Origin of the sequence: Paraburkholderia strydomiana (assembly GCF_046030495.1) — a bacterium.
Classification (GTDB): domain Bacteria; phylum Pseudomonadota; class Gammaproteobacteria; order Burkholderiales; family Burkholderiaceae; genus Paraburkholderia; species Paraburkholderia strydomiana_A.
Genome location: NZ_JAQQCJ010000001.1, coordinates 571,747 through 628,250, shown reverse-complemented (window position 1 = coordinate 628,250; position 56,504 = coordinate 571,747). Strand labels below are relative to the sequence as shown.

The window sequence follows — 56,504 nt, the reverse complement described above, 5'->3', positions numbered from 1 at the left end:
GCCAACGGCCACGACGATCCCCACCGTCACGCCGACCGTCAGCGAAATCCAGTGCCGCTTCAGCAATTCACGGTATTCGTAGATGGGTACCGCAAACGCGACCGTCGCGGGCCCGAGCAGCCACATCAGCCAGCGCGTGTCCTGGAAGTAGACGGCATACGGAATGTGCGCGAGCACGACAATCGCCGCGAGCACGGCCGGCACCGCCAGCAGCGGCGTCAGCCACGGTGATCTGAAGCGCGCGTACAGCGCCTTGGACGCAAAATACAGCGCCACCGTCAGCACGAAACAGCCGGCTGCGATCAGACGCGAGGCATCGTCGGCGAACAGGGACGAATAGAGCGTGCTCATCGAGGCGCCTTGGGCAGAAATGGCAGATCAGGAAAACTCAGGCGCGCGCCGCGTGCCGCGCGACCATCACGCGGCGCAGCGCGAGGCGCCGCTCGAGACGGGCGGCCTGCTCGACCGCGAAGGCCACCGCGATCATCACCATCAGCGTGCCGCCGACCACCACCAGCGCGAGACGCCAGCCGTCCTCGCGGAACAGGCCGCCGTACTGCACGGCGGCAACCGCGGCCGGAATGAAGAACAACAGCATGTCGGACAGCAGCCAGTCCGCGCCGGCCTTGATCCAGCGCGGTGCGATACCGCCGCAGAACAGCAGCGCGAGCAACGCGACCAGGCCGACCACACCGCCCGGCACCGGCAGATGGAGCATGCGCACGGCGAAATCGGCGACGACCCACAGACCCGCCAGCGCGGCGCTTTGCACGACGATCCGCGCGACGCGCAGCGCACCGCTGGCGCGGCGAGCGTAGGCACGGGCGATATCAGCGGGAACGGGCGTCGTCATGGCAATCCCTGGGTGACTTCGAATGAAAGCCAGTATAGGTTGCACCGCAGCATAAATATAATGACTTACAATCATTCAAATCATTCCAATTTGGAATTCCGGAGGCCGGGATCGTGGAACTACGTGCGCTGCGGTATTTCGTCGAAGTGGTTCGTCAAAAGAGTTTCACCGTCGCGGCCGAGCAGATGTTCGTCACGCAGCCGACCATCAGCAAGATGGTCAAGTCGCTGGAGGACGAGATCGGCTCGCCGCTATTGCTGCGCGACGGCCGTCAGATGGTGCTGACCGATGCCGGCCGCATCGTCTACCAGCGCGGTCAGGACGTGCTGGCGGCGCACGCGCAATTGCAGGCCGAACTGAACGATCTCGACACGCTCGGCCGCGGCGAACTCACCATCGGCATTCCGCCGATGGGCGGTTCGCTTTTCACGCCTGCCATTGCCGCGTTCCGCCAGCGTTATCCGAAGATCGAGCTGAAGCTTTTCGAGCAGGGTTCGCGCGCCATCGAAGCGGCGCTGATCAACGGCGAGCTGGAGCTGGGCGGTGTGCTGCAACCGGTCGACCCGGAGAACATCGAGGTGCTGCCGATGACGCGCCAACTGCTCTGGCTCGTCGCGCGTACCGGCTCGCCCTGGGATCACTTGCACGAGGTGCCGCTCGCGCAACTCGCCAACGAACCGTTCGTGTTCTACGGCGAGAGCCTCGCGCTCAACGACGTGGTGCTGAACGCGTGCCGCACGGCGGGGTTTGCGCCGACCATCGTCGGGCGAAGCGGGCATTGGGATTTCATGGCGGCGCTAGTGCTGGCCGGCGTCGGCATCGCGTTGCTGCCGGCGCCGTATTGCCGCCGGCTCGACCCGGCGCAGTTCACCTGTCTACCGGTGGTCGACCCGGAGATTCGATGGGAAATGGCGATCGGCTGGCGACGCAACGGTTATCTGTCGCATGCCGCGCGCGCATGGCTCGACGTCGCGCGCGAGGCGTTGCCCGGCCAGGCCGGCGACGATTTCATGCTGGGTCCGGGCATCGGCATGACGGGCATCGCCGCGCCGACGCGGACTCCGCCCGCCGAATGACGGAATGCCCGCGCGTGCCCCGGGAAATTACTGCTGCGCGACGAACTCGATGCGGCGGTTGGTGAAGCGCCCGCCCGCCGTGTCGTTGCTCGTGACCGGATTCGCATCGCCGTAACCTTGCGCGATCAGCGAGTCGGCCGGCACGCCTGCGTTGACGAGATACGCGCGAACCGCCTCGGCGCGCTTCTTCGACAGTTGCAGATTGGCTTGCGCGTCGCCGACGTTGTCCGAATAGCCGGCCACTTCGAGCCGCACCGACTTGCCGTTGTGCGCACAGGCGTTCAGCCCCCGCGCCGACTGGTTCAGGTCTTCCACTGCCGAGGCCGGCACACGGGCGCTCGCGCTCGCGAAGTTGATCACCTGCAGATTCAGCACCTTGACGATGTCCGCCGCCACGCACGTGCTGTCGGGCGTGAACAGACCCTTGACCGCGCTGCGGAAGTTTTCGGTGGCGTCGGCGACGGCGTGCGCGACATCGAATGATCCGATCTGATACGACGCGCCGAACAGCGACTTCAACTTGTCGAGCCAGCCGAGCTTCGCGTCGGTCGCACTGCCGCTCAGTTCGACGCGTGTGCCGTCCACTTTCACTTCCGCGCCCGGCAGAGACATCAGCGGCAACAGGCCGTCGAGATGCGCGAGCCAGTCGGCGGGCTTCACTTGCGGATCGACCGTGATGTTCTGGGCGAAGTTGGCGACGCCGAGACGCTTCGTCAGTTGGTCGATCAACTGCGTCTTTTGCGCTTCGCTGCCGAGCGTGGCGGTGAGCGCCGGCTTGCCTGCGGCATTGACGGTAAAGGCGAGCTGGCTGTCTTTGGCCGGCTCGGCCGCGGCGGCTGGCGCACTGGCGGCGCTCGTCGCGGTGGCGGCGCTGGCTTCAACCGTCGACGCGGCGGCATCGCTGCTCGCTGCCGTGGCGGTGGCTGCCGTCGCCGACGCTACGCCCGCTGCGGAAGCGGGCTGCACAGCGACAGCGGTTTGCGCACCGCTAGTTGCGAAGAGTGCCTCGCCGCCTGACTCGCCGTGGCAGCCGCGCAAAAACAGAAAAGCCAGCACGGCCGCGACGGCCGCCAGCAGCCACCAGAGCCACGCGTGCGACCGGCGCTCTTCGCGCATCACCGCGTCCGCAGGTACCTGGATCGGCGCCAGCATTTCCGGCACCGGCTTGCCGGCCGGTGTCGGCTGGTCGATATGCGCCGATACCGCCTTGAGTTGCGACAGGATGCTGCCGGCGAACGCGCTCAGGCCGCCCGCGCCCAGCGCGCCTAGCAGGTGGTCGTTCAGATACGGCGTGATGACGGGAAGCTGCTGGCTCAGCAGAGCCGGCAACTGACCGACATTGCCCCGGCCGTCGAGAAGATGCCGCTTGAGCACGCCGAACAGCGTTGCGCCCACAATGCCCGTGATCGCATGCGCGGCGTGCGCGGGCGCGCCGGTTTGCCGGGCGACCTCGTCGCTGACCAGATCGGCTGGGCGATTGAGCCCGCGTTCGAGCAGTTGCCGCCCGACGGTTTCCAGCTGGGTCAAACCGCTCGTGCTGGCGAGCAGATGCGGCAACTGTTCGGCGATGTGCCCGTTCACTTCCGATGAAAGGATCGTCGTGAACAGCGAGCGCGCACCTTCGAGCGTCGCACCCTTGTTCATCAGGCCTGCGACGAGCGCCGGGCCGGTGGCAGTCAACGCCTTCTGGGCGGTTTCCGCCGGCAGCCCCAGGCGGGCGCCGAGTTGCCGCACGACATCGTCTGTCAGCACGGACTGAACCAACTGAATCACATTGAGACTCATCGCTTCGCTTCCTTGAGATTCCGGGCGCGCCACATGACGCGCTCTTTTTCGCGGCGCGATTATAGGAGCTGGGGAATCTCAAAATCGAAGCTGGACAATTTATGACAATTGACCGACGTTGTCCGAATTTGTCCTAGGAAAGAAAACAGATTGAGGCATTTTGATGAGCCTCAGGCGACCCGCGCCGCCGCGCCGCCGATGCCCGTTAGCGACGTGCTCAGCCTCGTCGCACCATCGCGGCGGCTGGCCGTGATCAGCTCGGCCGCGCGCTCGCCGATCATCACCGTCGGCGCATTCGTGTTGCCGCCGATCAGCGTCGGCATCACCGAGGCATCGACGATCCGCAAGCCGCTCACGCCGCGCACCCGCAGTTGCGGATCGACCACCGAGCGGGCATCGCCGCCCATCCGGCAGGTCGCCACCGGGTGGTAGATCGTATCCGCGTGCCCGGCGATGGTTTGGCGCAATTGCGCGTCCGACTGCCGCGCATGCGTGTACAACTCGGCGCCGCCGTGCAGCGCGAGCGACGGCGCATCGAGAATGCGCCGCGCCATCTTCACGCCGTCCACCAGCAGATCGAGATCGCGCGCGTCGCTGAAAAAACGTGGATCGATGACCGGCGCGGTACGCGCATCGGCACCCGCGAGCGTCACCGCGCCCCGGCTGTGGGGGCGCAACACGCACACGTGCAGCGAGTAGCCGTGGCCCCAATGCATGTGGCGGTTGTGATCGTCGACGATCGCCGCGCAGAAATGCAGTTGCAGATCGGGCCGGGTGAGCGTCGGCCAGCTCTTCAGAAAACCGCCCGCCTCGGCGACGTTGCTCGACAGCATGCCGCGCCCGTGGCGCATGAAAGTGACGAACTGCGGCAGCATCCGCGCAATCCCGCGCACCGAAAAGCCGGTCGGCTCGATCGACGCAACCCGCTTGTTGATCGTGAAATCGACGTGATCGATCAGGTTCTGGCCGACCTCCGGCGCGTCGTGCAGCACGGCAATGCCGAGCGACTGCAGATGCGCCGCCGGCCCGATGCCCGAGCACATCAGCAGTTGCGGCGAATTGAACGCGCCCGCCGCCAGCACCACCTCGGCGCGCGCTTCCAGCGTGTCGGCGTGGCCGCCGCGCACGATCTCGACGCCGCTCGCGCGTTTGCCGTCGAAGGTCACGCGCAGCACGGTCGCGTCGGCGATCGTATGCAGATTGGGGCGCGCGCGGTCGTAGATATAAGCGCGCGCGACGCTGCAGCGGCGGCCGTCGCGCTGCGTCACCTGATAGAAGCCGATGCCTTCCTGGTCCGCGCCGTTGAAATCGAGATTCGGTTTGTAGCCGGCTTCGAGCGCGGCCTGCACGAAGCGCGTCGAGAACGGATTGCGGTAGCGCAAGTCGGAAACGGTGAGCGGGCCGGCGTCGCCATGCCACGCATCGGCGCCGCGCTCGTTGCCTTCGGCGCGGCGGAAATACGGCAGCACCTCCGCCCACGACCAGCCATCGCAACCGAGCTGCGCCCATTCGTCGTAATCGAGCGGATGGCCGCGCGTGTAGATCATCGCATTGATCGCGCTCGATCCACCGACGCCGCGCCCGCGCGGCTGATAGCCTTGCCGGCCGCCGAGGCCCGGCTGCGGCGTCGTCAGATAGCCGTAGTTGGTTTTGAGTTTGTTGGGCACCACGGCCGCCACGCCGACCGGCATGTTCACGAACAGATTGCGGTCGGTGTGCGGACCGGCTTCGATCAGAGCGATCGTCGCATCGGGACAGCTATCCGCGAGCCGGCTCGCCAGCGCGCATCCCCCCGAGCCCGCGCCGACAACGATGTAGTCGTATTGCATCCGCTCCTCCTGATGGGCCGCGTTGCTCGCGCACCCTGTCTCGTGCACACTTGTCTACGTGTGTTTCACCGGCATTGTAGGGAGCGTGCCGGGGCCGCGGCGGCTTCACGCCAGAGCGATTCCTCTAAACGCAAGCGCGGCCGCGCCCCTATGATGAAAGACGCGCGCACGCCCGCCAACCGGCCGCGCACGTCATTCAAACAGGGCGCGGCAGGCGCCCTCGCCCAGCGTGCGGCACGACACGCGGCGATTAAACGGCACACCGTCGCAGCCCCCGTCGATCAGCACCGGCGAGCCTGCGGTGAACGGAGACAGCACATGGAACGGCATCACTTCGGCCAGACGCACGACGTGACGAATCAGGTCCCGCCGCTCGCGGACTACAACCTCTTTTCCAGCGACGTCGCGTTGTCCGCCGCCCTCGAACGCGATGGCGCCGGCTGGCATCGCGAAGCGCTGCTGCGGCATGGCGCGGCGCTCACCACCCCCGAGACGCTCGCGCTCGCCGAACTGGCCAACCGTCACACGCCCGAGCTGGTCACGCACAGCCCGCGCGGCGAGCGCATCGACGCGCTGGAGTTTCATCCCTCGTGGCATACGCTGCTTTCGCTATTGCGACGCGAAGGACTGCATGCGCTGCCGTTCTCCGATCCGCAACGCGGCGCGATGGCCGCACGCTGCGCCGGCTACTTCCTGCATGCGCAGCTCGAATCCGGCTCGCTCTGTCCGTTGACGATGACCTTCGCCAGCATCCCGGTATTGCAGCGCGAGCCCGGCTTGTTCGATACGTTGCGCGACAAGCTCTACGCCCGCGAGCATGATCCGCGCGACGTGCCGCTCACGCAGAAGACGTCCGCGATGATTGGCATGGGCATGACCGAGAAGCAGGGCGGCTCGGACGTGCGCACCAATCAGACCCACGCGCATGCGCTCGCCGCCGGGGGCCGCGACGGCGCCTACCGGCTCGTCGGGCACAAGTGGTTTTTCTCCGCGCCGCAGTGCGACGCCCATCTCGTGCTCGCGCGCACCGACGATCACACGGGCCTGTCGTGCTTTTACGTGCCGCGTTTCGCGCCGGACGGCCGCAAGAACACCGTGCAGATCCAGCGTCTAAAAGACAAGCTCGGCAATCGCTCGAATGCGAGCAGCGAGGTCGAATTCCTCGACGCGTTCGGCATCATGATCGGCGAAGAAGGGCGCGGTGTGCCGACCATCATCGAAATGGCGAACTACACGCGGCTCGACTGCGTGATCGGCAGCGCGGCGTTGATGCGCGCGGCGCTGGTGCAGGCGATTCACCATGCGCGCCATCGCAGCGCGTTCGGCCGGCAGTTGGCCGACCAGCCGCTGATGCGCAACGTACTGGCCGATCTCGCCCTGGAGTCCGAAGCGGCGACGGTGCTGTTCATGCGCCTCGCGCACGCGTTCGAAGCGTCCGCCGACACTTCGTCCAGCTCACCGGCCGAGCGCGCGTGGCGGCGCATCGTCACGCCAGCGGCAAAGTACTGGGTTTGCAAGCGCACGCTGGAATTCACCGGCGAAGCGATGGAAGTCTGGGGCGGCAACGGCTACGTCGAAACCGGTCCGATGGCGCGCTTCTATCGTGAAGCGCCGGTGAATTCGATCTGGGAAGGCTCCGGCAACGTGATGTGCCTCGACGTGCTGCGCGCGCTGGAGCGTGAGCCGGAGGCGGCGCATGCGCTGTTCGCCGCGTGGCAGGCGCAGGCGGGCGCGCATCCGGCGTTGCGCGCTGCGCTCGGCAAGCTGGCCGCCACGCTCAATGGCCCGGCCGATGAGCGCGAAGCGTCGGCGCGCCGGATCGCCCAGCAGATCGTGCTGATCGCTCAGGCCACGCTGCTCGTCGAACATGCGCCCGCTGCGATCGCCGACGCGTTCATCGCCACGCGTCTCGCCGAGGGCTGCGGCGAAAGCGGCCGCGTGTACGGCACGCTGCCGGCCACGTTCGATCATGCGGCGATCGTCGAACGGGCTTTTGCCGCGTGAGATTCGGGCCTACGTCAATGAACCACGCGAAGCAGACACCGCCAGACCAATAAGCGCGATCCAACGCGCACCGTCATCCAATCAGGGAGTGGACCCGCATGAAGAACGATTTGCCCGAGCTCGCCGCGCTCGAAGCACTGCTGCGCGATCAGCGCGATGCCTACCTGCGCGCGCCGTATCCGTCATGGGACACACGCGCCACGCATCTGAAAGCGTTGCGCCGTGTCATGCTCGAGAATCGCGACGCGCTCGCCGACGCGATGAACGCGGACTTCGGCAATCGCGCGAAAGAAGAGGTGCTGCTCGCCGAGTTCCTGCTGGTGAAGGAAGAGATCGACGCCGCGCTCAGACACGGCAAACGCTGGATGAAGCCGCAGCGCCGCAGCACCAGCAAATGGCTGCTGCCGGCCCGCGCGAAGGTCGTGCCGCAGCCGCTCGGCGTGGTCGGCATTCTCGTGCCGTGGAACTATCCGGTGCTGCTCGCCGCCGGGCCGCTCATCAGCGCGCTGACCGCGGGCAATCGCGCGATCATCAAGATGTCCGAGCTGACGCCGCGAACCGCGGCGCTGTTCGAGCAGCTGATCGGCCAGACCTTCGCGCGCAATCACGTCGCGGTAGTCAATGGCGACGCGGCGCTCGGCGCCGCGTTCAGCGCGCAACCGTTCGATCACCTGCTGTTCACCGGCTCGACCAGGGTCGGCCACGAAGTGATGCGCGCGGCGGCCGAGCATCTGACGCCGGTCACGCTCGAACTCGGCGGCAAGTCGCCGGCGATCATCGGCGCGCAGGCGCGCTTTAACAACGCGGTCGACAACCTCGTCGCCGGCAAGACGCTCAACGCGGGCCAAACCTGCGTCGCGCCGGACTACGTGCTGGTGCCGCGCGGCACGGAGCAGGCGTTTGTCGACCGGGCGCGCGCGCGGATGACGAAGATGTACCCCCGCTTCGCGACCAATCCGGACTACACGTCGATCATTTCGCCGCGCCACTTCGCGCGGCTTGAGCGTCTCGCCGACGAAGCCCGCGCTGCCGGCGCGCAACTGCATGGGCTGACCGACGCCGCGCCCGATCCCGCGAGCCGCCGCTTTCCGCTGACCGTGGTCACGAACGCGCCCGACGACTGCGCGCTGATGCAGGAGGAAATTTTCGGGCCGCTGCTGCCGATCGTCCCCTACGACACGCTCGACGACGCGATCGCGTACGTCAACACGCGCCCTCGTCCGCTGGCGCTGTATCTGTACGCCGACGATGCGCCGACGATCGGGCGCGTGACGCACGAAACGATCGCGGGCGGCATGGCGGTCAACGAAACGCTGATGCACCTCGCGTGCGAAAGCCTGCCGTTCGGCGGGGTGGGCGCGAGCGGAATGGGTGCATATCACGGCTATGAAGGCTTCGTGACCTTCTCGAAGATGAAGCCGGTGCTGACGCAGTCGCGACTGAACGCGCGCGGCTGGATCGCGCCGCCGTATGGCAGGCGGGTCAACGCGTTGCTGAAGCTGATGATGCGCTTCTGACGCAACCGCCCAGACGGCGCAGCGGGCGAGCTCTAGCGCGGCGCGGCGCCGCCTTCGATCTCGGTGGCCACCACGTCGGTCACGTCCTGCGCGGTATCGGCGCCGTGTGCCGGCTCAACCTCGGCGCCGCTTTCCAGCCGATGCAGCCACGCGAGCAATTCCGCCACCGCCTGATAAAGCTGCGGCGGGATGCGCGCGTCGAGGTCCACCTGCATCAGCAGCGAGACCATCTCGGGCGCCTCGTGGACATACAGGCCCGCTTCCTTGGCCCGCTGCACGATCATCTCGGCCAGCAGCCCATAGCCTTTGGCGACCACGCGCGGTGCGGGGTCCCCGCTTTGCGTGTCGTAGACGAGCGCGGCCGCGGTGCGGCGATGTGTGCGGCTCATCAGATATCCCAGTCGAAATCGTTGCTCGGCGCGGCTGACGCGCGAGCGCCGCGCGGGTTGCGGCGGGCCGTCGTCGCGGCGTGGGCCGCCGGGCTCGCGGAGGTTGCGGAAGCCGAAGCCGCCGCCCCCGCCGTCGATGCCGAGCGTGCATAGGCCGATGCCGCCGCCTGCGCTTCCGCCGCGCTCGCCGCCGTGGCCGCGGCGCCAGGTACGCCGCCGCCGATCTCGCGGATCGTCAGGCCGTTCAGTTCGATGCCCGCCGCCGCGAGCCGCTGGCGGAAGCTCTCCCCCTGCATCGCGAGCCGCGTCGCGCCGCCCGGACTCGCCTGCACGCGTGCCACGAGCCGCATGCCGGTCAGCGTCAATTCGGCGTCGACGGTGCCGAGCGTGGGCAGCGACAGCGTCAGACGCGTGCGCCAAGGCTGGTCGTCCTCGCTCGCCATGCCGCCGCCGCTGCGGTCCCATTCGTCGCCGTCCTGTTCGATGGTCCAGTCGAGCCGCGCGCCCGGCCACGCTTCGCCGCTCCAGCGAAACTGGCCGGTCGCGAGCAGATCCAGTTGCTGCCGCACCAGCGGCACGGTCGCCGGATGCACCGCCGCGGCCATCGATTGCGAATTCTGCGCCGCGCCGGTGTCGGCCGTTTGCGGCGCCGCGCTGTGCAGCCCGGCATGCGCGGGCTGCCCGGTCAGCTCGGACAGCGAATCGGCCAGCACTTCACCGGCCACGAAACGCGCAGCCTGCGCGGTCAGGATCGACGGCATCGCGCGGGCCGTGGCGGCGTTCTCGGGTGCGCCGCTTTGCATGCCGCCATTGGAAGCGGCGCCGGCGCCCTGTCGCGTCGAGCCGTTCGGCAGCGGCGCGTCGCCCTCTTCATTGCTCCAGTCGAGCGGTAATTGCGCGGCGGCGACCAGCCTGTTTTGCGCCTCGTCGGCGAGGTCCGCCGGCGAGCGCTGGCCGGCCAGCCATTGCGCGAGATGGGCTTCGTAGAACAGACCGCTATCGCTCACGGTCCGTTCGAGCGCGGCCGTGAGCGCCGCGACCGGCACCTGGGCGGCCGCGACATTGGCGGTGGCAGCAGCAGCAGTGGCCGGATTTCCCTTCAGCGTGGTGGAAGCGGCGGTCGTGTCGAACAGCGGCAAGCCGTCGACTTCGATGTCGAGCGCCGGCGCGGCCGGCCAGATCGGTGTCTGACCGAGCACCGCCAAGGTTGCATCGCCGCCCGCATGCGCGATCGCATTGAGCGTCAGCGCGACGGCGGAGAGCGCGGTTTGCGCGGAAGGCGGCGGTGCGGACGGCACGGCCGGGGGCGTGGTAATCGGCGCGGTATCGACACCCGCCGCACCGGTTTGCGAGGTGGCCGTACTGCCCGGCGCGATGTTGAGCAGACTGTCGACCCGGCTCGTAAGCACCGAAGCGATGGCCGTGTCGATTCCGTTCATGCCGATTCCTTGGTCACATTAGCGGCAGCGCGCTCAATCTCGAATCAGTCCGGTCGGGCTTCGCGATCCGCAACGCGCGGCGCACGCACGCCGGCTCAGCGCGCGCCGTACAGTTCCTTGAGCACGCGCGTCGGCCGTCCGGCGAACAGCGCCGACAGGTTGGCCATGCGCGGATTCGCCAGATCCCGGATGGCGGCATCGTCTGCGAGGATCTGACGGATCAGCGCGTATTTGCGCAGGCGCTCGGCTTCGTCCAGCTTCACATCGGAGTCGGCCTCCTTCAACGCTTCCACCAGATGCCGGTACTCCTCCTGCAAGTGAACCAGGTCGCTCCACAGTGCGCGCCGGGCAGCCGTCAGCATGCGGCAGGAAATCGCTGCGATCGCCTCGTAGCGGGCAAAATATTCTGCGTTCGATGTCATCTCATGCTTTCCGCGGCCGGCTGGGCTGCCATCCGCGTGATCTCCGGGGCAATGCCGATCCATGCCTCTTCGAGCGTCGCCAGCAGGCCGTCGATTTCGACCAGCATCGTCTCGCTCTGTTTGATATTGGCTTCGAGCAGCCGGCGCGCCATGTAGCTGTACAGCGCGTTCAGCCGTTCCGCAATCTCGCCGCCCGCCTCAAGGTTGAGCGACTGCTGCAGCCCGCCTTCGATAATGCGAATCGCCTTGCTGATCGCCCTGCCATGCCCGGCCACGTTGCCTTGCTGCAAGTGCATCCGCGCCTGCGCGATCGCCTGCCTTGCACCCTGATACAGCAACACGATCAGACGATGCGGACTTGCGCCCATCACACCTGTCTCGACGCCGACGCGTGCATACGCATTGGCTCCAGCGTGTCCTTGGGAAAACATCGGCGCTCCTCTTCTCATACAGACTGCGGTTTGGTCGTGGCATGGCCGTCCGGAGCGTCGCAGCGCCCGAGGTTGCCCTGTACCCGTGTTATCGGATACGCAACGACAAAGCTTTAGGCCGATGTAAGGAGGATTAAGGGGCGTATCGCGCACGAGCCGACGCCACGCCGGCAGGGCTCGTCAGTCTCCATGACGAACCACGCCGGGCGCATGCGGGCCGCAACGACTGCGTCACGCCCGCGCAGGCGCGAACGGCTGAGGGTGCGCCGCCGTCGCGGGCGGCGCTGCCGGCAGTCGTGCAGGCTCGAGCAGGCTCGAGCAGGCTCAAGCAGCTTCAGGCGAGCGAGGCCGCGCGCGGCTCGCTCAGACCGCCATCTGCGCGATGTCGTTGTAGGCGGCAACCAGCTTGTTGCGCACCTGCAGGCCGAACTGGAAGCCCACGTTGGCCTTCTGCATGTCGACCATGACGTCGTTCAGCGACACGTTCGACGAGCCCAGTTCGAACGCCTGCGATTCGCCGATCGCGGTTTTCTGGTCGTTGCTGATCTTGTCGAGCGACGCCTTCAGCGCCGACGCGAAGCCGCCGGTGGTCGCCGCGCCGGACTGCTCGGCCGCCGGGCTCGTGCCGCCGGCCGCCTGCGCCGCCATCGCCTGCATCTGTTGCAGCGCCGACGAGAGCGCGTTCACGGGCATGGTCATGTTCTCTCCGTTGAATGAAGGACCGGCGGGTTATAGCCGTACTGCACAGCCGTACCGATCTGAACCGAAGCATAGCAAGCGCCCCCGTCGCAACAGGCCCGAAAGTAGGGGGGAAACCCCGCTCTATTCAAGCAATCGGGTTGAGCCGCGCTGCGGATAATTTCAAGGGTGAAAGTCTCTGTCCGTCCGCCCGCCGACCCCCGGCGCGCTCAGGCGGCAGAACGCAAAGGCATCCCGGAGATACCCGACGCATGGATTCGTCAGCCAACTCTTTGATCAACCCCGACGCCCGCATGGGGCTGGCCGGCGCGCAGCCTGGCACCGGCGCGGCCGGCGCCGGCCAGGCTGGTGCCGACCTCGGCGGGCTCGGCGGCAACCTGGGCGGCATGGGCGGCAACTTCACCCAGCGTCTGTCGGGCCTCGCGCAGATGCGTGGCAACCCGCGCGCCCCGCTGATCTTCGCGGTCGCGCTGCTGGTCGCGATCGTGGCGGGCCTGTTCCTGTGGTCGCGCGCGCCGGACTACAAGGTGCTCTACAGCAATCTGTCCGACCGCGACGGCGGCTCGATCATCGCCGCGCTTCAGCAGGCCAACATTCCCTACAAGTTCTCCGACAACGGTGGCGCGATCCTCGTGCCGGCCGAGCAGGTGCACGAGATGCGTCTGCGGCTCGCCTCGCAAGGCCTGCCCAAGAGCGGCTCGGTCGGCTTCGAGCTGATGGACAACCAGAAGTTTGGCATCAGCCAGTTCGACGAGCAGATCAACTATCAGCGCGCGCTGGAAGGCGAACTGGAACGCACGATCGAATCGATCTCGACGGTGAAGTCCGCGCGCGTGCATCTGGCGATTCCGAAGCCCTCGGTGTTCGTGCGCGACAAGGAAGCGCCGTCGGCGGCCGTACTGGTGAACCTCTATCCGGGCCGCGTGCTCGACGAAGGCCAGGTGGTCGCGATCACGCACATGGTGTCGTCGGCGGTGCCGGAAATGCCGGTGCACGGCGTGACGATCCTCGATCAGGACGGCAACCTGCTGACGCAGCCGACCACCGGCAGCGGACTCGACGCGACGCAACTGAAGTACCGCCAGCAGATCGAGCGCAACACGCAGCAGCGCATCAACGCGATCCTCGCGCCGCTGTTCGGCACGGGCAACGCGCACTCGCAGGTGAGCGCCGACATCGACTTCTCGCACAGCGAACAGACTTCGGAAAACTACAGCCCGAACGGCAACCCGCAACAGGCGGCGATCCGCAGCCAGCAGTCGAGCAGCGCCACCGAAATGTCGCAAGGCGGCGCCTCGGGCGTGCCCGGCGCGCTGTCGAACCAGCCGCCGCAACCGGCCTCCGCGCCGATCACGGCAGGCAATGGCGCGAGCGGCGTCGCGACCACGCCGGTCAGCGATCGCAAGGATTCGACCACCAACTATGAACTCGACAAGACCGTGAGCCACGTCGACCGGCCGATGGGCGGCATCCGGCGTCTGTCGGTGGCGGTGGTGGTGAACTACCTGCGGGTGGCGGACGCGAAGGGCAACGTGACCATGCAGCCGGTCACCGCCGACAAGCTCGCGCAGGTCACGCAACTGGTGAAGGACGCGATGGGCTTCGACGCGGCGCGCGGCGACTCGGTCAACGTGGTCAACAGCGCGTTCACCGCCGACATCGATCCGAACGCGAACCTGCCGTGGTGGCGCACGCCGGACATGCTGGCGCTCTACAAGCAGATCGCGACCTATCTCGGCATCGGCGCGGTGGCCCTGTTCCTGTACTTCGTGATGGTGAAGCCCGCGCTGCGCCGCGCTTTCCCGCCGCCGGAGCCGGCCGCCATGGCCGCGCTGGCGGCGCCGGACGAGCCGGTCCTGCTGGACGGCATTCCGGCTGCGGAGCGCGATGGCGCCGTGGTCGAGATCGAGACCGACAGCGAAACGCTCGCGCTCGAAAACGCGAAACACAAATATGAGCGGAACCTGGAATTCGCACGCAGCATCGCGCGCCAGGATCCGAAGATCGTTGCAACCGTCGTGAAAAATTGGGTGTCCGATGAGCGCTGAAGGCGTAGTGAAGAGCGCGCTGCTGCTGATGTCGATCGGCGAGGAAGAAGCCGCGCAGGTGTTCAAGTTCCTCGGGCCGCGCGAAGTCCAGAAGATCGGCGTCGCGATGGCCGCGCTGAAGAACGTGACCCGCGAGCAGGTCGACGAAGTTCTGCAGGAGTTCGTGAAGGAAGCGGAGCAGCACACCGGCATGTCGCTCGATTCGAACGAGTACATCCGTTCGGTGCTGACCAAGGCGCTCGGCGACGACAAGGCCGGCGTGATCATCGACCGCATCCTGCAGGGCAGCGACACCAGCGGTATCGAAGGCCTGAAGTGGATGGACTCGGCCGCGGTCGCCGAGCTGATCAAGAACGAGCATCCCCAGATCATCGCGACCATCCTCGTGCATCTCGACCGCGATCAGGCGTCGGAAATCGTCGCCTGCTTCACCGAGCGGCTGCGCAACGACGTGCTGCTGCGCATCGCCACGCTCGACGGCATCCAGCCGGCCGCGCTGCGCGAACTCGACGACGTGCTGACGGGCTTGCTGTCCGGCAGCGACAACCTCAAGCGCAGCCCGATGGGCGGCATTCGCACGGCGGCCGAGATTCTCAACTTCATGTCGAGCAATCATGAGGAAGGCGTCATCGAGAACGTTCGCCAGTACGACGCGGAACTCGCGCAGAAGATCATCGATCAGATGTTCGTGTTCGAGAACCTGCTCGATCTGGAAGACCGCGCGATCCAGCTGCTGCTGAAGGAAGTCGAGTCCGAGGCGTTGATCATCTCGCTGAAGGGCGCGCCGCCCGCGCTGCGCCAGAAGTTCCTGTCGAACATGTCGCAACGCGCGGCCGAACTGCTCGCCGAAGACCTCGATGCACGCGGTCCGGTGCGCGTCTCCGAAGTCGAAACGCAACAGCGCCGCATCCTGCAGATCGTGCGCAATCTGGCCGAGAGCGGTCAGATCGTGCTAGGCGGCAAGGCGGAAGATGCATATGTCTGATCAGAGCTCCTCGGCGAAGGAAAGCCTCTCGGCCTACCAGCGCTGGGAGATGGCCTCGTTCGATCCGGTGCCGCCGGCGCCGCCGCCCGAGCCCGAAGTCGACGACGGCGCCGCGTTCGAAGCTGAACTGGAACGCCTGCGCGACGCCGCGCACGCGCAGGGCATCGCGTCCGGCCACGTGGCCGGCCAGGCGCTCGGCTACCAGGCCGGTTACGACCAGGGTCATGCGCAGGGTTTCGAGCAAGGCCAGAGCGAAGCGCGCGAAGAAGCGGCGCGGCTCGCCGCACTGGCGGCGACCTTCAAGACAGCGCTCGACGGCGCCCAGGGCGCGATCTCCGAAACGCTGGTCGCGCTGGCGCTGGACATCGCGCAGCAGGTGGTGCGCCAGCACGTGCAGCACGACCCGACCGCGCTGATCGCCGCCGCGCGTGAGGTGCTGGCCACCGAACCCGCGCTGGTCGGTGCGCCGGCCCTGATCGTGAGTCCCGCCGATCTGCCGGTCGTCGAGGCCTATCTGATGGAAGAGTTGCAAACGCGCGGCTGGACGGTACGCACGGATGCGTCGGTGGAGCGCGGCGGTTGCCGGGCCCAGGCCGGCACCGGCGAAGTGGATGCCGGCATCGACACGCGCTGGGAACGTGTCGCGGCCGCACTCGGCAAGGTGAGCACATGGTGAAGCCGACCCTCGACGAGATTCGCGCCAGCGATCTGACGCCGCTCGAACGCGAACTGGCGCTGGCATCGTTCGGCGCCGAAGCGCTTGCGGACGTGGAGGCGGCGCATGAGGTCACGCCCGCGGCAAAACCGGTGGCGACATCTGCGGTGGCGACATCTGCGGTGGCGACATCCGCGGTGACGCCCGCCGCGGCTGCGGTTGCCGCGATCGAAGCGGCCTTGCGCGATCCGGCTCACGCGCATCCGGCGACGGGCGCCGCCGCGAGCCGCGATTCCGCCGCGGCAGGCGCTGCCGCCCCCGCCGCCGCTCACGCCCCCTACGATCCCACGCTCGACAGCAACCCGCACATGCAAGCCTGGCGCGGCCGCCTCGACGCGTTGCGCGCGCGCAATGCGATCGCGAAGCCACTGCGCGCCTGCGGACGTTTGACGCGCGCCGCCGGCCTCGTGCTCGAAGCGGTCGGCCTGCGCCTGTCGGTCGGCGCCGAAGTGATGATCGAACTGCCGCCCGGCAGTTCGCTGCCGATTGCCGAAGCCGAAGTCGTCGGCTTCTCCGGCGACAAACTGTTTCTGATGCCGACCACCGAAGTGATCGGCCTGCTGCCCGGCGCGCGCGTCTATCCGCTCGAAAGCGCGCCGATCGCCGACCCGATGGCAGGTGCCAAGCGCCTGCCGGTCGGCTGGGAACTGCTCGGCCGCGTGCTCGATGCGTCCGGCCGTCCGCTCGACGGGCTCGGCCCGCTCGGCGCGCACGCCGACGCGCCGCTGTCCGCGCCGGTCATCAATCCGCTGAACCGCGAGCCGATTCACAAGGTGCTCGACGTCGGCGTGCGCGCGATCAACGCGCTGCTGACCGTCGGCCGCGGCCAGCGCATGGGGCTCTTTGCCGGGTCGGGCGTCGGTAAATCGGTGCTGCTCGGCACGATGGCGCGCTACACCAGCGCCGAAGTGATCGTGATCGGCCTGATCGGCGAGCGCGGCCGCGAAGTGAAGGAATTCATCGAACAGATTCTCGGCGAGGAAGGTCTCGCGCGCTCGGTGGTGATCGCGGCGCCCGCCGACGTCTCGCCGCTCTTGCGGATGCAGGCCGCGTCGTATTCGACTTCACTCGCCGAATATTTCCGCGATCAGGGCAAGCACGTGCTGCTGCTGATGGATTCGCTCACCCGCTACGCGATGGCGCAGCGCGAGATCGCGCTGGCCGTGGGCGAACCGCCCGCCACCAAGGGCTATCCGCCTTCGGTGTTCGCCAAGCTGCCGGCGCTCGTCGAGCGGACCGGCAACGGCCCGGCGGGCGGCGGCTCGATCACCGCGTTCTACACCGTGCTGACCGAAGGCGACGACCAGCAAGACCCGATCGCCGACTCCGCGCGGGCGATTCTCGACGGCCACATCGTGCTGTCGCGCTCGCTCGCCGAGGCCGGCCACTATCCGGCGATCGACATCGAAGCGTCGATTAGCCGGGCAATGACCGCGCTGATCGACGATAACCATCTGAACAAGACGCGTATGTTCAAGCAGATGCTGTCGCGCTATCAGCGCAACCGCGATCTGATCAACGTCGGCGCGTATTCGAGCGGGCGCGACGCGGTGCTCGATCGCGCGATCGCGCTGTATCCGCGGATGGAAGCATTTTTGCAGCAAGGTTTTCGCGAATGCGCAAACTTTGAACCCAGCGTCGAGATGCTGGACGCACTGTTTGCCCAAGGAGGCTGACGATGGCGAAACACTTTCCGATCAAGACACTCATCGGCCTCGCGCAGGACGATGTGGACGCCGCCGCGCAGCGTCTGGGCCGCGCGCAGCGCGAGCGCAACGACGTCGAGGGGCAGCTCGATGCGCTCGTGCAATACCGCGACGAATACCACTCGCGCTTCACGACGACCGCCCAGAGCGGCATGCCCGCCGGCAACATGCGTAACTTCCAGGCGTTCATCGACACGCTCGACGCCGCCATCGACCAGCAGCGCAATCTGCTCGCGACGGCCACCGCGCGCGTCGAGGCGGCGAAGCCCGACTGGCAGCGCCAGAAGCAGAAGCTCGGCTCGTACGAAGTGCTGCAGGCGCGCGGCGAAGCAGCCGAAGCAAAAACCGTCGCGCGGCGCGATCAGCGCGACGCCGACGAATTCGCCGCGCGGATTCTGCGCATGCGCGCCGAAGGCATCTGACCCGGGCGAGCGTCGCCTCGTCTCATCGACCACCCGTATGACAGATTGACAGGATTCCTTATGTCGCTTCTTTCACAGATCGGCTCCCAGATCGGTTCGCTGCTCGGCTCCGCCGGCAACTCATCGACCAGTGCGGCGATGGCCGCCGCGGCGAGCGCCAGCCCGTTCTCGCAAACCTTGCAGCAAAGCATCGACCAGCAGAGCAACGCGGCCGCGCAGAACGCGAGCCAGCAGCAGGATTCGTCGTCATCGGCGGCATCGTCGAGCGTGCATGACGCGCCGCCGGCCGATTCCGCCACGCAACAGGCAAACGACGCGAAGAGCAGCAGCGACGATCCGACGAACGCGGCGTCATCCGCGACATCCCCGGATCACGCGCAGCAGGCGTCGAACGGCAAAACCCCGACCACGCCGGCAAAGTCTGGCAACAACACGACGCCGGCCGATGCGGGCGCGGCTGCAGCGGCCGCCGCCGCGCAAGCCCAGGCTCAGGCGCAAGCCCAAGCCGACGCGAACAGCACCGCGACGACCACCGATCCCGCCACGGCCCTGGCCGACGCCTCGGCCGCGCTGACCGGCACGGCCACTACCACGACACCCGGCTTGGCGGCGGGCAAGAAAACCACCGCAACCGATCCGAAGTCGTTGCAGGACGCATTGCAGGCGGCGCTCGCCGCACTGGCGAGCGGCCAGGGCACGGTGCCGGCGCAGGCGCTGGCGAGCGGCGCGGCAGCGAACGCCGCGACGGCGGCGAGCGCGAACGGCGGGCTGAACGGCTCGGCGGACGGCAAGTCGCTCGCGAGCGGCCTATTCGGCGAGGGCAAGGGATCGAACGCATCGAAGGGCGCCACGACGGCGACGGCTGCGCCGACGACGCTGACCGACCCGGCCGCGGCGGCCAGATCGGCGGTCGAGACGCTGACGGCCACGGCTGCTGGCGCTCAGACCGACAACCTCTCGTCCTTCAAGAGCGCGGCCGACGCAGCGACTGCGGCGCTGGCCGCCACCCAAGCCGCAGCAAGCGCCGCAACGACGGCCGCCGCCCAAAGCACGGGCACCGCGAGCGCGGCGGAAGCGGCGAACGCGCTGGCGCCGCAGGTCGGCACGACCGACTGGGAGGATGCGCTGAGCCAGAAGGTGGTGTTCCTGTCGAACGCGCATTCGCAGAGTGCCGAACTGACGCTGAACCCGAAGGACCTGGGCCCGCTGCAAGTCGTGTTGCAGGTAGCCGACAACCACGCGCATGCGCTGTTCGTTTCGCAGCATCAATCGGTACGTGAGGCGGTCGAGGCGGCGTTACCGAAGCTGCGCGAGGCGATGGAATCGAACGGAATCGGGCTGGGCAGCGCGAGCGTCAGCGACGGCTTCGCGCGCCAGAGCAGCGGCCAGCAACAGAACGCCGATTCGGGCCGCTCGGGCGGCAAATCCGGCGGCAGCGGCGGATCATTTGGCGGCGGCACATCGGACGCGATAGACACGGTCGCCAACGTCGCGGTGAAGCGCAAGGTTGGGCTGGTCGATACTTTCGCCTGACACCTGACACCTGACACCTGTCCGCAAGGCGGCCTTCCCATGCGACCTGCGGCGGTTCGCGGGGCAATTGCATGCGCGCGGAGGCTCCCGCTTTTCTTGACTTGAAAGCCTCCTAAGAGATCTCGATTCAAGCGACTCTGAGCACACAGACGGTTCGATGAACTACCGCGTCGGCGCGCGCAGCGTCGCCGGAAGAATGACTGCCTTGTCACTGACGCGGAGTGTGCGGGAACACAGATTCCAGATGCACCACTGCCCCCTCCAAGCCAGGGGACCCGCTTATGAGCTGGCGGTTTGGAGCCGCTTTCTTTGCCTACTTTCTTTGCCTACTTTCTTTGCGGCTGCGCCCCGAAGGAAGTCCCCTTGGGGGACAAAGAAAGTAGGTGCCGCCCCGCACAGGGGCAACGCCAATAGACCACCGCGAACTCAAGGAAAGGCCAACACCGAAGGCAAACAGCCCAAACCCCCAGGCTAAAAACAACCCAAAAACCAGAGATAGCCCGCAATCCCCCTTCTTTTCGACCCATCGATCCAGGCGCAAATCAACAACAATCACCCTCACCAGCACTAAAGGCACGCAAAGCAAACCACATGGCATCCACGACCGCAAACCAGCAAGCCGCGCCCGCCTCCCCGGGCCCCTTGAAGCGCATCATCCTGATCGCCCTCATTGCGATCGTCGCCGCGGGCGCAGCCGGCGCGGGTGTGTGGTTCTTCATGTCCAAGCGCGCGCCAGCCGCGAGCTCAGCGGAAGCCGCGCCGACGCAGCCCGCGGCGCCGCTGTTCTTCCCGCTCGAATCGATGACGGTCAACCTGCAATCGGACGACGGCCAGCAGCACTTCCTGCGCATCGGCCTCACGCTCCGGCTCGCCGACGCCGCCTCCCAGCAGCAGCTCACCGAGCATATGCCGGAAGTGCGCAGCCACATCCTGCTCGCGCTCTCGAACAAGCACCCCGACGAGCTCGCGCCGCTGGAAGGCAAGCGCGCGCTCGCCGAAGAGCTCAAGACGCTGATCGCGCAGCCGACCGAAAAGGGCGCCGCGCCGATCCACGTGCAGGACGTGCTGTTCACCGAATTCGTCGTGCAGTGACGCTCAGTGACGCTATCTAGCACTGCCATCATCAACCGCCACGGGACGCACGAGGAATAAGCAATGGGCCACGAAGAGTTCATGTCCCAGGAGGAGGTCGATGCCCTCCTCAAGGGCGTCACCGGCGAGTCCGACTCGGAAGCCGAGCAAAGCGACCGCACGGGCGTACGCCCGTACAACATCGCGACGCAGGAACGCATCGTTCGCGGCCGGATGCCCGGCCTCGAAATCATCAACGACCGTTTCGCGCGTCTGCTGCGCGTCGGCATTTTCAACTTCATGCGGCGTTCGGCGGAAATCTCCGTCGGTCCGGTGAAGGTGCAGAAGTACAGCGAATTCACCCGCAACCTGCCGATCCCGACCAACCTGAACCTGGTCCACGTGAAGCCGTTGCGCGGCACGTCGCTGTTCGTGTTCGACCCGAACCTCGTGTTCTTCGTGGTCGACAACCTGTTCGGCGGCGATGGACGCTTCCATACGCGCGTCGAAGGGCGCGACTTCACGCAGACCGAGCAGCGCATCATCATGAAGCTGCTCAATCTGACGTTCGAGCACTACGCGGCGTCGTGGAAAAGCGTGCGGCCGTTGCAGTTCGAATACGTGCGCTCGGAAATGCACACGCAGTTCGCCAACGTCGCGACGCCGAATGAAATCGTGATCGTCACGCAGTTCTCGATCGAGTTCGGCACGACGGGCGGCACGCTGCACATCTGCATGCCGTACTCGATGATCGAGCCGATCCGCGACATCCTTTCTTCGCCGATCCAGGGCGAGGCGGTGGACATAGACCGCCGCTGGGTGCGGGTGCTGTCGCAGCAGGTGCAGGCGGCGGAAGTGGAACTGACCGCCGACCTCGCGCAGGTGCCGGTCACGTTCGAACAGATCTTGAACATGCGCAAAGGCGATGTTCTGCCGATCAACATCCCCGAGCGCATCACGGCGAAAGTCGACGGCGTGCCGGTAATGGAATGCGGCTACGGAATTTTCAATGGTCAGTACGCGTTGCGGGTCCAGAAAATGATCAGCGCAGCCGACACGATGAAGGAAGGTGGATATGAGTGACCTGAACGCAAAGCCCGAGGCCGAACTGGCCGCCGGTGAGCCGCAACTGGCCGCCGGCGCGGCGAGCGCCGAGGACGAAGACGCGATGGCCGACTGGGCCAGCGCGCTCGCCGAGCAGAACGACAACGCCGAAGTCAGCGCGACGACGGCCGGCGTGTTCCAGCCGCTGTCGAAAGTCGAGCCGACCTCGACGCGCAACGACATCGACATGATCCTGGACATTCCGGTCCAGATGACCGTCGAGCTCGGCCGCACCAAGATCGCGATCCGCAACCTGCTGCAACTCGCGCAGGGCTCGGTGGTGGAACTGGACGGCCTCGCCGGCGAACCGATGGACGTGCTGGTCAACGGCTGCCTGATCGCCCAGGGCGAAGTGGTGGTCGTGAACGACAAGTTCGGCATCCGTTTGACCGACATCATCACGCCGTCCGAACGCATCCGGAAGTTGAATCGATGAAACGCTTGACCGCTCGCGCCGTGCTGAACGCTTCGCGCGAAGCCCTGCTTCGCGCCGGCGTGGTCGCCACGGCGGCGCTCGCCGTGCCCCTGTCGGCGCACGCCGCCGACATGAACGCGGTCAACAACGCCGCGAGCATCGCCTCGGGTGTCGGCGCCGGCTCGTCTGTTCCGGCGCTCGGCGTCGGCGCGGTATTGCAAACGGTCGTCGGCCTGCTGGTCGTGATCGGCCTGGTGTTCGGCTGCGCGTGGCTCGCGCGCCGCTTCGGCCTGCAGCCGGGTCAGCGCGGCGGGCTCGTGAAGACCGTCGGCGGCGCGTCGCTCGGCGGCAAGGAACGCGTCGCAGTCGTCGAGATCGGCGACACGTGGCTCGTGCTCGGCGCGGCGCCCGGCAACGTGCGTCTCCTGCATACGATGCCCGCGGGCTCCGCCACGCCCGATAGCGTCGCCGTCCCGGCCCCGCAAAGCGGCGCTGCTCGCGCACCGCTGCCGGGTACCTTCGCTCAACGCTTTCGCGACGCTTTGAAGGGTGAAGTAGGCAAACGTTTCAACGCGCACGGCGGCGGGGATCGGTAATGCAGTTCAGTTCCATGCAAGTCAGCGTTTCGTCGCTGCGTGACGCGCGCCCCGCCCCGGCTCACGGCGCCGCGCAAGCCGCGCTCAAAGTATTGCGCCGTGTCGCGCCGCTCGCGCTGCCCCTCGTCGTGCCCGCGCTGATGCTCGCGCTGCCGACGCTGTCGTTCGCGCAAACCGCCGGCCTGCCGGCGTTCAACACGAGCCCCGGCCCGAACGGCGGCACCACCTACTCGCTGAGCGTGCAGACGATGCTGCTGCTCACGATGCTGTCGTTCCTCCCGGCGATGGTGTTGATGATGACGAGCTTCACGCGCATCATCATCGTGTTGTCGCTGCTGCGCCAGGCGCTCGGCACGACCACCACGCCGCCGAATCAGGTGCTGGTCGGTCTCGCGCTGTTTCTCACGCTGTTCGTGATGTCGCCGGTGCTCGACAAGGCCTATAACGAAGGCTACAAGCCGTTTTCCGACGGCACGATCTCGATGGACCAGGCGGTGTCGCGCGGCGTCGCGCCGTTCAAGACGTTCATGCTGCGCCAGACCCGCGAGAGCGATCTCGCGCTGTTCGCGCGCATCTCGCACGCGGCGCCGATGCAGGGTCCGGAAGACGTGCCGCTGTCGCTCCTCGTGCCCTCGTTCGTGACCAGCGAACTGAAGACCGGCTTCACGATCGGCTTCACGATTTTCATCCCGTTCCTCATCATCGACATGGTGGTGGCGAGCGTGCTGATGTCGATGGGGATGATGATGGTGTCGCCCGCCACCATCTCGCTGCCGTTCAAGCTGATGCTGTTCGTACTGGTCGACGGCTGGCAGTTGCTGCTCGGCTCGCTCGCACAGAGTTTCGTTTAACCCGCATTTTTTGGCGCACTCACCATGACACCTGAAGCAGTCATGACGCTGGCCCACCAGGCAATGTATGTCGGCCTGCTGTTAGCCGCCCCGCTCCTGTTGGTCGCGCTGGTCGTCGGCCTCGTGGTGAGTCTGTTCCAGGCGGCCACGCAGATCAACGAGTCGACGCTCTCGTTCATTCCCAAACTGCTCGCGATCGCCGTCACGATGGTGATCGCGGGCCCGTGGATGCTGACGACGATGCTCGACTACCTGCGTCACACGCTCACCAGCATTCCGACGCTCGTCAACTGAGCGGCGCACCGCCACTCCCCTCGCCATGTTCACGGTCACTTACGCTCAACTGAACGGCTGGCTGACCGCGTTCCTGTGGCCGTTCGCGCGGATCGCCGCGCTGATCGCCACCGCGCCGGTGTTCAGCAACGCGTCGATGCCCGCCCGTGTGAAGATCGGCCTCGCCGCCTTCACCACGATCATCGTCGCGCCGACCATCGGTGCGATGCCGCAAGTCACGGTATTCTCCGCTGCCGGCGTGTGGGTGCTCGTCAATCAGTTCCTGATCGGCATCGCGCTCGGCGTGACGATGCAGATCGTCTTCCAGGCGATCGACGCAACCGGCTACTTCATCGGCCTCGGCATGGGCCTCGGCTTCGCGACCTTCTTCGACGCGCAGGCGACCGGTTCGGGCGTGGTGATCTCGCGCTACATGACGACGATCGCAATGCTGGTGTTTCTCTCCGTCGACGGTCATTTGCAGATGCTGGCCGCGCTGGTGACGACGTTTCAGTCGGTGCCGGTGTCGGCGAATCTGCTCGCGCCGCACGGCTGGCAGACGCTCGCCAACTGGGGCGGCTCGATTTTCGCGGCGGGCCTGCTGCTGTCGCTGCCGGTGGTGGTGGCGCTGCTGATCGCCAACCTCGCGCTCGGCATTCTCAATCGCGCCGCGCCTCAGATCGGCGTGTTCCAGATCGGCTTTCCGCTCACGATGCTGGTCGGTTTGCTGCTGGTGCAACTGATGCTGCCGAACATGATCCCATTCTTCGTGCGGCTGTTCGACGGCGGCATCGACGAGATGGGGCGCGTCGCGGCGGGCTTGCGATAACGCCACGGCTCAGCAGCAGACCGTCCGCGCCGGGACTCACGGCATAAAAAAACCGGCTCGCGCCGGTTTTTTCATTTTCTGCTGCGGTTCGTGCATCAGTTGATGTACTGGAACAGCGACATGTTCTGGATCTGCACGAACGCCTGCTGCGAAGCCTGCAACGCCGCCTGCTGCATGGTGTACTTGCTGATCGTCGACACCATGTCGGTCGAGGTCAGGTCGTCCAGGCTGCTCTGCGTTTGCAGCGAGTTGGTCTGCGTCACGGCTTGCAGCGCCTGCACTTCCTGCTCGCGGCCGCCGACCGATGCCTGCACCGTGGTCACGTTGTTCAGCGTGTTGCCCAACTGGCTCAGACCGGTGTTCATCACGTTCTGCAGGTTGGCCGTCGCCGCTGCGTTACCCGTCACCGGCTGTTGCAGCGCGCTGATCATCGCGTTCAGGTTCGCGAACACATCGGTGCCCGCCTGATTGGCCGGCTTGACCGTGAAGGTGTCGTTCGCGGCCGGCGTGCCGGTGATCGCGACCGTCTGCCCGCCGATCGTGATGTCGGCGCCTTCGGTGTACGGTTGCGGCGTGCCCACCGCAACCGGCGGGGTCTTCGACGTGTCGTTGATCGCGTAGGTCAGCGACGAGCCGCTGCCGCTGAACACAATCTGGTACGAGTCCGCATTCGCGGTGTTGGTCGGATCGTTGACCGTCACCGAACCGATCACGCCGGTGCCGGTGTTGGCCGAACTGCCGGCCGCGATCGGCTGCGCATTGCTCGCGCCGACGCTCATGAACACCGCAAGCCCGTTGTCGCCCGTTGCCACCTGGTTGCTGTCGGTGACCTGCACGGTGCGCGTGCCGGTGTCGCCCGCATAAACGACGGCGCCGCTTGCATCGGTCGTGAACGCCTTGGTGGAGTTCTGAAACCCGGAGAACAGCGAATTGCCCGCGCCGTCGGTCGCATTGGCGTAGGTCAGCAACTGGTCGCGCAGGGTCGTCAGCTGAGCCGCGATGGCGCTGCGGTTGGCGTCGTTCAAGCCGCCGTCGCCCGCTCTGAGAGCGAGGGTGTTCACGCTTTGCAGCGTGCTGAGCACGCCGGTGAGCGTCGAATCCTCGGCCTGCAGCGACGACAGCGCGGCGTTCTGATTGGTGGAGTATTGCGACAGCGCTGTCGCCGTCGAACTCAGCTGCACCGCCTGGGCCGCGCCGAGCGGATTGTCGGCGGCGGTGCTCAGACTGGTGCCGCTCGAGATTTCCTGGTAGATCTGGGACAACTGAGCCTGCTGGTTGCTCATTGTCTCGACGTTCATGCTGAAGTATTGCGAGCTGGAGATACGCATGGTTCACGCCTTACGAGAAGATGCCGAGCAACGTCTGGAACAGGGTCTGCGCGGTCTGGATGACCTTGCTGTTGGCCTGATAGAGCTGCTGATACTGAAGCAGGTTGGCTGCTTCCTCATTGATATTGACGCCGGACACGGACTGCTGCGCGGCGGTGATCTGCGTGACGAGCGAGGCCTGCGCGGTGCTCGAAGTCTGCACCTGGCTCGCCTGATTGCCGATCTGGTTCACGTAGCTCGCATACGCGCTCGTCAACGTGGACGTGCCGCCCGACATCACCTGCGCGGTGGTCAGGTTCGACAGCAGTTGCGCGTTGCGCCCGTCGTTGCTCGCGCCGGTATTGGGTCCGATCGAAAACGAGTCGCCGTCCGAGGGTGTGCCGCTGAGCGTGACCGTCACCCCGTTCATGATGCCGGGGCTGGCCGCGTTGGTCAGGTTGGACGGGTTGGTGATCGTCAGCGTCGCACCCGAACTCGGCGAGTACGGCACGGCGGTCGTGGCCGAGCTGATCGTGATCGAAGACGACGGCGGCCCAGCCACCGTCACCACCGAACCCACCGGGAAACCGGTCAGGCCGGTACCGGCGGTATAGGTGATCGTCGACGCCGTGGTCGGTGCGCTATAGCCTGCCGTCACGGTGCCCTGCGTGATCGCCGCGCTGCCGGTATTCGATGCGGAAGCCGAAGCCAGCACCGGCGCCGCGGCCGCGATCGCCGACGCCGACGTGGTCGTCAGCGCGAAGCCGCTCAGCGCGCCGCGCGTCGGTTGAACCGAAAAGGAGTCGCCCGCGTTCATCGTGCCGGCGGCAGCCGAGAATTGCAGGCCGCCGATCGGATTGGTGAGGTTCGCCGCCGACCCCACGATGCTGCCGGTCGAATTGTCGGTCAGCGTGTAGGCGGTGCCGTTGTACGACAGCGTGTAGTCGCCGGTGGTCGGTTGCGTCGCGTCGGCAAACGAGACGCTCAGCGACGCATTGCCGGTGTTCTGCGCATTCGCAATCACGGTGGGCGAGCCAACCGTGAACAGCGCGCCGCCCGCGGTGCCGTTCAGCGTGATGCCCAGCTCGTTCTGCGCGTTCACCTGCGCGGCGAAACTGGTGGCGATGGCGCCGAGTTGTGCTTCGGCCGGGTCGAGCGTCTGCGAACGGAACTGCAGCAGGCCGCCGAGCGTGCCGCCGGACACATTGGTGTCGGACAACGTCTGCGGCGTCGGCGCCGGCTTCGCGCCGGCCTGGCCGAGATACTGGACCGACAGTTCGCTCGGGTCGCTGGCGGACGTCGCCGTGCCGAGGTTGAAGCTGTTGCCGGCGGACACGAGCGGCTGTCCGTTGGACATGAACACGCTATAGCCGCCGTTGTTCTGCACGACCGACACGCCGATCAGTTGCGACAGGTTCGATACGGCCAGATCGCGCTGGTCGAGCAACTGGTTCGGCGGCTGGCCCTGACTGCTCGCCGCGGTGATCTGCGTGTTCAACTGGGCGATCTGCTGCGTATAGCTGTTGATCTGCGTGACCGCGTTGCTCAGCTGCGTGTTGACGCTCGAGCGCAACTGGTCGTACTGCTCGCCGGCGGCGTTGATCTGGTTCGCGAGCGTCTGCGCATCGCTCATCGCGGTCTGGCGCGTCGAGATGCTGGACGCGCCGTTGGCGACGTTCTGCAAGCCCGTGAAGTAACCGGTGATGGCGCTCGCGATCCCCCCGGTCGGACTGCCGACCAGGTTGTTCAGCTGCGTGATCATCGTGTTATAGGCGGACAGCGCGCTGCTCGACGATTGCGCATTGTTCAGCTGGGTCGCGAGGTACTGGCTGTACTGGCGCTGCACGGTGGTCGTCGACACACCCGACGGCAGATAGCCCGAACCGGTGTAGCTGCCGCCGGTCTCCGCATAGACCGGCGTCTCGATCGAATAGCCGGGCGTCGACGCGTTGCTGATGTTCTCGCCGGTCGTCGTCAAACCCCATTGGGCTGCATTGAGTCCGCTGAGGCCGATGGTTAAGAGATTGCTGGACATGCGTCATCCTGAAGGGCGACACCGCAGACATGCCGCCACGTTACTTGAACAGTCTGTTTAACGGCCCACCGTGAGAAAAATTGAGGGCCATTGCGATGTCTGCGCGACTTTGTTGCAACGTTTGCGAGGCGCGCCGGGCGCGGCGGCGGTGCGACTTCTCGCGCGCCTCTTTGCGTGCTTTGCGCTGCGCTCTTTCAGACGAACTGCCCGGCCCTGCTTCTCACGCGGCAAGCGAGCGAGGCCCGGATCAACGCCTGCCCGCCCCGCATTCGCTCAACGCACCAGCGAACGGCGCTTCATTTCAAGCTGCGTGATCAGACGTTGCAGCGTGTTTTCGGCGCTGCCCGGCAGCGTCAGAAAACGGAAACCGAGTTGATACCGCTGCGTGCCGTTCGGCAGCGCCGTGGAGCGGTGCGACACCAGTTGCAGATCGAGCGACAGCCGGCCGAGCGCGCCGAGCGACAGTTCGCAATCTTCCAGGCGCGTGCCCATCGGCAATTCGGCGACGCGTTCGTCCGTGGTGCGCATGCCGACGCCGCCAAGCGACAGGTCGTGCACTTCGAAGCGGAACGTGTCGCCCGCGGGCAGACGGCCGCTGCACATGTACGGATCGAGAATCGGCGCATCGACGCGGAAATACTCGCGGCGTTGCACGTAGTACAGCACTTCGGGGAAGTCGGCCTCGAACGCGGGCAGTCCTTCGAAGCGAGTCTCGCGCGGCGTCGCGGTTGCGAACTCGACGCGCACGCCGTCCGGCGCCGCGTGGAATTTGCAGCGCGGCGCGGCCAGCAGGCCCGCGTTCTGATTGGACAACGCGCCCCAATCGAAGGTGAAGGTGCGTTCGCGCACGTCGACGTCGAGCAGGCGCGTCACGAGCTGGCCGCCCGCATATTCGACGGTGAGGAAATCGCGGCGATTGACGAGATTGCGCAACTGAACGCCGATCTCCAGCGGATTGCGGCGGCCGAAATTCGGCGCGCTATCGTCTTGCGGGGCGTGCGGCTGGCCGTGCGTGTCGGTCTGGCCATTCGACTGGTTCATATCCATGGGCTTGCCGGTATGCATGTTCTTGCGGGCGCGTGCCAGGGCTCCTGCCGGAGCTTTCGCGCGGCCCCAATCGAAGCCGCGACGCACGCATTCAACCGGACGTTATGATGCTTTTCCGGTATCGGGTCTTAACTGATTAGCGGCAGCATCCAGCCAAAATTTAGGGGCTTTAATGAAATATTTGCCGCAAACGTTAAAACGCAAGGACCTCTCGCGGGTGGACCGGCCGGCATGGCGCTGCATGACTGCGTGACTGCATTGACGGCAGATCAGCCCATCTTCTGCATGATCGACATCAGTTTTTTGGCGTAATGCGGGTCGGTCGCGTAACCTGCACGCTGCATGCCGTTGGCAAAGCCGTTCACGTCGCGCGACGAATTGATCACCTGCGCGTAACGCGGATTGCCCTTGAGCAGGTTCGCGTAATCGGTCATCGCTTCCTGATACGAGTCGTACGCGCGGAATTTCTCGACGGTGCGCTGCGGCTTGCCGTTCACATATTCGGTCGTGACAGTCGAGACGGTCTTGCCGGTCCAGTCCTTGCTCGCCTTGATGCCGAACACGTTGTGGCTGGTCGAACCGTCTGTCTTCCTGATCTCGCTCTTGCCCCAGCCCGATTCGAGCGCGGCCTGGCCGATGATGAAGCGCGCCGGAATGCCGGTCGCGGCGCTCGCGGCCTGGGCCGGCGCCGCGAGCTTGTCGACGAACGCGTCGACCTTCGGCGAACTGCCGTCGCCGCGCAACGGCGGCGTCAATGCGCTATTGGCCGAGTAGCCCCTGCCCATCGCCAGCTGACCGTTGGCCTGCGCGTTGCCGTAGGCCTTCGCGAGCGCGTTGAGCGCGGCGGTCTGACCTTCATCGCCGCCGCTGCTGCCGCCCAACGCGTTGGCCATGCCGGCGAAGCCGCCCGCGCCACCTGCGCCACCTGCGCCACCCGCGCCACCGCCCGTCTGCATGCCCTGGTTGCGCATCAGCTGCTTGAGCATCGCGTCGGCCACGCCAATGCCCTTTTTCGACAACTGCTGCGACATCTGCTGATCCATCATCGACGTGAAGGTCGCGCTGTCGTGCGAATCGAACGGGCCGTCTTGCGGCGTCGCATCGCGCATGCTCTTGAGCATCATCTGCGTGAACACGGCGTCGAACTGCTGCGCGGCCATCTTCATGCCGGCTTGCGGCGAGGCCTTGGCTTGCGCGCTCAGACTCGCGAAGCCCTGCACGTCGAGTGCGAACCGGCTGGTCAGGTCGTTTGCGGTATTGGTCGTATCCGAATTCATCTGGCGTCTTCCTTAGATGATTTCCAGGTCGGCGCGCAACGCGCCCGCCGCCTTCATGGCCTGCAGGATCGACATCAGATCCGCGGGCGTCGCACCGAGTGCGTTGAGCGCCTTCACCACATCGGCGAGATTCGCGCCGGCGCTCACCAGCTTCAGCGCACCGTTGTCCTGCTTCATCTGGATCTGCGACTGCTGCGCGACCACGGTGCGGCCGTTCGAGAACGCGCCCGGCTGGCTCACCACCGGCTGCGTGTTGATCACCACCGACAGGTTGCCGTGCGCGACCGCGCAGTTCTGCAGCGTGACCATCTGGTTCATCACGATCGAGCCGGTGCGCGCGTTCAGGATCACCTTCGCGGCGGCTTGCGCGGGCCTCACGTCGAGGTTCTGCAATTGCGCCATGAAGGCGACCTGCTGCTCCGGATCGCTCGGCGCGCGCAACTGGATCGTGCGGCCGTCGAGCGCGGTGGCGGTGCGGCCGCCGAACGCGTTGTTGACCGCCGCGACGACGCGTTGCGTGGTGTCGTAGTCCATCTCGTTCAGGTCGAGCTGCATGGTGCCCGCTTGCGACACCGAAGTCGGCACCGCACGTTCGACGATCGCGCCGCCAGCGATGCGACCTGCTGCCAGCGTATTGACCTGCACCCTGCTGCCGTTGGCGCTGGCGCCGGCGCCGCCGACCGCGAGATTGCCCTGACCGAGCGCGTACACCTGGCCGTCGGCGCCCTTGAGCGGCGTGAGCAGCAGCGTGCCGCCACGCAGGCTTTTCGCATTGCCGAGCGACGACACGGTGACGTCGATCTGTTCGCCCGGCCGCGCGAACGGCGGCAGCACCGCCGTCACCATCACGGCGGCGACGTTCTTCAACTGGATGTTCGACAGCGACGACTGCGAGTTGCTCGAGCCCGCCGCCTGGTTGTTGATCGAGATGCCGAGGTTCGCCAGCATGTTGGCGAGCGTCTGCGTGGTGAACGGCGTCTGCGTGGTCTGGTCGCCGGTACCGTCGAGGCCGACCACGAGGCCGTAGCCGATCAGCGGGTTGTCGCGCACGCCCTGGATCTGCACGAGGTCTTTCAGGCGTTCGGCATGCGCGGGCGTGGCGGCCGGCAGCGCCGCGCAGGCGAGCGCGACGAGCGCGAGCGCACGGCCGGCGCGCAGGGCGGTGACGCCCACGGCGGCCCGGGCGGCGGCAAGAACGGCGCGGGCTGCGCGGCGAAGGGAGACGGTACGCATGATCACCACGGCGACACGTTGAGGAAGAAGCGCTGCAGCCAGCCCATGTTCTGCGCTTCGTCGATATAGCCCTTCGCGGAGTACTCGATTTTCGCGTCGGCCACCTGGGTGGAGTACACGGCGTTCAGGCTGGAAATCGTGTTCGGATTCACCACGCCGGAAAAGCGCACGAATTCGTTGCCCTGGTTGATCAGCATCTGCTTTTCACCGCTGACGATCAGGTTGCCGTTCGCCTGCACGCCCGTCACCGTGACGGTGATCGTGCCGTTGAACGTATTCGACGCGTTCGCGCCGCCGGTGCCCGAAAACACGTTGCCGCCGTTCGCGCTCAGATTGGCCTTGGCGAACAGGCCGCTCAGAAAGCCCGCGGTCGGCACCGCGAGATTCGTGCTGCCGGCGCGGTTCGCATTGGCGCCCGACGACTTGGTCGCGTTGATGTTTTCGGCAATCACGATCGTGATGATGTCGCCGACATTGCGCGGACGCTGGTCTTCGAACAGCGGCCGGCCCGCGTAGCCCGGGTTGTAGATCGAGCCCGACACCGGCGGCGGCGGCGGAGCCGGTGGCAGGGCCGTCATCGGCTGTTGCGTGATCGGCTGCTTGGGCACGAGGCCGCAGCCACCCAGGGCCGCGAGCAGCGTGAGCTGCACGAGCGCCTGAGCGGTGCGCGAATGAACCGGAATGCGAGTGAAGTACGACATCTGGATTACCGCCTTTAATTCCCAGTCCCTCAAACCTGCATCTGGCTGAGGGTCTGCAGCATCTGGTCGGAGGTGGTCACGGCCTTGCTATTGATTTCGTAAGCGCGCTGAGTCTGGATCATGTTCACCAGTTCCTGAACCACGTTGACGTTCGATGCTTCCACGTAGCCCTGATTCAGCGTGCCGGCGCCGTTCAGGCCCGGTTGCGCGATGTTCGGCGCACCCGACGAAGCCGTCTCCGAGAACAGGTTCTCGCCTTTCGCGTCGAGGCCGGCCGGGTTGATGAAGGTGGCGACCTGCATTGAGCCGAGCTGCTGGCTGTTGGTCGAACCGGCGACGGTGATCGACACCACGCCGTCGCTGCCGATCGTGAGCGACGTCGCGTTGGTCGGGATCGTGATGGCCGGAATCACCTGATAGCCGCTCGACGTCACGAGCTGTCCCTGCGCGTTGGTCTGGAACGAGCCGTCGCGGGTGTAGGCCGTGGTGCCGTCGGGCATCTGCACCTGGAAAAAGCCTGCGCCGTTGATCGCAATGTCCTTCGAGTTGCCGGTCTGCTGCAGGTTGCCCTGGGTGTACAGACGCTCGGTGGCGACCTGTTGCACGCCGGTGCCGAGCTGGATGCCGGACGGCAGTTCGGTTTGCTGCGTCGAGTTCGCACCCGGCTGGCGGATGGTCTGGTACAGCAGGTCCTCGAACACCGCGCGCGAGCCTTTGAAGCCGTTGGTGCTGACGTTCGCGAGGTTGTTCGAGATCACGTCCATCTGCGCCTGTTGCGCATTCATGCCGGTAGCGGCGATGTAGAGCGAGCGATTCACTTATGTTCTCCTGTGTCGACCGGAGCTAGCGCTTTAGCGCTTACTCCGGTCCCATGCAACATGGTTGCTATGCCGGGGCAATCCGTTAGCTGAAGCTGAGCAACTGGTTGGCGGACTGATCGTTCTTGTCGGCGTTCTCGAGCAGCTTGGTCTGCATCTGGAACTGCCGCGCGTTGGTGATCATCGCAACCATCGCGCTGACCGGATTCACATTGCTGCCTTCGAGCGACGCCGGCGCCAGCGTGACGGCCGGATCGGCGTCGGCGGGGTTGCCGTCGGCGGTCCGAAACAGACCGTCGTCGCCGCGCGTCATGGTTTGCGGGTCCGGATTCACCAGCTTCAGCTGATCGACCGTGACCACCGCGGTCGGCGGATCGCCCGGCGTCAACGCGGACACCGTGCCGTCCTTGCCGATCGTGATCTCCGCGCCCGGCGGCACCGACACCGGCCCGCCGTTGCCGAGCACCACCTGGTTGGTGGCGTTCACCAGTTGCCCGTTCTCGTCGACGTGCAGATTGCCGGCGCGCGTATAAGCCTCGTTGCCGTCGGCGGTCTGCACCGACAGCCAGCCCGGTCCCTGGATCGCCACGTCGAGCGGATTGCCCGTCTGCTGGATCGGCCCTGGTGTGTAGTCGGCGCCCGGCGTCGACGACAGCACGAAGGTGCGGGTGGTGTTGTCGTTGATCGAGCTGCCGTCGCCGAACGACATCGGCACGGCACGGAAAGTCTCCAACTGCGCGCGAAAGCCGGTGGTCGATGCGTTCGCGAGGTTGTTCGCGACGATCGCCTGCTGTTCGAGCGCCTGGGCGCTGCCCGACATCGCGGTGTAGATCAGCCGATCCATGATGGGGTCCCGGTCGCTTACAGGTTGATCAGGGTCTGGTCGACGGTCTGCTGGGTCTTGATCGTCTGCGCGTTCGCCTGATAGTTGCGTTGCGCGGTGATCAGATTCACCAGTTCGCTCGTCAGATCGACGTTCGAGTTTTCCACCGCGCCGCCTTGCAGCACGCCATGGTTGGTCGAGCCCGGCGTGGAGATCTGGGCGACGCCCGATGCCGAGGTCGCGCCGTACTCGTTGTTGCCGAGATCGATCAGGCCGTTCTGGTTCGCGAAGTTCGCGAGCACGATCTGCCCGAGCGCGGAGGTCTGGCCGTTCGAATAGTTGCCGGTCAGCGTGCCGTCTGCGGCCACCGTGAAGCCGGTCAACTGGCCCGCCGCATAGCCGTCGGGCTGCAGGCTGTTCACGCCGTCCTTGCCGCCGTACTGCGTGGTGCCCGCGATGTTCAGCGTGATGTTCTGCGGCGTCGACGAACCGTCGGTGGTCGGGATCGAGAGGTTGAACGTGTACGGCGTCGAGGTCGCGGTGAACGTGGGAGGCGTCGTGAGCGGCAGGACAGCCTGACTCGTGCCAAGCAGCGTGCCCGATGAGTTGAAGTTCGCCTGGCCGACCAGCGTCGCCGTACCGGTCGAGGTGCCCGCGTAGACGTTCCACGTGCCGGCCGCCGACTTCGCGAAGTACATGTTGACCTGCTGCGAGCCGCCGAGCGTGTCGTAGACCGTCGTGCTGGTCGAGTAGTTGTACGTCGACGAACTGTTCTGGTTGAACGCGACCGGCGTCGGCGCGATCGTGTAGCTGTCGTTGGCCGCCGGCGTGCCGGAGCCGAACGTTATGGTCTGGCCGTTGCCGAGCGGGATCGCGGTGCCCGCGGTGTAGGTGCCGGTCGTCGTGGTGTTGAGCGTCGTATCCTTGACCGTGTACCCACCCGCGCCGTCGAAGGTGATCGTGTAGCCGTCGGCGTTCGTGCCTGAGGCCGCGTTGGTGATCGCCACGGTGGGCGTGCTCTGCGTACCGCCGATCGTGCCGGGCGTCACCGCCGGCGTGCCCAGCATCAGGTCGTCCTGCGCGTTCAGGTTCAGACCGGCGGCAATCGTGGTGGTCGCCGTCGGCGCGATGTTCGCGGTCGGCACCTGCAGCGGCACGGTCTGCGCGGTGTTGATCACACCGCCGTTGCTCGCGGCGTAGCCCATCAGTTGCAGGCCTTGCGCGTTGGTGATAAAGCCGTTCTTGTCGAGCTGGAACACGCCGTTACGCGAATAGGTCAGCGTGCCGTTGTTGTTCATCTGGTAGAAGCCGTTGCCGTTGATCGCAACGTTCAGCGCCTGATTGGTCGAGGTGATCGTGCCTTGCGAGAACTGCTGCTGCACTTCCGCGAGCTTCGTGCCGATCCCGATCTGCTGGTTCACCGCGGTCGCAATCGAATTGGCGTACATGTCGGCGAATTCGGCGGTGCCGCTCTTGAAGCCGACCGTGTTGGCGTTGGCGATGTTGTTGCCGATCACGTCGAGATCGCTCGACGACGCCGACAAACCGCTCAAACCTTGCTGGTAACCCATGACGTTCTCCGTATCTGGAAAGTCGTAACCGAATTGTTCTGAATCAGAGGATCGCGGCGACGCTGGTCAAGCCGACCGTCGTCCCGTTCGACAGGACGAGGCCCGCCGTGCCGGAGCTCTGCGTGACGACGCTTTCCACCGTCGCGCCGGTCAGCGTGGTGGCGGTCGCCTGCTGTCCGTTGATCGCGCCCATCGCGGTGATCGTGTAGGTGCCGTCGGGCAGCGCGTTGCCCGCTGTGTCCGTCGGCGTCCAGCCGACCGGAATCGTGCCGGCGGACTGCTTGCCGAGATCGATCGTGTTGACGATCGTGCCGGCCGAGTTCTTCACGACGACCTGCAGATCGCTCACGTCGTTCGCGAGCGTGACGCCGAACGCGCCGGCTTTGCCGCTCGCGACGGAAATCGAGTTGCCCGGCGCGAGCACGGTCGAGCCGATCAGCAGCGCGGCCTGCGATTGCTGGCCCGCCGAGAGCTGCGTCGACAGCGAACTCAGCGACGTGTTCAGCTGACTGATGCCCTGCACCGTGCTGATCTGTGCGAGCTGCGAGGTCATCTGCGAGCTGTCCATCGGATTGGTCGGGTCCTGGTTCTTCAACTGCGCGACGAGCAGTTGCAGGAAGGTGTTCTGCAAATCGGTGGCCGACGTGCCGGACGTGCTGCTGGTCGAACTCGTGCTGCTGTTCGTGCCGTTCATGGTGTCGAGCAGCGTTTGCGAAACGGTCGTGCCGTTGCTGCCGATCGTGGTGCTAGTGGTCAAGGCGGTCTCCTCAGGTTCCGATCGTGAGCGTTTTCAGCATCAGGGTTTTGGCCGTGTTCAGCGTTTCGACGTTGGCCTGATAGGAGCGCGAAGCCGAGATCATGTTGACCATTTCCTGCACCGGGTCGACGTTGGGCAGCGTGACGTACCCGTCCGCATTGGCAGCCGGATTGCCGGGCTCGTACGCGGTCTTCATCGGCGACGGGTCATCGACCACGCCGGTGACCTGCACGCCACCCACCTGCTGGCCGGAGCCCGAGCGCGCGCCGCCGAGCGGGTTCACCGCGAACACGACCTGCTTGGCCTTGTACGGCTGGCCGTCCGGGCCGGTGGTACTGTCCGCGTTGGCGAGATTCGACGCCGTCACGTTGAGCCGCTGCGACTGCGCGGACATCGCGGAGCCGGCAACACCAAAAATATTCATCAGGGATGGCATGGTTTCCTGACCTCTCCTGCCGGTTCGAGCCGGCCTCAAGTTAAGTCCCGTAGCGATTTGTTCGTGCTTGCTGCTGTGTCTGTTGCTGCGTGTGCTGTTATGAACCCGACGTGATCGCCGCCAGCATCGTTTTGATCTGACTCGACAACACCGTCATGCCCGATTCGAAGTGCAGCGTGTTGTCGGCGAACTGGACCCGCTCGGTGTCGATATCCACGGTGTTGCCGTCGAGCGCGGGCTGCGTCGGAATCCGGTATTGCAGGTTGCCGTAGTCGTCGGGCGCGCCGCCGGTCGCGGTGAGCGTCGCCTTGCCGGCCATGTGGCCCGGCTCAGTCGACACCATCGACATACCGCTCGTCACACCGGCCGGCTGCGTCATCGCGAGCGTCGAGCTGTTCGACGCGCCCTGGCCGGCGGCCGTGCCGCCCGTCTTCTTCAGCGCGCCGGCCAGCGACGACGCGAAATCGACGTCGCGCGCCCGGTAGCCCGGCGTATCGGCATTGGCGATATTCGACGACAGCAGCTCCTGCCGGTAAGCGCGCACATCCAGCGCCTGGCGGCCGAAAGCGAATTCGGCATCGAGTTTGTCCAGCATAGAAATCTCCCGAGAGGGTTCCCGAGGCTTCCCGTCGCCGCGCCGCTCGCGGGCCGCATCGACCGGGAAGGCCTTTTTGCATGAGGTGCATCTTATGGGCCGAACGCAAGCGGCAATCGGACGAATAACCGGGAAAGGGGGCTTCTATTCAACGTTTGCGCGACGGGGGCGCTCACTAGAATGCAAGGCGTACCGATGCATTCGATGGAGAACCACGATGGAGCAGCCCACTTCCGATCTGACGCAGCGTGCGAGCCGCGCGGCGGCGCATCGCCCGGGTGCGTCCTCGCGTGCATCCGCAGAGGCGGCCGCAGTCGCTTCTTCGCTGCGTGCCGGCCGGCCGGCGCGCGTCATACGGCTGGCTCCGCGCCTTGCCATGCGCGCCGCATCGCGTGTTTTGACGCGGGTGGTAGTGAGCGTGGCGCTGTGGGTCGCGGGCGGCATCGTGCTGCTGCCGGGCACGAGTCAGGCACAGGAAGCGGGCGGCCCGATCGTGATTCCGGGACCCGCCGAACAGAATCCCGGCGCGCTCGCCGATATCGCGCAGCAGATGCGCACGCCGTCGCAGCGTGCGGCTTCGGCCACCTCGCTCGCCGCCGCCACGGCGCAATCGATCGGACGCGGGCCCGCGCCGCGTGACGCCGATCCGTTCACGCGCGCCGCCGGCACGAGCGGCGCGATCGTCATTCCGGGCGCGAACGAACCCACCGCGGCGCCGGCGATGATCCGCACCAACTTCAAACCGAACGCCAACGGCGTCGTGACGATTCCCGCGCCGGGCAATGCCGGCGCGTCGGCGAACGTGGCGCGCGTGAATGTCGCGCCGCCTTCGCGCGCGGTCATGCCGGTCATCGTGACGCCTGCGTCCGCGACGGCCTCGGCCGCCGTCCAGCCGGTCGACGCTGGCGCGCCGCAAGGCAGCGGTTTCGACAGCCTCGCATCGCGCGGCGAGCCGCCGCAATTCGGCGCGAACGGCAAGCCGCTCGCGCCGGCGGCCGCCGCGATGCCGAGCCGCCCCGTGATCGCCAGAACGCCGGCTGTGCGCCAGCCGGCGCCCGCCGTCGCGCAGAAATATATGCAGGCCGCCGCGCTTGCGCAGCCGGCGACGCTGCCCGGCCAGCAGGACGCCGAAGCGATTCACGCCGCCGCGCTGGCCTTTTTGCAGCAGCAGTCGGCGGGCTTGCCCGGCAAGATCGACATCACCGTCGCGGCGGCCTTTCCCCGCGGCCTGAGCGCCTGCGCCGCGCTCGAGCCGTTCATGCCGACGGGCGCCCGCCTGTGGGGCCGCATGACCGTCGGCGTGCGCTGCGCGGGCGAGCGTCCGTGGACCATCTACCTGCAGGCGCGCGTCTCGCTGCATGCCACCTACTACCTCGCCGCCCGCGCCATGGCGCCGGGCGAAGTGCTCACCGCCGCCGACCTCGTCGCGCGCGACGGCGACCTGACCGGCCTGCCGCAAGCGATCGTCACCGATCCCTCGCAGGCGGTCGGCTCGGTCTCGCTCGTGCGGATCGCGGGCGGCATGCCGCTGCGCCGCGACATGCTCAAGAGCGCGTCCGCGGTCGCGATCGGCCAGACGGTGCGGGTCGTGGCTGCCGGCGACGGCTTCTCGATCTCGGCCGAAGGCAGCGCGATGAACAACGCGTCGCCGGGCCAGCAGGTGCGGGTGAAAACCGCGAACGGGCAGGTCATCTCGGGCATCGTCAAGGATGGCGCGACCGTGGAGATTCAACTGTGAACGGGCGGACCGCCCTGCGCCACACGCCGGGACCGGCCTTGGCGGCGGCGGTATCGAAGGGGACGGATCGCGTGGAAAAGCAACGTCCGACGTGGAGCGATTGCGCTAAAGTTTTGATCAGCGGTTGCCGTTATCAGGATCAAATCGTTCAGGAAGCCAATCGTGAAAGTCGATTCCACAACCAATTCGAATCTGCCGACGTTGAAAGACGCCCTGTCCCGCTCGCAACAGAGCGATGCAGCCTCTGCGGCCGGCACCGCGCAGACCGCGACCACGACCACGGCCGCGACGGCCAGCGGTTCGGGCGACGCGAGCGTCAGCCTGTCGGGTCTGTCGCAGCATCTGCGCAGCCTCGCGGCGTCCGGCTCGGCCGACATCGACACGGCACACGTCGAGTCGATCAAGCAGGCTATCAAGGACGGCACGCTGCAGATCGATTCCGGCAAGATCGCCGACGGCGTGCTGCAGACGGCGCGCGACCTGTTGCAGAACAAGACCTCGTCGACCGGCCATTGAGCGGCACAGCGAAGTGCGGTGAAATGCCGGGCGGCGTTCGACCAACCCGGCTCGTGAATCATGCGCGAGCCGCCGTGCCCAGCGAGTTGCTGAGATGAAAGACGCCCTGCTTGCCACCCTCATCGACGAATATTCGACCGTCGAGGCGTTCGCCTCGATCCTGACCATCGAGTCCAAGGTTCTGGCCTCTTCATCGGCGCTGGAAGAACTGCCCCCGATCGTTGAAAAGAAGACTGAACTGATTGGCGTGCTCGCACGCCTGGAAGCCGCGCGCGACGCGCAACTGGCCGAGCTGGGCTTGCCGGCCGGCTGGCCCGGTATGGAACTGGCGGCCGACTCGGATGCGCGGCTCGCCGCGCAGTGGTCGCTGCTGCAAAAAGCCGTCGAGCGCGCCCGGCGCGCCAATACCAACAATGGCGAGTTGATCCGCGTGCGGATGGATTACAACCAGCGCGCGCTGGCTGCGCTGCAGGTGAACGTACCGCGCAAGGCCAACAACTTCTACGGGCCCGATGGGCGGATTCCGGCGCACGCCGGAGTTTGACAAGCATCGGCGGCCAGGTGACCGCCGCACCGATCCTGGTCCTGTGCGCCGCACCTTTGCTGAATGAAAAGGCTCGTCATCGACGAGCCTTTTTCTATTGCGGCGCCCTCACCTCATTGCCCTGCGTCTCACTCCAACGTTAGCCATCTGGCTAGCTGGCGCGCAACGCCGCGTCGCGTTGAAATGTCATCCCCAATCGAGTTTCCGCCGCCGCCGCGGCTCTGGAGTTGCGCCGTATCCACAGGCAAAACTCCGCTCACTAGCGAGGTTGTGTAATCGTGTGTATAGTTTTGGGAGTACCCTATGAACAGCGCCGAGGTCGTCAAACTGATCCACGCCGATGGCTGGCAACTCGTCCGGATAACGGGCAGCCACCATCATTTTCGGCACGCGGTAAAGCCCGGTCTCGTGACCATCCCGCATCCGGAAAAGGATCTGCCGCCCGGCACCCTGAACAGCATTTTGAAACAGGCGGGTCTGAAATGAAAAACCTGATCTTTCCGATCGCCATCGAGCCCGGTGACGAGAAGCATGCGTTCGGCGTGGTGGTGCCCGACATCCCGGGCTGCCACTCGGCGGGCGATACGCTGGAAGAAGCCTACGCGAACGCGAAAGAGGCCATCGAAACGCATCTCGAGACCTTGATCGACGAAGGTATGCCGCTGCCCGAGCGCCGGACGCTCGACGAGCATCGGCTCAATCCTGGCTTCGCAGGATTCACGTGGGGCATCGTGACAACGCGCAATATTCCGGCGCTGAAGAAAGCGATCCGCATCAACATCTCACTGCCCGAGGCGCTGGTGCATGAGATCGACACTTACGCGCAGGCGCACGGCATGTCGCGCTCGGCCTTTCTCGCGCTCGCCGCCGAACATGAAATGGCTAACGCCTGAAGAACGAGGTGTGCGCATAGCGCGCCACCCGTCCCACCTCGAACAGTCTCGCTTCAGTTCGCCTCGGCGTTCGCCCAAGCCATTTCCCGCAGCCGCGTGCGCAGGCGCGCCACGGCCTGGCTGTGCAACTGACACACGCGCGACTCGCTGACTTCCATCACCGCTCCGATTTCGCGCAGGTTCATGCCGCGCTCGTAGTACAGCGACATGAGCAGCTTCTCGCGATCCGGCAGGCGGTCGATCGCCTCCACCAGCGCCGAGCGCAGGCTGTCGTCGAGCAGCGCCGACAACGGGTCGGAATGATCCACGCAGTAGCGGTCGAGAAACGGCTCGTCGTCGGCGGAGCGGTCGAAGTCTTCGTAGTAGATCAACTGGCTGCCGTGCAGGTCCTGCAGCATCGACTGATATTCGTCGAGCGGCATTTGCAGGTGCTCGGCCACCTCGGTTTCGCTCGCCGAGCGGCCCAGGTTCTGCTCAACCTTATGCACCGCCGTTTCGACCTCGCGCGAGGTGCGCCGCAAGCTACGCGGCAACCAGTCGTTGCTGCGCAACTCGTCGAGCATCGCACCGCGAATCCGCTGGCTGGCGTAGGTCTCGAACTGCGCGCCCTGATCTTCCTTGTAGCGGCCAGCGGCATCCAGCAATCCGATCATGCCGGCCTGGATAAGATCGTCGAGATCGACGCTCGCCGGCATCTTGGCGACGAGCTGCAAGCCGAGGCGACGCACGAGCGGTGCGTACTTCGTCAGAACTTCGGCTTGGGAAATCTTTCCCTGGGCGTTATACATCGTGCTCCCCTTGTCCTTGTGCCGCCTCTCAGGCGTGCTGCGCGGACGGTTGGTCGGCGTGTTGCGCCGCTGTAACTGTCGCAGGCGCCATCCAGGGCGTTTGCGACGACATCGCTGGCCGCATCGGCCAGTACTGCAATTCGGCGGCGAGGTGGCGGAAGTCGCGCGCAGCCGGTGTCGATGGAAACGCATCGACGACACAACGCGACAACTCCTCGGCTCGCGCCATCCGCGCATCGGCGGCAATACAGCCGGCGTCTTCCAGCGCCACCGCCAGGTAGCGCCCGGCCACGCCGGCCAGGTTGGCAAACGTCGTATGCGCGTCGTTCACGCTTTGGACGTGGTTCGTCAGCACGCGGAACTGCGCGATCGCGTGCGCGTAGTGCAGACGTTTCATGCAGGCGTACGTGTCGGTGATCGCCTGCGCCGACACGCGCGTGACGATCATCACGTCGTGCGCCTGGCGCGCGAATGGCGACAGGTAGCCTTGCTCGTCGAGTTGCGCGTCGATCAGCACGATGTCGGCGGAACCGCCGAGCAGCACGTTGAACTGCGCGGCCGAGTGGCCTTCGCGGTTGGTGCGCGAGGCGGCCAGCACCGAAAAACCCAGCGCGTGCCGCGCGGCGGCGTCATCGAGCGTCATCTCGCCGCGCATCACCGCCGAAAAATTGCCGGCGCCGCGCAAGCCGCCGAGCATCGCGCTCACCGAGCGCTCACCCACGCATTCGTCGACCACCAGCACGTCCTTGCCCTGCTGCGCGAGCGCCGCGGCGAGGTTGACCACCACCGTGGTGCAGCCCATGCCGGCCGGGCCGCCCGTCATCGCAATCACGCGTGCGCCGCTGCGGGCAAGCAGCCGCCGCAGTCCTTCCGCCTGATCGGAAATGAGCTTATCCAAAGCGAACCTCGTGCAACTCGGCCGTCGAACGTGCTGACAGCGCGGACAGCAGCGCCGGAATATCGTCGTCATGCGGCACGAACGGCGAGTTGTCGCGCGGTATGCAGAAGGTGCTCTTGATCAGGAATTTCTTCGTGGCGACGTACAGGTTTTCCGGCACCTTCTGACCGGTCGACACGTAGTGCACCGGCAGCTTGTAGCGGATCACCGCATCGAGCACGCCGCCGAGATTGGTGGCTTCGTCGAGCTTGGTCAGGATGCAGCCTGCGAGCGGCTGCTGATCCGGCGCGCGCTGATACGCCTGGACGACTTCGTTGAGCGTGTCGCCATGACTCGTCGCGTTGAGCAGCAGCAGGCGCTGCACCGGCTGGCCGGCGCGGCACAGCATCGCGATCTGGTCGGACACAAGGCGGTCGCGCTGGCTCATGCCGATCGTGTCGATCAGCACGATGTGCTTGTTGCGTAGTTCGGAAAGCGCGAGTTGCAGGTCGGCGCCGTCTTTCACCGCATGCACCGACACGCCGAGAATCTTGCCGAAGATGCGCAGCTGCTCGTGGCCGCCGATCCGGTAGCTGTCGGTGGTGAGCAATGCGACCTTGCTCGCGCCGAAGCGCATCACGCAGCGCGCGGCGAGCTTCGCGGTGGTCGTCGTCTTGCCGACGCCCGTCGGGCCCATCAGCGCGAACACGCCGCCACGCTCCATCAGCGCGTCTTCGTCTTCCATCACCGGCAGGTTCGATTCGAGCACCGAGCGCACCCAGTCCATGCCGCCGTCCATCGTCTCGATCTCGTCGGGCAGGTTGTCGACCATCATCTGCACGAGCTGCGCGGAAAAGCCCGCGGCGAACAGGTGCTTGGTGAGCGCGGCGCGCGCCGGGTTGCGGCGCTGACGATCGCCCCACAGCAGGCCGGCGAAGTGTTCTTCCATCATGCCGCGCATCGACGACAGTTCGTTCATCACGGTGTCGTTGACGACCTGCTCCATGCGCGCCTTGATCGCTTCGGCGACGGCCGCCGGCGTGCGCGCTTCGTCGTTGCCCGATTGCACCGGCGCGAGTTTTTGCGCGCTGCGGCGCGCGGCCACTTGCGCGGCTTCGCGGGCCCAGTCGGGCGTGTCGGTCGCGGGCGTGGCGGCAACCGGCTGGGCTGCGGGCATGTCGATTTCGACGGCCGCGCCGAGTCCCTTCGCGGTGGCGGCGGACGGCGTCATGGCCGAGGGGCGCGCGCTGTATTCGCCCTGTTGCTGCTGTTCGGCGGCAATGCGGCGCGCATGGTCGATCAGCCACGGATTCGATTCGGCCATCGTGCGCGGCGCGGTGGCCTCTACCTTCGGCACGGCGGGCATGACAGGTACACCGGCGGCCTTGAGCAGGTCGGCACGCATGTCTTCCGTGAGGCGCGAGGCGGCTGCGCGGGCGCTCGGTCCGGTGGGGATCGGCTGCGCAACAGGTTGGCCGATGGCTGACGCCGGCTTCGCTGCGGCGCCCGGCAACGCGGTCGTCGGAGCCGTTGCTGCGGCAGTCGCCTGAGGCTGAGGTATCGCTTTCGGCGTCGCCGCTTTCGGAACGGCCGGTGTCACTTCAATCGCGGACGTGCTGAGCGGCGCGCTGGCGTGCATCGTTTCAACGCCCGCTTCGGGGCTCGCGCCGAACACCGACGAAAACACATCGGGCATGCCGCTCGCATACGGGTTCGCCTGCATCGCAGGCAACGCGCGCGGTGCGCCGGGCAGTGCCAGTCCAGCACCTGAACTTGTCGGCGCGGCCTGGGCCGCACTGGCGCCTTGGCGAGCCTTCGGCGTGATGGCTGCCAGGTCGCTGTCGGCCAGCGCGACGATCTCGACGCTGCCGTCGTCCATCGTGCGATTGGACAACACGACTGCATCCGGGCCCAAGGCTTCACGCACGAGACGCAGTGCATCGCGACTGTTGGCACCGACAAATTTACGAATGTTCAAGCTGGACCCCCGATGAGGTAAACGGACTGACGGACCGGCAAAACACCGCTTCCCATTGAGATCAATTATTGCGAAAGCTGTCGAGCGACGATCGATGGATAAAGACCGTTAAAGGTAGGCAATTCGCGCGATGGAAACGCGGCCGGCGCGGCGCGCACGCGGGTTTCAAGCGGGCCTTCGAGCGGCGCGGCACGGTGCTTTCGCGATAAGCGCAGGTCTGCCTCGGAGCGAGCGCGGGGCGCATCGGGTAAGCGGCTGAAATGAAAACCGGCGCCCGAGGGCGCCGGCGAAATGCTGCGAACGTATGCGTATGCTTGTGCGATTGCGAACACCGGGCGGCGCTTCGATCTCAACCGTGCGCGCCGATCAGATTCACCACCTTCACGTTGCGCGTATCCGGCACTTCCGCATACGAGAGCACCTTCAACTGCGGCAGACTGCGGCGCAGGAAACGCGCGAGCATCGGCCGCAATGCATGCTGCACCAGCAGCACCGGCGCGAAGCCGAGGTTCTGCTGACGCGTCATCGCCTTCTGCGTTTCCGTCAGCAGCGTGTTTGCGAGCCCCGGCTCGAGACCCGGATTCGCACCGGTCGAGAGCGCCTGCGACAACACGCGCTCCAGATTCGAATCGAGGCCCATCACCTGCATGTCGCCGGTGCCGGGGAACCACTGCTGGGTGATCGCGCGGCCCAGCGCGAGCCGTACGGCAGCGGTGAGATCGTGCGCGTCGCTGATCTTCGACGCATGTTCGGAGAGCGCTTCGAGAATCGTGCGCAAATCACGGATCGGCACGCCTTCCTCCAGCAGGTTTTGCAGCACCTTCTGCAGCGTCGTGAGCGGCAGCGTCTTCGGCACCAGATCGTCGACCAGCGACGGCGTGTCCTTCTGCATCCGTTCGAGCAGGGCCTGCACTTCGCGGCGGCCGAGCAGTTCCGACGCGTGCGTCACGACCAGGTGATTCAGGTGCGTGGCCACCACCGTGCTCGAATCGACCACCGTGTAGCCGTACACCTGCGCCTGTTCGCGAAGATTCGTATCGATCCAGATGGCGGGCAGGCCGAACGCCGGGTCTTGTGTCGGCGTACCGGGCAGCGCGGCGGAGACCTGGCCTGGATTGATCGCCAGCCACTGCCCCGGAAACGCTTCGCCGACGCCCACTTCGACGCCCTTGAGCGCGATGCGATACCCGTTCGGCCGCAATTCGAGGTTGTCGCGAATATGAATGACCGGCGGCAAAAAGCCGATTTCCTGCGCGAACTTCTTGCGGATGCTCTTGATCCGCTTGAGCAGTTCGCCGTCCGAGTTTTTGTCGACGAGCGGGATCAGCCGATAGCCGACTTCGAGGCCGAGCGTGTCGATCATCGTCACGTCGTCCCAGCTCGCCTCGGTGTTTTCGACCGGGGCCAGCGCGGCCGGCGCGACGTCGACGAGCGCCGTGCTGGTCTTGCGTTCCTCGGCGCGTTTTTTCATCGTGCGGCCGAGCTGGATCAGACCGCCGCCGAGCACCAGAAACGCGAAGTGCGGCATGCCCGGAATCAGGCCCATCAGGACGAGAATGCAGCCGGTGATCATCAGCACGCGCGGATTCGTGAACAGCTGACCGGTGAGCTGCGTGCCGATGTCCTCGTTGGTCGCGACGCGCGAGACGATCACGCCGGCCGCGGTCGAAATCACCAGCGACGGAATCTGCGCGACGAGCCCGTCGCCGATCGTCAGCAGCGTGTAGTTCTTGCCCGCCGCCGCGAAGTCCATGTTGTGCTGGACCATCCCGACGATCAGCCCGCCGACGATGTTGATCACCATGATCAGCAGACCGGCGATCGCATCGCCGCGCACGAACTTGCTCGCGCCGTCCATCGAGCCGTAGAACTCGGCTTCCTGCGAGACTTCCGAGCGGCGCTTTCTGGCCTGCTCTTCGTTGATGAGGCCCGCGTTCAGATCGGCGTCGATCGCCATCTGCTTGCCGGGCATCGCGTCGAGCGTGAAGCGCGCGGAGACTTCCGCGATCCGCCCCGCGCCTTTGGTGATCACCATGAAGTTGATCACCATCAGGATGATGAAGACGACGATACCGACCGCGAAGTTGCCGCCCACGAGGAAGTGGCCGAACGACTCGATCACCTGGCCGGCCGCGTCCGGGCCGGTGTGGCCTTCGAGCAGCACGACCCGTGTCGAGGCGACGTTCAGCGACAGCCGCAGCAAGGTCGAGAACAGCAGCACGCTCGGGAACGCGGCGAAGTCGAGCGGCTTCATCGTGTACATGCTGACGAGCAGCACCATCACGGAGAGCGCGATGTTGAAGGTGAACAGCAGATCCAGCAGGAACGGCGGCAACGGCAGAATCATCATGCCGAGGATCATGCAGATCAGCACCGGCCCGGCGAGGGCGCGCAGATTGGTGCTGCTCAAGGCTTCCGGCCGTCGGGCGAGGAAACCGGCGCGAGCGTTCATGCAGAGGCTCCTGATGCGTCGTCGTTAGCGGGGGTGAGTACGTCGGCGGCTTCCTGCTCGGCGTCATCATCCGATACGCCGCCCTTGTCGAGTTCCGGCGGCACGTCGAAGTCGGTCGGTGCGACCGGCGCGACGCCGCCTTCGGTTTTGAAGCGCCGCAACTGATACACCCACGCGAGCACCTCGGCCACCGCGCCATACAGCGGGCCGGGAATCTCGCGGTTCAGATCGACGTTGTGATACAGCGCCCGCGCGAGCGGCGGCGCTTCGAGCAGCGGCACGTTGTTCTCGGCCGCAATTTCGCGGATCCGCACGGCCACCAGGTTCACGCCCTTGGCGACCACCTTCGGCGCGCGCATCTCGCCGTCGGCGTATTGCAGCGCGACCGCGAAGTGCGTCGGGTTGGTGACCACGACGTCGGCTTTCGGTACCTGCGTCATCATCCGGCGACGCGCAATGGCGCGCTGCTGCTGGCGAATCTTGCCCTTGATGTGCGGGTCGCCTTCGCTTTCGCGATGCTCGCGCTTCACCTCTTCCTTCGACATGCGCAGCTTCTTGTGGAACTGCCAGAGCTGATACGGCACGTCGAGCGCGGCGACCGCGAACATGCCGGCCACGGTCATGCCGCAGCACACGGCGATCAGATGCACGGAGTTGGCAAGCGCGATGTGCAACGGCTGGATGGCGAGCGCGAGAATCTCTTCGCGGCGATTCCAGATCGCCGTGCCGCCGATGATGCCCACCACCAGCGTCTTCACGAGCGACATGCCGAGCTGGATCGGCCCGTTGATCGAAAACATCCGGCCGAAGCCTTCAATCGGGTTGAGCCGGCTGAACTTCGGCTCGAGACCTTTCGCCGACAGCTGCCAGCCGCCCAGCGCCATCGGCGCGAGCAAGGCGGCGAGGCCGGTGAAGGCGAGAATCGGCAGCAGCGCGTAGAAGCCTTCGCGGCTCGCGGCGCCCGCGCCGATCAGCATGCGGCCGGTTTCGAAACTGCTGGCGTGGTCGAACGTGAGCGACGCGCGCAGCATGTTCTGCAAATGCTCTCCGATGCTGCCGGACATTCCCCACACGCCGTAGAACCCCGCCGCCAGCAGGGCGAACGTCGACAGTTCCCGCGAACGCGCGATCTGCCCTTCCTCGCGCGCCTTCTGCAGGCGCCGGGGCGTGGCTGATTCGGTTTTTTCGAGGTCGCTGTCCTCTGCCACAAAAGCTCTCCAGTCGGCCGAGGCACGACGCCTCTTTCCAGTGAGAGCGATTATTCCCGCTCGACGCAAGCGGCGATCGGCGGATAAGGGCGGAGAAAGGGGGGTATTTCGACGGATGAAGCGGACCTCCGCGCGTGGCTCGCGCGGAGGTCCGGTCTTACGCTGCGGCGCTACGCATCAGAAGGCCACATAGGGCGCCTGGCCGCCGCTCAGGGTGCGGTCGATGCCGTAGTACACATGACGGCCGTAGAAGAACGGCAGCCCGAGGTCGAAGCTGGTGCTGCCGCCGATCTGCCCGGCGAGATTGTTGAACGCGTAGTTGTTGTTGCCGTTGCCGAACAGCGTCGCCGCACTGACGATGCCGATACTGACACTCGCGGTCGTCTTGTTCAGTCCGACCAGCGTGATCGAGCGGGTCTGTGCGGAGTTCGGGCAGTAGAAGCCCGAGAAATTGCTGCCGCACAGCGCGAGCGAGCTATCGGTGAAGAAGTAGCCATTCGAGCCCGAATCGAGAAACGCCTGCACCGTCGTGCCGTTGAAGGTGCTGTCGTTCATATCGCCAAAGGCGTCGGTCGTGAAGACCTGCGTCGCGGCCAACGCATTGTTCGCCTGGGTGCCAACGCCGAACACCAGCGTGCCGTTGGCCGACGGCGCGCCCGCATCCGGCACGGGCGGCATCTGCACGATCACGCCGTTGTTGTTGACCGCGAAGTTGGCCACCGGATTGGCGACCTGCTGCGTGAGCGGCACCGCCGTGCGGGTGCATGACGTGCCGCCCGGGCAAGCGAAGTAGTTGCTGTAGGTCGCGGCGGTCGTTGGGTCCGCGCAGGTCGCGCCGCAATCGAAGGGCGCCGTGCCGATGCCCAGTATGCCGTTGGCGCCCAGATCGCCGACCGTGTTTTCCGCCGAACCGTTGCCGCAGCCGCGCGAGGGCACCGTGCTCGCGTCCTTGTCGCCGATGATCTGCAGCGGGATCGCCGCCGTCGTGGTTTCGCCGCCGATCGCGATGGTCGCGGTGCGCACCGTGCCCCACGTGTAGCCGTCGGCGAAGGTCGCGCACTCGGCGAGCTGCGCGCCGTTCACGCTGCTGACCGGCAGCGCACCGAGCACCGACGCGTTCAGCTGCGAGCCGACCACGCGCAGCCCGAACGAACCGGTGTCGAGCTGGATGTTGTTGATGGTCTGGCAATTGGACGTCGAGCCGGGCGCGCAAATCTTCACGCTGACCGTCGGAATATTGATAACGCCGTTCGTGCCCTGGCCGACCGTGATCGGCGTGGTGTTCGCGGCGGTCGCGCCGATCGGCTGCTGGCTCGGGCTGGGCGGCAGCGAACCGCCGTTCAGTAGGCTCGATGAATTGCCGCTGCCGGAACTGCCGCTGTCTCCGTCGCCGCCGCCGCCGCATGCGGCGAGCGTCGCCAGAAGCGCCACGGCCAGGGCCGCCTGCAGCCAGCCTTTGAGGTTCATACCGGGATGCTGGGTTCGCATGGTCGTCCTCGCCGTCACTGGATGTCGGAACCGCTGACGCCGGCGGGCAGCGCGGGCGGCAGCCACGCCTGACCGCTGAACGCGCCCATGTGGCCGCCGGAGCGCACCACGAGCCCGCTCCCATCGACGCTGACAGGACCGCGGGCACCGCCGCGCGCCGCGCGCACGGCCTTCACGCCGGCCACGTATTGGGGGAAATAGCTGCCGAGCAGATCGGTCAGATCCGGCATTTGCGGGCCGCGCCAGGCGATGCCGAAGACCGCGCCGTCGGCGGCGAGATATTCGCGGACCACGGTGCCGTTGCCGAGCGTGGTCTCACGCACGGTGTAGGACGAGGAAGCTGAAGTGGAAGAAGCGGCGCTCGATGCCGAACGCATCACGCTCTGGGCCGCCGACGCGGCAATGCCGCCGCCGGGCTGGACGACGCGGGAAGAAACCGATGCGTCCGTGGGTGGCGTCATCGGAGCCCCGCCCAGTCCCGCGTGAGCGGACTGCAGGGCCAATAGCGAACAGGGCAAGGCAAACGCCGTAACGATCCCGGCGCGACGTATAAAACTCCACATGACGATGCTCCTCCCGAGCTGCGGCTCGGCTCGCATCGCGCGCGAACCGGCTGCATATAGGCAGATCATACGGCACCGCCGCGGTAGGAATCGTGAAGGGTCTCCCCTACCGAGCCACCGGCCGACGACTACATCCGCCGGAGCGCCGTGCCGCTGCTTGAGCCCGTAGTATGCCTGTGGTTCGCGTGCAGAGACAGCAAGCGCGCGGGGAGGCGCGGCTTGCTATGCGTGATGGCCGAGCGGGGCGAACGAATGGCCGGCCTGGGCTGCCCGGCGAAGCCGCGTGGCCGACAGGCGCCCGCCAGCGCTGCCAGCGTCAGAAGCCCAGGCTGGCGAGCAGGTCGTCGACTTGCGATTGATCCTGCATCACATCCGTCTTGCCTTCCGGATTGATCTGCGGGCCATTGAGCAGATGTTCGGGGCTGCCGGTCGGCGACACCTCGGCGGCGAGCGCCGCCGCGTTGGCCGCGAACTGCTCGCGCCGTTCGAGCGCGATGTTCTCGACCAGCACGCCGAGCAGCTGCTGCTCGATCAGGTACACGACATCCGTGATCTTCTTGATGACCTGGCCGGTCAGATCCTGGAAGTCCTGCGCGAGCATGATCTCCATCAGCTGCGCGTTGGTCGCGCTGGTCGCTTCGGGCACGCCGCGCAGGAAGGTGCGCGTGTCGTTCATCAGCGCGCGCACTTCCTCGCGCTCGATCGGCGCCGCGTACCACTGCTCCCAGCGCGCGTCGAGTTCGCCCGCGCCCTTCTGCAGTTGCTCCTGAACCGGCTTGGCGATATCGATCGCCGACAGCACACGCTCGGCAGCCTGCTCGGTCATGTCCGCGATGTACTTCAGACGATCGCGGGCATCGGGCACGGCTTCCGCCGCACGCTCGACGTGCTTGTCGAGCCCGAGCTCGCGCATCGAATCGCGCAGCGTGCGCGTCAGTTGTCCAATGCGGGCGAGAATGCGGTCGGACGCGTGGTCGCCACTCTCGCCGACCGCTTCGGCGTGAGGCGCATGGGTCGGCAAATTCACGTCAGCTCCCGGTTTTCGCCATCTTCTCGAGAATCTTGTTGAGCTTCTCGTCGAGCGTCGCGGCCGTGAACGGCTTGACGACATAACCGCTCGCGCCGGCTTGCGCCGCCGCGATGATGTTTTCCTTCTTCGACTCGGCCGTCACCATCAGCACCGGCAGATGCGCGAGGGCGGCGTCGGCGCGAATGGCCTTGAGCATCGCGAGGCCGTCGAGGTTCGGCATGTTCCAGTCGGAGATCACGAACTCGTAGGTGCCGCCGCGCAAACGGGCGAGACCCGCCTGACCGTCTTCCGCCTCGTCGACGTTCGAGTAGCCCAGTTCCTTGAGGAGGTTGCGGACGATCCGGCGCATCGTCGGAAAGTCGTCAACTACCAGAATCTTCATTCCCTTATCCATTTCATTCCCTTTGCTTGTTCCCTGTTGCGGCGCTTGACCGCCTCGATCCATCCGCTGCGCATCATACCCGCTGAATGCGGTCGCCCATCGACGACAAACGCGCCATCACGCGCCGGCTCATTTCCGGCAGCGCTGCGATCTCGTCGGCCGCGCCGAGCGCAATCGCTTCGCGCGGCATGCCGAACACGATGCAGCTCGCTTCGTCCTGCGCGAGGGTGTACGCCCCCGCCTTTTTCATCTCCAGCAGCCCGGCGGCGCCGTCGCGACCCATCCCGGTCAGAATCACGCCGACCGCGTTCTTGCCCGCATGCTGCGCGGCCGAACGGAACAGCACGTCGACCGACGGACGATGCCGGTTGACCGGCGGCTCGTCCGACAGATGCGCGATGTAGTTCGCGCCGCTGCGCGCCAGCAACAGATGCGCGTGGCCCGGAGCGATATACGCATGGCCCGGCAGCACGCGCTCGCCGTGCTCAGCTTCTTTAACGGTAATCCGGCACAAACCATTGAGGCGTTGCGCGAAAGATTTCGTAAACCCCGGCGGCATGTGCTGAGCGATCAGCACGGCGGGCGCGTCCGGCGGCAGCGGCACCAGCACCTCGCGGATCGCTTCGGTGCCGCCCGTCGATGCGCCGACGATGATCAGCTTCTCGGTACTGAGCAACGGATTGTTGAAGAGCGGCGCGGCGCCGTCCGGCGCATGCGCGGCGTGTGCGGCATGCGCGGCCGCATGCTGCGCCGGCGCGGCCTGGCGCACGCGCGCACGGGCTGCCGCGCGAATCTTGTCGGCGAGCTTTTCCGAGTAGTCGAGCATGCCGTCGCGAATCCCGACCTTCGGCTTGGTGACGAAATCGACCGCGCCCAGTTCCAGCGCGCGCAGCGTGATTTCGTTGCCGCGCTCGGTCAGCGACGATACCATCACGACCGGCATCGGCCGCAAACGCATCAGCTTCTCGAGGAAGTCGAGCCCGTCCATGCGTGGCATTTCGACGTCGAGCGTCAGCACGTCCGGGTTGTGCTGCTTGATGAGTTCGCGCGCGACCAACGGGTCGGGTGCGGTCGCGACGACGGTCATGTCCGGCTGGCTGTTGATGATTTCGGTCATCAGGCTGCGGATCAGCGCCGAATCGTCGACGCACAGTACTTTGATCTTTTGCACAGCGCTCACGCCTCCTCTGTGGTTCTGGCGTTGTTTGAATTAATCGGTCGCGGGCTCGCGCCGAACAGCTCGATGCGCGGGCGCGCCGCGGCCGGCGCCGCGAACAGTTCGACCCGCTTGCGCGCCGCCACGAGCCGTTCGGCGCGCGCTTCGGGGCTCTGCCGCACGAGCGCGCGTTCGCGTTCGGCGACGCCCGCTTCCTGCTGCACGCGCAGTTTCTTCACCATCACCTGGCCGGTGCGCGGCATGAAGGCAACCTTGCGCGGATGCGAGCCTTGCAAATCCTCGGCGACGATGCGGATTTTTTCGGTCGCCAGATAGCGGCGCACGAATTCCGAATTACGGTCGCCGATGTTCATCGTCGTCATGCCCGCGAGCACCGCGCCGCCGCCGAACACCTTCGCTTCGAAGCGCTCGCGCCGCCCGCCCGCCTTGATCAGTTCGTTGATCAGCACTTCCATCGCGTACGCGCCGTAGCGCATCGAATCCGATGCGGCTTGCGCAACGTCCGCGCCGTCGTCGGGCAGCATGAAGTGATTCATCCCGCCGATGCCCGCCGTGCGATCCTGGATGCAGGCCGCGACGCACGAACCAAGCACGGTGACGAGCACCATGTCTTCTCCGGTGGTGTAGAACTCGTTCGGCAATAGCTTCACGCCGGGGCGCTGGAAGTGGTTGTCGTAATACAGATTCGATGCGATCGGCAGGGCGCTGCTCATGCTGCCACCCCGCTCGCCGAGTGGTGCGCGGTGTTACCCGTTGCGCTCGTCGTGCGTGACGCAGGGCGGGCGCCGCCCGCGTCGCGTGTCAATTCGTAGACGGTCTGGCCGCGCAGCCTGAATGCCTGCGTCACGTACGTGAAGTTTTCCGAGTGCCCGGCGAACAGCAGGCCGCCCGCTTTCATCAGCGGCTCGAAGCGCGCGAGGACTTGCGCCTGGGTCGGTTTGTCGAAATAGATCATCACGTTGCGGCAGAAGATCGCGTCGAACTGCGAGCGCAACTGGTAATCGCGGTCGGTCAGGTTCAGTTGTTCGAAACGCACCAGCGCGCGCACTTCCGGGCGCACCTTCACCATTCCCGCATGCGCGCCGGTGCCTTTGAGGAAGAAGCGCTTGAGCCGCTCGGGCGACAGATGCTTCACCTGGTCGAACTGGTACACGCCGGCTTCGGCTTTCGCGAGCACCTGGGTATCGATGTCGGTGGCGAGCACCGACGCCTGGCGCGCGCCGCTTTCGCCGAGCGCTTCGATCAGCGTCATCGCGATCGAATACGGCTCTTCACCGGTCGACGCCGCCGAGCACCACACGGAAACCGGCTGTGCGCGACCCGGCACGAAGTCGGCGAGAATCGGAAAGTGATGCGCTTCGCGGAAGAACGCCGTGAGATTGGTGGTCAGCGCATTGGTGAACGCTTCCCACTCGGCAGGATCGTTTTCCGCTTCGAGCAGATCGAGATATTGCTTGAAGGTGTCGAGGCCGCGCGCGCGCAAGCGGCGCGCGAGGCGGCTGTACGCCATGTCGCGTTTGTGATCCGACAGCGAAATGCCCGCGCTGCGGTGAATCAGTTCGCGGATGCGAGCGAAATCCGCCGACGTGAATTCGAAGTCTCGTGCCTGTTCGCTCGACCTGCCCGACTCCGCCCGATCGGGCGTGACCCGTTCGGGACTCGCCCGTCCTGGTCGTTGTTGTGCGCGCGTTGCCATCATGTCAATTCCTGCCTGCGATACGAGCCATTCCGCTTGCCACCCGATGAAAACGTCAGGGCAGAAACAGTTGTGTTCGCGGGGTCGCGCCCGCCCGCGAGTTTTGCCAACACGCAGTCGGCCCGCGACACGCTGAACCAGCGTGCTTCGATGATTCGCCCATCAACGGACGAGATGCCGAATGACCGCATGTCTTTGTGCCACGTCCTAAAACGTTTCCCAATCCGCGTCCGCGCCTGCCGCGGCAGGGCTTGCCGGAGCCGGACGTGCAGCGGCGCGGGCCGTCGTCTTCGGCTTGAGCGCCGGTTCGGCGCGTGCGCCTGCGTCGTGGTTCGCTGAAGCCTGCGCGGGGTTCGCTGCCGATGCCGCAGTGCCTGCGCTTGCCGAGCTTGCCGCGTTTGCAACGCTTGATGCCGCCGGATGCGCCGCGCCATTCGCCGACGACGCTTGCGCCACGGCTTTACCCGACTGCGAGCCGACGCCGCCGTTCACACGCGCTGCCGCTTGCGGACGCACCGCCGCAGCGCCGCCGCGCGTCTGGCCGCCGGCCACCTTCCAGCCGTTCACCACCGCCTGCAGCTGACGCGTCTGGTCTTCGAGCGACGCGGCGGCCGCCGCCGCCTGCTCAACGAGCGCCGCGTTCTGCTGCGTGACTGCGTCCATCTGCACGACCGCGCGGTTGACCTGCTCGATGCCGCCCGACTGCTCTTCGGACGCCGCGCTGATTTCGCCCATGATGTCGGTCACGCGGCGCACCGCCTGCACGATCTCGTCCATCGTCGTGCCCGCGCGGCCGACCAGCGTCGAGCCGCTTTGCACCTTGTCGACCGAGTCGCCGATCAGTTCCTTGATTTCCTTCGCGGCGCTCGCGCTGCGCTGCGCGAGGCTGCGCACTTCGCCGGCCACCACCGCGAAGCCGCGGCCCTGTTCGCCGGCGCGCGCGGCTTCGACCGCCGCGTTCAGCGCGAGAATATTGGTCTGAAACGCAATGCCTTCGATCACGCCGATGATGTCGACGACCTTGTTCGAGCTGGTCGCGATGCCCTGCATCGTCGTGACGACCTGGCTCACCACGTCGCCGCCGCGCGTGGCGATGTCGGACGCGTTGACGGCGAGCTGGCTCGCCTGACGCGCGTTCTCGGCGTTCTGCCGGACGGTGCCGGTCAACTGCTCCATGCTCGATGCGGTTTCCTGCAGCGACGCGGCCTGCTGTTCGGTGCGCTGCGACAGATCGGTGTTGCCCATCGCGATTTCGCGCGCGCCGGTGTCGATCGATTCGGCGCTGCCGTGCACCGCCTTCACCATCGTCGACAGGCTCTGCTGCATCCGCTTGATGCCATCGAACAGACGGCCGATCTCATTGCGGCTGTACACCTCGATCGTCTCGGACAGATCGCCCGAGGCGATCCGCTCGAAGCAGTCCGTCGCGTCTTTCAGCGGCTGCACGATCAGCCCGCGCAGCGCGAAGCGGATGCCCACCACCAGCAGCAACGCGAACGCCGTCACCGCGACGATCAGCGTCATCATCAGCGACGCGTTGGTCTGCGCTCTCTCCTGCTGCTGCGTCACGCCTTGCTGCAAT

55 protein-coding genes (2 of these 55 only partly in view) are annotated in these 56,504 nt (G+C 66.2%); 21 read left to right on the top strand and 34 right to left on the bottom strand.

The window, feature by feature from the left end:
- Together PQQ53_RS02860 and PQQ53_RS02855 are read right to left on the bottom strand one after the other, a co-directional pair.
- A protein-coding gene (locus PQQ53_RS02860; protein WP_408140262.1) for an LrgB family protein crosses the window boundary here: on the bottom strand, window positions 1–351 show its 5' portion. It extends 372 nt beyond the left edge of the window; only the first 351 of its 723 coding nucleotides appear in the window; it begins with the start codon at window positions 349–351; its stop codon lies off the left edge, out of view.
- Window positions 352–388: 37 nt separating this feature from the next.
- Window positions 389–853 (bottom strand): CidA/LrgA family protein, encoded by a 465-nt coding sequence (locus PQQ53_RS02855; protein ID WP_408152796.1) that lies wholly within the window; start codon window positions 851–853, stop codon window positions 389–391.
- Window positions 854–966: 113 nt separating this feature from the next.
- On the opposite strand from PQQ53_RS02855, the gene PQQ53_RS02850 reads away from it, so the two are divergent.
- Complete coding sequence (locus tag PQQ53_RS02850; protein WP_408152795.1) at window positions 967–1,929, top strand: LysR family transcriptional regulator; 963 nt, start codon at window positions 967–969, stop codon at window positions 1,927–1,929.
- A gap of 27 nt (window positions 1,930–1,956) precedes the next feature.
- On the opposite strand, the gene PQQ53_RS02845 is transcribed toward PQQ53_RS02850, so the two are convergent.
- Together PQQ53_RS02845 and PQQ53_RS02840 are read right to left on the bottom strand one after the other, a co-directional pair.
- Window positions 1,957–3,714: an OmpA family protein gene (locus PQQ53_RS02845; RefSeq protein ID WP_408323244.1), complete on the bottom strand. Its 1,758-nt coding sequence runs from the start codon at window positions 3,712–3,714 to the stop codon at window positions 1,957–1,959.
- A 170-nt stretch (window positions 3,715–3,884) separates the two neighbouring features.
- Entirely contained in the window at window positions 3,885–5,543 is a 1,659-nt protein-coding gene (locus PQQ53_RS02840; RefSeq protein WP_408323243.1) for a GMC family oxidoreductase, read from the bottom strand.
- A 318-nt stretch (window positions 5,544–5,861) separates the two neighbouring features.
- Here PQQ53_RS02840 and PQQ53_RS02835 point away from each other — a divergent pair, with 318 nt between their 5' ends.
- Entirely contained in the window at window positions 5,862–7,547 is a 1,686-nt protein-coding gene (locus tag PQQ53_RS02835) for an isovaleryl-CoA dehydrogenase (RefSeq protein WP_408323242.1), read from the top strand.
- Between the two features lie 98 nt (window positions 7,548–7,645).
- Window positions 7,646–9,064 carry a coniferyl aldehyde dehydrogenase gene (locus PQQ53_RS02830; RefSeq protein ID WP_408323241.1) on the top strand — a complete coding sequence of 473 codons (1,419 nt, stop codon included), beginning with the start codon at window positions 7,646–7,648 and terminating at the stop codon, window positions 9,062–9,064.
- A 32-nt stretch (window positions 9,065–9,096) separates the two neighbouring features.
- Here PQQ53_RS02830 and PQQ53_RS02825 read toward each other — a convergent pair whose 3' ends face one another.
- From PQQ53_RS02825 to fliE, 5 genes are all read right to left on the bottom strand, one after another.
- Complete coding sequence (locus PQQ53_RS02825) at window positions 9,097–9,453, bottom strand: EscU/YscU/HrcU family type III secretion system export apparatus switch protein (protein WP_408152789.1); 357 nt, start codon at window positions 9,451–9,453, stop codon at window positions 9,097–9,099.
- Complete coding sequence (gene fliK / locus PQQ53_RS02820; RefSeq protein WP_408323240.1) at window positions 9,453–10,892, bottom strand: flagellar hook-length control protein FliK; 1,440 nt, start codon at window positions 10,890–10,892, stop codon at window positions 9,453–9,455. Before fliK ends, PQQ53_RS02825 begins: the two co-directional genes overlap by 1 nt.
- A 95-nt stretch (window positions 10,893–10,987) precedes the next feature.
- Complete coding sequence (locus PQQ53_RS02815; protein ID WP_168663332.1) at window positions 10,988–11,314, bottom strand: flagellar protein FliT; 327 nt, start codon at window positions 11,312–11,314, stop codon at window positions 10,988–10,990.
- Entirely contained in the window at window positions 11,311–11,745 is a 435-nt protein-coding gene (fliS, locus tag PQQ53_RS02810; protein ID WP_408140242.1) for a flagellar export chaperone FliS, read from the bottom strand. Before fliS ends, PQQ53_RS02815 begins: the two co-directional genes overlap by 4 nt.
- 363 nt (window positions 11,746–12,108) lie before the next feature.
- Complete coding sequence (fliE, locus tag PQQ53_RS02805; RefSeq protein WP_408140239.1) at window positions 12,109–12,444, bottom strand: flagellar hook-basal body complex protein FliE; 336 nt, start codon at window positions 12,442–12,444, stop codon at window positions 12,109–12,111.
- A gap of 251 nt (window positions 12,445–12,695) precedes the next feature.
- Between fliE and fliF the strand changes: the two genes are divergently transcribed.
- From fliF to fliR, 13 genes are all read left to right on the top strand, one after another.
- On the top strand, window positions 12,696–14,492 hold the full coding sequence (gene fliF / locus PQQ53_RS02800) for a flagellar basal-body MS-ring/collar protein FliF (protein WP_408323239.1): 1,797 nt from the start codon (window positions 12,696–12,698) through the stop codon (window positions 14,490–14,492).
- Window positions 14,482–15,477, top strand: coding sequence for a flagellar motor switch protein FliG (gene fliG, locus PQQ53_RS02795; protein ID WP_408140234.1), 996 nt, complete (start codon window positions 14,482–14,484; stop codon window positions 15,475–15,477). Before fliF ends, fliG begins: the two co-directional genes overlap by 11 nt.
- Window positions 15,464–16,153, top strand: coding sequence for a flagellar assembly protein FliH (gene fliH / locus PQQ53_RS02790; protein WP_408152786.1), 690 nt, complete (start codon window positions 15,464–15,466; stop codon window positions 16,151–16,153). The genes fliG and fliH overlap by 14 nt, the downstream gene beginning before the upstream one ends.
- Window positions 16,147–17,868 carry a flagellar protein export ATPase FliI gene (fliI, locus tag PQQ53_RS02785; RefSeq protein ID WP_408323238.1) on the top strand — a complete coding sequence of 574 codons (1,722 nt, stop codon included), beginning with the start codon at window positions 16,147–16,149 and terminating at the stop codon, window positions 17,866–17,868. Before fliH ends, fliI begins: the two co-directional genes overlap by 7 nt.
- A gap of 2 nt (window positions 17,869–17,870) precedes the next feature.
- Window positions 17,871–18,320 (top strand): flagellar export protein FliJ, encoded by a 450-nt coding sequence (gene fliJ, locus PQQ53_RS02780; protein ID WP_408323237.1) that lies wholly within the window; start codon window positions 17,871–17,873, stop codon window positions 18,318–18,320.
- A 60-nt stretch (window positions 18,321–18,380) separates the two neighbouring features.
- Window positions 18,381–19,853, top strand: coding sequence for a flagellar hook-length control protein FliK (locus PQQ53_RS02775; RefSeq protein ID WP_408323236.1), 1,473 nt, complete (start codon window positions 18,381–18,383; stop codon window positions 19,851–19,853).
- A gap of 591 nt (window positions 19,854–20,444) precedes the next feature.
- Window positions 20,445–20,945, top strand: coding sequence for a flagellar basal body-associated protein FliL (gene fliL / locus PQQ53_RS02770; protein WP_408140221.1), 501 nt, complete (start codon window positions 20,445–20,447; stop codon window positions 20,943–20,945).
- A gap of 63 nt (window positions 20,946–21,008) precedes the next feature.
- Entirely contained in the window at window positions 21,009–22,007 is a 999-nt protein-coding gene (gene fliM, locus PQQ53_RS02765; protein WP_408140219.1) for a flagellar motor switch protein FliM, read from the top strand.
- The gene (fliN, locus tag PQQ53_RS02760; RefSeq protein WP_408140217.1) at window positions 22,000–22,464 is read left to right on the top strand and encodes a flagellar motor switch protein FliN; all 465 of its coding nucleotides are present in this window, start codon (window positions 22,000–22,002) and stop codon (window positions 22,462–22,464) included. The genes fliM and fliN overlap by 8 nt, the downstream gene beginning before the upstream one ends.
- Window positions 22,461–23,039, top strand: a complete 579-nt coding sequence (gene fliO / locus PQQ53_RS02755; RefSeq protein ID WP_408323235.1) for a flagellar biosynthetic protein FliO — start codon at window positions 22,461–22,463, stop codon at window positions 23,037–23,039. Before fliN ends, fliO begins: the two co-directional genes overlap by 4 nt.
- Before the next feature lie 14 nt (window positions 23,040–23,053).
- Window positions 23,054–23,890 (top strand): flagellar type III secretion system pore protein FliP, encoded by an 837-nt coding sequence (gene fliP, locus PQQ53_RS02750; RefSeq protein WP_408152780.1) that lies wholly within the window; start codon window positions 23,054–23,056, stop codon window positions 23,888–23,890.
- 24 nt (window positions 23,891–23,914) lie between these two features.
- Window positions 23,915–24,184, top strand: a complete 270-nt coding sequence (gene fliQ, locus PQQ53_RS02745; RefSeq protein WP_121315992.1) for a flagellar biosynthesis protein FliQ — start codon at window positions 23,915–23,917, stop codon at window positions 24,182–24,184.
- Between the two features lie 25 nt (window positions 24,185–24,209).
- Window positions 24,210–24,992 carry a flagellar biosynthetic protein FliR gene (gene fliR / locus PQQ53_RS02740; RefSeq protein WP_408140206.1) on the top strand — a complete coding sequence of 261 codons (783 nt, stop codon included), beginning with the start codon at window positions 24,210–24,212 and terminating at the stop codon, window positions 24,990–24,992.
- Between the two features lie 95 nt (window positions 24,993–25,087).
- On the opposite strand, the gene flgL is transcribed toward fliR, so the two are convergent.
- The 12 genes from flgL to flgB form a co-directional block, all read right to left on the bottom strand.
- Window positions 25,088–26,320: a flagellar hook-associated protein FlgL gene (flgL, locus tag PQQ53_RS02735; protein ID WP_408140204.1), complete on the bottom strand. Its 1,233-nt coding sequence runs from the start codon at window positions 26,318–26,320 to the stop codon at window positions 25,088–25,090.
- 10 nt (window positions 26,321–26,330) lie between these two features.
- A complete protein-coding gene (gene flgK, locus PQQ53_RS02730) occupies window positions 26,331–28,334 on the bottom strand; it encodes a flagellar hook-associated protein FlgK (RefSeq protein WP_408323234.1) in 2,004 nt (667 codons plus the stop codon).
- Window positions 28,335–28,607: 273 nt separating this feature from the next.
- A complete protein-coding gene (locus PQQ53_RS02725) occupies window positions 28,608–29,375 on the bottom strand; it encodes a flagellar brake protein (protein ID WP_494477697.1) in 768 nt (255 codons plus the stop codon).
- A 275-nt stretch (window positions 29,376–29,650) separates the two neighbouring features.
- Window positions 29,651–30,658 carry a flagellar assembly peptidoglycan hydrolase FlgJ gene (gene flgJ / locus PQQ53_RS02720; protein WP_408323233.1) on the bottom strand — a complete coding sequence of 336 codons (1,008 nt, stop codon included), beginning with the start codon at window positions 30,656–30,658 and terminating at the stop codon, window positions 29,651–29,653.
- Between the two features lie 12 nt (window positions 30,659–30,670).
- The gene (locus PQQ53_RS02715; protein WP_408323232.1) at window positions 30,671–31,891 is read right to left on the bottom strand and encodes a flagellar basal body P-ring protein FlgI; all 1,221 of its coding nucleotides are present in this window, start codon (window positions 31,889–31,891) and stop codon (window positions 30,671–30,673) included.
- 2 nt (window positions 31,892–31,893) lie between these two features.
- Window positions 31,894–32,592, bottom strand: coding sequence for a flagellar basal body L-ring protein FlgH (flgH, locus tag PQQ53_RS02710; protein ID WP_168662493.1), 699 nt, complete (start codon window positions 32,590–32,592; stop codon window positions 31,894–31,896).
- Window positions 32,593–32,621: 29 nt separating this feature from the next.
- Window positions 32,622–33,410 (bottom strand): flagellar basal-body rod protein FlgG, encoded by a 789-nt coding sequence (gene flgG, locus PQQ53_RS02705; protein ID WP_121316000.1) that lies wholly within the window; start codon window positions 33,408–33,410, stop codon window positions 32,622–32,624.
- An 85-nt stretch (window positions 33,411–33,495) separates the two neighbouring features.
- Window positions 33,496–34,254, bottom strand: a complete 759-nt coding sequence (gene flgF, locus PQQ53_RS02700) for a flagellar basal-body rod protein FlgF (protein ID WP_408140193.1) — start codon at window positions 34,252–34,254, stop codon at window positions 33,496–33,498.
- 17 nt (window positions 34,255–34,271) lie between these two features.
- Window positions 34,272–35,804, bottom strand: coding sequence for a flagellar hook protein FlgE (locus tag PQQ53_RS02695; protein ID WP_408323231.1), 1,533 nt, complete (start codon window positions 35,802–35,804; stop codon window positions 34,272–34,274).
- 43 nt (window positions 35,805–35,847) lie between these two features.
- Complete coding sequence (locus PQQ53_RS02690; protein WP_408323230.1) at window positions 35,848–36,561, bottom strand: flagellar hook assembly protein FlgD; 714 nt, start codon at window positions 36,559–36,561, stop codon at window positions 35,848–35,850.
- Between the two features lie 10 nt (window positions 36,562–36,571).
- Window positions 36,572–36,997 carry a flagellar basal body rod protein FlgC gene (flgC, locus tag PQQ53_RS02685; protein WP_042327114.1) on the bottom strand — a complete coding sequence of 142 codons (426 nt, stop codon included), beginning with the start codon at window positions 36,995–36,997 and terminating at the stop codon, window positions 36,572–36,574.
- 97 nt (window positions 36,998–37,094) lie between these two features.
- Window positions 37,095–37,592 (bottom strand): flagellar basal body rod protein FlgB, encoded by a 498-nt coding sequence (flgB, locus tag PQQ53_RS02680; RefSeq protein WP_121316004.1) that lies wholly within the window; start codon window positions 37,590–37,592, stop codon window positions 37,095–37,097.
- A gap of 217 nt (window positions 37,593–37,809) precedes the next feature.
- Between flgB and flgA the strand changes: the two genes are divergently transcribed.
- The 5 genes from flgA to PQQ53_RS02655 all read left to right on the top strand — a co-directional run bounded on the left by flgA (window position 37,810) and on the right by PQQ53_RS02655 (window position 41,283).
- Window positions 37,810–39,330, top strand: a complete 1,521-nt coding sequence (gene flgA, locus PQQ53_RS02675; RefSeq protein ID WP_408323229.1) for a flagellar basal body P-ring formation chaperone FlgA — start codon at window positions 37,810–37,812, stop codon at window positions 39,328–39,330.
- Window positions 39,331–39,492: 162 nt separating this feature from the next.
- The gene (gene flgM / locus PQQ53_RS02670; protein WP_408323228.1) at window positions 39,493–39,846 is read left to right on the top strand and encodes a flagellar biosynthesis anti-sigma factor FlgM; all 354 of its coding nucleotides are present in this window, start codon (window positions 39,493–39,495) and stop codon (window positions 39,844–39,846) included.
- Between the two features lie 94 nt (window positions 39,847–39,940).
- The gene (locus tag PQQ53_RS02665) at window positions 39,941–40,390 is read left to right on the top strand and encodes a flagellar protein FlgN (RefSeq protein ID WP_408152776.1); all 450 of its coding nucleotides are present in this window, start codon (window positions 39,941–39,943) and stop codon (window positions 40,388–40,390) included.
- Between the two features lie 303 nt (window positions 40,391–40,693).
- Window positions 40,694–40,876, top strand: a complete 183-nt coding sequence (locus PQQ53_RS02660) for a type II toxin-antitoxin system HicA family toxin (protein ID WP_408140181.1) — start codon at window positions 40,694–40,696, stop codon at window positions 40,874–40,876.
- Window positions 40,873–41,283, top strand: coding sequence for a type II toxin-antitoxin system HicB family antitoxin (locus PQQ53_RS02655; RefSeq protein ID WP_408140178.1), 411 nt, complete (start codon window positions 40,873–40,875; stop codon window positions 41,281–41,283). Before PQQ53_RS02660 ends, PQQ53_RS02655 begins: the two co-directional genes overlap by 4 nt.
- Window positions 41,284–41,336: 53 nt before the next feature.
- Here the strand turns inward: PQQ53_RS02655 and PQQ53_RS02650 are convergent, their stop codons facing one another.
- The 13 genes from PQQ53_RS02650 to PQQ53_RS02590 all read right to left on the bottom strand — a co-directional run.
- A complete protein-coding gene (locus PQQ53_RS02650) occupies window positions 41,337–42,071 on the bottom strand; it encodes an RNA polymerase sigma factor FliA (RefSeq protein ID WP_121316010.1) in 735 nt (244 codons plus the stop codon).
- Window positions 42,072–42,099: 28 nt separating this feature from the next.
- Window positions 42,100–42,969 carry a nucleotide-binding protein gene (locus PQQ53_RS02645; protein ID WP_408152775.1) on the bottom strand — a complete coding sequence of 290 codons (870 nt, stop codon included), beginning with the start codon at window positions 42,967–42,969 and terminating at the stop codon, window positions 42,100–42,102.
- Complete coding sequence (gene flhF, locus PQQ53_RS02640) at window positions 42,962–44,926, bottom strand: flagellar biosynthesis GTPase FlhF (RefSeq protein WP_408323227.1); 1,965 nt, start codon at window positions 44,924–44,926, stop codon at window positions 42,962–42,964. Before flhF ends, PQQ53_RS02645 begins: the two co-directional genes overlap by 8 nt.
- 349 nt (window positions 44,927–45,275) lie before the next feature.
- Window positions 45,276–47,378, bottom strand: a complete 2,103-nt coding sequence (gene flhA, locus PQQ53_RS02635; RefSeq protein WP_408140172.1) for a flagellar biosynthesis protein FlhA — start codon at window positions 47,376–47,378, stop codon at window positions 45,276–45,278.
- A complete protein-coding gene (gene flhB / locus PQQ53_RS02630; protein ID WP_408140170.1) occupies window positions 47,375–48,586 on the bottom strand; it encodes a flagellar biosynthesis protein FlhB in 1,212 nt (403 codons plus the stop codon). Before flhB ends, flhA begins: the two co-directional genes overlap by 4 nt.
- 177 nt (window positions 48,587–48,763) lie before the next feature.
- The gene (locus tag PQQ53_RS02625; RefSeq protein ID WP_408323226.1) at window positions 48,764–50,074 is read right to left on the bottom strand and encodes a DUF3443 domain-containing protein; all 1,311 of its coding nucleotides are present in this window, start codon (window positions 50,072–50,074) and stop codon (window positions 48,764–48,766) included.
- A 14-nt stretch (window positions 50,075–50,088) separates the two neighbouring features.
- Entirely contained in the window at window positions 50,089–50,637 is a 549-nt protein-coding gene (locus PQQ53_RS02620; protein ID WP_408140166.1) for a DUF2844 domain-containing protein, read from the bottom strand.
- Window positions 50,638–50,953: 316 nt separating this feature from the next.
- On the bottom strand, window positions 50,954–51,664 hold the full coding sequence (cheZ, locus tag PQQ53_RS02615; protein WP_408140165.1) for a protein phosphatase CheZ: 711 nt from the start codon (window positions 51,662–51,664) through the stop codon (window positions 50,954–50,956).
- 1 nt (window position 51,665) lies between these two features.
- Window positions 51,666–52,061, bottom strand: a complete 396-nt coding sequence (cheY, locus tag PQQ53_RS02610; protein ID WP_168662462.1) for a chemotaxis response regulator CheY — start codon at window positions 52,059–52,061, stop codon at window positions 51,666–51,668.
- Between the two features lie 61 nt (window positions 52,062–52,122).
- Window positions 52,123–53,220: a protein-glutamate methylesterase/protein-glutamine glutaminase gene (locus PQQ53_RS02605; RefSeq protein ID WP_408140163.1), complete on the bottom strand. Its 1,098-nt coding sequence runs from the start codon at window positions 53,218–53,220 to the stop codon at window positions 52,123–52,125.
- 5 nt (window positions 53,221–53,225) lie between these two features.
- On the bottom strand, window positions 53,226–53,939 hold the full coding sequence (gene cheD, locus PQQ53_RS02600) for a chemoreceptor glutamine deamidase CheD (protein ID WP_408140162.1): 714 nt from the start codon (window positions 53,937–53,939) through the stop codon (window positions 53,226–53,228).
- Window positions 53,936–54,925, bottom strand: a complete 990-nt coding sequence (locus tag PQQ53_RS02595) for a CheR family methyltransferase (protein ID WP_408323225.1) — start codon at window positions 54,923–54,925, stop codon at window positions 53,936–53,938. The genes cheD and PQQ53_RS02595 overlap by 4 nt, the downstream gene beginning before the upstream one ends.
- A 204-nt stretch (window positions 54,926–55,129) precedes the next feature.
- Window positions 55,130–56,504 carry the 3' portion of a methyl-accepting chemotaxis protein gene (locus tag PQQ53_RS02590; RefSeq protein ID WP_408323224.1) on the bottom strand. It continues 515 nt past the right edge of the window, so the window shows 1,375 of its 1,890 coding nt (coding positions 516–1,890); its start codon lies beyond the right edge, outside the window — the gene reads right to left on this strand; it ends in the stop codon at window positions 55,130–55,132.

Excerpts from the sequence above, each read along its gene's own strand:
- flgA (WP_408323229.1), top strand. The coding sequence starts at position 37,810 with ATGGAGCAGCCCACTTCCGATCTGACGCAGCGTGCGAGCCGCGCGGCG.
- PQQ53_RS02625 (WP_408323226.1), bottom strand. The coding sequence starts at position 50,074 with ATGCGAACCCAGCATCCCGGTATGAACCTCAAAGGCTGGCTGCAGGCG.
- fliK (WP_408323240.1), bottom strand. The coding sequence starts at position 10,892 with ATGAACGGAATCGACACGGCCATCGCTTCGGTGCTTACGAGCCGGGTC.
- PQQ53_RS02650 (WP_121316010.1), bottom strand. The coding sequence starts at position 42,071 with ATGTATAACGCCCAGGGAAAGATTTCCCAAGCCGAAGTTCTGACGAAG.
- cheD (WP_408140162.1), bottom strand. The coding sequence starts at position 53,939 with ATGAGCAGCGCCCTGCCGATCGCATCGAATCTGTATTACGACAACCAC.
- PQQ53_RS02660 (WP_408140181.1), top strand. The coding sequence starts at position 40,694 with ATGAACAGCGCCGAGGTCGTCAAACTGATCCACGCCGATGGCTGGCAA.
- fliR (WP_408140206.1), top strand. The coding sequence starts at position 24,210 with ATGTTCACGGTCACTTACGCTCAACTGAACGGCTGGCTGACCGCGTTC.
- fliM (WP_408140219.1), top strand. The coding sequence starts at position 21,009 with ATGGGCCACGAAGAGTTCATGTCCCAGGAGGAGGTCGATGCCCTCCTC.
- PQQ53_RS02815 (WP_168663332.1), bottom strand. The coding sequence starts at position 11,314 with ATGACATCGAACGCAGAATATTTTGCCCGCTACGAGGCGATCGCAGCG.
- PQQ53_RS02655 (WP_408140178.1), top strand. The coding sequence starts at position 40,873 with ATGAAAAACCTGATCTTTCCGATCGCCATCGAGCCCGGTGACGAGAAG.
- PQQ53_RS02595 (WP_408323225.1), bottom strand. The coding sequence starts at position 54,925 with ATGATGGCAACGCGCGCACAACAACGACCAGGACGGGCGAGTCCCGAA.
- PQQ53_RS02620 (WP_408140166.1), bottom strand. The coding sequence starts at position 50,637 with ATGTGGAGTTTTATACGTCGCGCCGGGATCGTTACGGCGTTTGCCTTG.
- flgL (WP_408140204.1), bottom strand. The coding sequence starts at position 26,320 with ATGCGTATCTCCAGCTCGCAATACTTCAGCATGAACGTCGAGACAATG.
- PQQ53_RS02775 (WP_408323236.1), top strand. The coding sequence starts at position 18,381 with ATGTCGCTTCTTTCACAGATCGGCTCCCAGATCGGTTCGCTGCTCGGC.
- PQQ53_RS02825 (WP_408152789.1), bottom strand. The coding sequence starts at position 9,453 with ATGAGCCGCACACATCGCCGCACCGCGGCCGCGCTCGTCTACGACACG.
- fliS (WP_408140242.1), bottom strand. The coding sequence starts at position 11,745 with ATGTTTTCCCAAGGACACGCTGGAGCCAATGCGTATGCACGCGTCGGC.
- fliE (WP_408140239.1), bottom strand. The coding sequence starts at position 12,444 with ATGACCATGCCCGTGAACGCGCTCTCGTCGGCGCTGCAACAGATGCAG.
- PQQ53_RS02855 (WP_408152796.1), bottom strand. The coding sequence starts at position 853 with ATGACGACGCCCGTTCCCGCTGATATCGCCCGTGCCTACGCTCGCCGC.
- PQQ53_RS02725 (WP_494477697.1), bottom strand. The coding sequence starts at position 29,375 with ATGAACCAGTCGAATGGCCAGACCGACACGCACGGCCAGCCGCACGCC.
- flhA (WP_408140172.1), bottom strand. The coding sequence starts at position 47,378 with ATGAACGCTCGCGCCGGTTTCCTCGCCCGACGGCCGGAAGCCTTGAGC.
- PQQ53_RS02835 (WP_408323242.1), top strand. The coding sequence starts at position 5,862 with ATGGAACGGCATCACTTCGGCCAGACGCACGACGTGACGAATCAGGTC.
- PQQ53_RS02695 (WP_408323231.1), bottom strand. The coding sequence starts at position 35,804 with ATGGGTTACCAGCAAGGTTTGAGCGGTTTGTCGGCGTCGTCGAGCGAT.
- PQQ53_RS02665 (WP_408152776.1), top strand. The coding sequence starts at position 39,941 with ATGAAAGACGCCCTGCTTGCCACCCTCATCGACGAATATTCGACCGTC.
- fliF (WP_408323239.1), top strand. The coding sequence starts at position 12,696 with ATGGATTCGTCAGCCAACTCTTTGATCAACCCCGACGCCCGCATGGGG.
- fliJ (WP_408323237.1), top strand. The coding sequence starts at position 17,871 with ATGGCGAAACACTTTCCGATCAAGACACTCATCGGCCTCGCGCAGGAC.
- flgB (WP_121316004.1), bottom strand. The coding sequence starts at position 37,592 with ATGCTGGACAAACTCGATGCCGAATTCGCTTTCGGCCGCCAGGCGCTG.
- fliI (WP_408323238.1), top strand. The coding sequence starts at position 16,147 with ATGGTGAAGCCGACCCTCGACGAGATTCGCGCCAGCGATCTGACGCCG.
- flgC (WP_042327114.1), bottom strand. The coding sequence starts at position 36,997 with ATGCCATCCCTGATGAATATTTTTGGTGTTGCCGGCTCCGCGATGTCC.
- cheY (WP_168662462.1), bottom strand. The coding sequence starts at position 52,061 with ATGGATAAGGGAATGAAGATTCTGGTAGTTGACGACTTTCCGACGATG.
- PQQ53_RS02845 (WP_408323244.1), bottom strand. The coding sequence starts at position 3,714 with ATGAGTCTCAATGTGATTCAGTTGGTTCAGTCCGTGCTGACAGACGAT.
- fliG (WP_408140234.1), top strand. The coding sequence starts at position 14,482 with ATGAGCGCTGAAGGCGTAGTGAAGAGCGCGCTGCTGCTGATGTCGATC.
- flgJ (WP_408323233.1), bottom strand. The coding sequence starts at position 30,658 with ATGAATTCGGATACGACCAATACCGCAAACGACCTGACCAGCCGGTTC.
- flgF (WP_408140193.1), bottom strand. The coding sequence starts at position 34,254 with ATGGATCGGCTGATCTACACCGCGATGTCGGGCAGCGCCCAGGCGCTC.
- PQQ53_RS02830 (WP_408323241.1), top strand. The coding sequence starts at position 7,646 with ATGAAGAACGATTTGCCCGAGCTCGCCGCGCTCGAAGCACTGCTGCGC.
- fliO (WP_408323235.1), top strand. The coding sequence starts at position 22,461 with ATGAAACGCTTGACCGCTCGCGCCGTGCTGAACGCTTCGCGCGAAGCC.
- flgK (WP_408323234.1), bottom strand. The coding sequence starts at position 28,334 with ATGTCCAGCAATCTCTTAACCATCGGCCTCAGCGGACTCAATGCAGCC.
- fliL (WP_408140221.1), top strand. The coding sequence starts at position 20,445 with ATGGCATCCACGACCGCAAACCAGCAAGCCGCGCCCGCCTCCCCGGGC.
- fliQ (WP_121315992.1), top strand. The coding sequence starts at position 23,915 with ATGACACCTGAAGCAGTCATGACGCTGGCCCACCAGGCAATGTATGTC.
- fliP (WP_408152780.1), top strand. The coding sequence starts at position 23,054 with ATGCAAGTCAGCGTTTCGTCGCTGCGTGACGCGCGCCCCGCCCCGGCT.
- PQQ53_RS02840 (WP_408323243.1), bottom strand. The coding sequence starts at position 5,543 with ATGCAATACGACTACATCGTTGTCGGCGCGGGCTCGGGGGGATGCGCG.
- fliN (WP_408140217.1), top strand. The coding sequence starts at position 22,000 with ATGAGTGACCTGAACGCAAAGCCCGAGGCCGAACTGGCCGCCGGTGAG.
- flgH (WP_168662493.1), bottom strand. The coding sequence starts at position 32,592 with ATGTCGTACTTCACTCGCATTCCGGTTCATTCGCGCACCGCTCAGGCG.
- fliH (WP_408152786.1), top strand. The coding sequence starts at position 15,464 with ATGCATATGTCTGATCAGAGCTCCTCGGCGAAGGAAAGCCTCTCGGCC.
- PQQ53_RS02715 (WP_408323232.1), bottom strand. The coding sequence starts at position 31,891 with ATGCGTACCGTCTCCCTTCGCCGCGCAGCCCGCGCCGTTCTTGCCGCC.